The sequence below is a fragment of the Ruegeria sp. AA3 genome, assembly GCF_056542905.1.
This window is the reverse complement of record NZ_JBQGAQ010000003.1, coordinates 279,327-335,837: the sequence shown is the minus strand read 5'-3', so window position 1 is coordinate 335,837 and position 56,511 is coordinate 279,327. Positions and strand designations below refer to the sequence as shown.

The following is a 56,511-nucleotide window of genomic DNA, read 5'->3' as shown; positions in this document are numbered from 1 at the left end:
GCACGCGAATCTCATCAGGGGCCGAGTCTTGTCGGCGAATGGTGCCTACCGTGGCGCGCTCATCGCGCAACGCATCGCGGATCTCGGGCCACATCGCCTCCATCCGAGATTCGTAGACGTCATCAACCTTAACTTCAGCCAGCAGATGCGCACCGCCGCGCAAATCGAGACCCAGATTGACAAGCGATGAAGGCAGCCAGTTCGGCCATTGCGCCGCCTCTGCCTGCATCTCAGGTGTATCGATGCCAAGCTCAATTGCGGCTTTGGCATCATTCGATTGCTCAACGCGTGTATAGAACGCATTCGGCAGGGCCAACAGTAGGCCGATCACGCAGACCGACCATATTAGGACCCGTTTCCAGGATTCAATTTGCAGCATTACCCTGCCTTTTCAAGGATTTGACGCGCGAAGTTACTTCGCCGGTTCGGTCTTGTTCAGAACCTGAGCGATGGTCGATTTGACCACGCGAACCTTCACGCCTTCTGCAATCTCGACCTCAATCTCGTTATCGCCTTCCTTGACCTTGGACACCTTGCCGATCAGCCCACCTTGCGTGACAACCTGATCACCCCTGCGCACGGCTTCGACCATGGCCTGATGTTCCTTCATCTTCTTCTGCTGCGGGCGGATCAGCAGAAAATACATGATCCCGAAAATCAGGATCAGCGGGAGAAACTGGGCGATTGCGCCACCTTCCATGACATATTCCTTTGTTCTGGTAATGCAGAGGGCTCTCTGCAAAGTTGGCGCGAACCTATGCTTTGGTTCAGACGTTTGCAAGCAAACGCATCTGCAATTCACCTATCAAGTGCACTGGATTGATGCGGGACGTTGCAGATATGTTCTAGGCAGCCCCGGCAAGTCGGATATAGTTGTGGCCAGGGGGGCCCAATGATTCAATTAATCCAGACCTTTGGCAAGTTTATTCGCCTAATCCTCTTGACGGTTTCTCTTTGTCTCTTGGCACCACCACTTTGGTCACAGAACGTAATCGGAGAAGAACAAAACACAGAGGATTCTGAAACACAGACCTTTCAGGCTCCAGTTATCGTTGATGGCGATACCCTGTTTCATGTGCGCGGCTCCAGCGCTTTGCCCGCAAACGAGCGGGCGGAGGGTGTTCAGAACAAGATCATAGAAGTAGCCGAATCCTCGGATGCAAAGAAAGTTTCGATAACCTTCGAGGACTCTGAATTCGGGATCCGGATATTTGCCGATGGCATCCAGGTTTCGATCGTGACCGATGCGGATTCCGAACTTGAACAAATGGATCTGAATGTTCTCGGGTTATTGCACGGCCAAGCTATTGAACAGGCGATCGAAAACTACCGCGCCAATCGCACGGAACAAGCACGCGTTTCGGGTGCTATCGAGGCCCTGGCCTGGACGCTCGGCTTCGCGTTATTCGTTGTCATCATTCTCTGGTTACACCGACGCATCAGGCGGCGGACGCTTAAACTGGTTAAACGCTATCTCAAAGACGTCGAAACCGCGACCGCCAAGAGCGTCCAGGCCGAGGCCATAGCGGCATTGATCCGGTATGCCCTGAATTTCGTATTGCTGGTGATCTTTTTCCTTGGCTTCTATTACTATCTCTCCTTCGTTCTGCTGGCCTTTGCCGAAACGCGATACTTTGCGCAATTGCTGCTGACCTACCTGACCGAGCCGGTCCTGCTGATCTTCAAGGGTATCCTCAGCTATTTCCCGAACCTGATCATGCTGGTGCTTATCACCTGGATAACGATGTATATCATCCGGGGAATGCGCGTGTTCTTTGACGCAGTCGAAGCGGGATCGTTCGATCTTGGCGATTTCGAGAAACACTGGATTGGCCCCACGTTTAACATTGCCCGGGTTGTTGTGATACTGATCGCACTGGTCTTTGCTGTCCCTTACATTCCCGGATCAGACTCTGCGGCCTTTCAGGGACTGACTATCCTTGTCGGCGCGATGCTTTCGCTGGGCGCGAACTCGGTGGTCTCGAATATGCTGGCGGGGCTTTTCGTGATTTATCGCCGCTCGACTTCGCTCGGGGACCGTATCCAGATCGGAGACCACATTGGAGATGTAGTGCAGATCAAGCTGATGGAGACACATCTGAAGTCGATCAAGAATGAGCTGATCTCGATCCCGAACGCGCAATTGATGAATTCGGACGTGGTGAACTTCTCAAAAAAAACCGATGGCAATGGGTTGCTGCTGCATACAACGGTTGGGATCGGATATGAAGAACCGCCCGAGAAGGTCGAAGCGATGCTGATCGAGGCCGCACATCGTACCAAGAGCATCAAAGCCAAACCCGAACCCTTTGTTTTGTGGACTGCTTTGGCGGATTACGCGATCAATTATCAGATCAACGGATATAGCACACGGGGCAGTATCATCCCGAAGATCCGCTCGGATTTGCATCGCAACATCGTTGCCGTGTTCAACGAAAACAACGTGCAAATCATGACACCTTCGTACATGGCTGATCCGCCCGAGCCGAAGATCCCAGCGGAAGAGTGGGATGGTCATCTGGCACATGAAACGCACGACGACGCGGATAAGTCGTAACCGGCGCTACACCCTTCCTTTCAGATGGTGCATAAGCGGTTTCAGTGATTCACGCATTTAAGGATCTGAACCATGCACGACATCCGCGCCATTCGCGAAAACCCAGCCGCCTTCGACGCCGCCCTTGCGCGCCGTGGGGACGCGCCGGTGTCGTCAGATCTGTTGAGGCTGGACGAAAGTCGCCGCGCCAAGATTCTGGCAGCCGAGACAGCTCAGGCCGAGCAAAACAAGGCCTCCAAAGAAGTTGGTGCCGCCAAAGGGCGCGGCGATGATGCTGAATTCGAACGTCTGCGCGCGCTGGTGGCCGAGAAAAAGGCCGAAGTGGCCCGGATGCAGACCGAAGCCAAGGACCTGGACGCTCTGCTGACCGACCAGTTGATCCGTATCGCCAACCTGCCGGCAGAGGATGTGCCCGAAGGTGCGGATGAGAACGACAATGTCGAGATCAGCCGTTGGGGCACTCCGTGCGCATTTGATTTTGCACCGAAAGAGCATTTTGAAATCGAAGCCGTCCAGAGCGGGATGGATTTCGAAACCGCTGCCAAGCTGTCCGGCTCGCGCTTTGTACTGCTCTCGGGCGGCGTCGCGCGCATCCATCGCGCTCTGGCGCAGTTCATGCTGGATACGCATATCAATGAGAATGAATTGACCGAGGTTAACGGCCCGGTTCTGGTTCTCTCGGAAATGATGCAGGGCACGGGTCAGTTGCCGAAGTTTGGCGAGGACAGTTATCAGACCCGTGAGGGCTGGTGGTTGATCCCAACCTCCGAAGTGTCGCTGACCAACATCGTCAACGACACGATGATCGAGGAAAGCTATCTGCCCCGCCGTTATACTGCGCATTCCCTGTGCTTTCGGTCCGAAGCGGGCTCGGCAGGCAGGGACACGCGCGGGATGCTGCGCCAGCACCAGTTCGAAAAGGTTGAGATGGTCTCGGTCACGCATCCGGACAAATCGGACGACGAGCAAAAACGCATGCTGCGCTGCGCCGAAGGCATTCTGGAAAAACTGGGCATCCCCTATCGCACCGTCATTTTGTGCACGGGCGATATGGGCTTTGGTGCACGTCGCACCTATGACATCGAGGCTTGGCTACCCGGTCAGGACACCTATCGCGAGATCAGTTCGGTTTCGACCTGCGGTGATTTCCAGGCCCGTCGCATGAACGCACGCTTCCGGCCAGAAGCTGGCGGTAAGCCGGAATATGTTCACACCTTGAACGGGTCTGGTCTGGCTGTCGGGCGCTGCCTGATCGCCGTGCTTGAGAATGGCCAAAACGCAGATGGCACGGTGACCCTGCCCGAAGCCTTGGGCCCCTATCTGGGCGGCAAGCTTACGCTACAGATCGACGGTACACTGGCATAACAAAACCGGCATCGATGATGCCGGTTCCCGATTGACAAGGCGAAGAAGAGTTACTTCTTCGCCTTTTTCTTATTGCTCTTCTTACCAGATTTTTTTTCAGACGTTTTGCCGGACTTTTTGTAAGACTTATTCTTAGCGTCCTTCTTCTTGTTATCCTTTTTGGGCTTTTTGTCTTTCTTGCCCTTCTTGGACTTTTCCTTGACCTTTTCCTTGGCTTTAGAAAATGCTGCTTCCATTTCGGATTTCTTCTTCGCAGCCTTCTCAGCCTTGGCTTTGGCCTTTGCCTTTTTCTTCGCTTTGGCCTCGGCAGCGACTCTCTCCGCCGCAAGGCGTTCCTCTGTGGCTTTTCGCTCGGCCTCGGCCTTGTTCGCGGCGGCATTGCTTTTTGCAGTTGCCCGACGTACCGCAGATTGCTTTGCTGCTGGCTTTTGCGTGGTTGGGCCGCGTGCTGGTGCACGAGCCGCGGCCTTGGGTTTGGCACCTGCAACAGCCTTCGCCGCTGCGATCAACTTGGTTGCGCGGGCAATACCGACGCGCGGAATACCAAGCATGTCTTCAGGTTTGGCCTTTGCTAAGGCTTCTGCTGTTTTGAAGCCCTTTGAATTCAGCGCCCGCTCCAGCGTTGGCCCTACCCCACTCACGTCGGTAACTGCGGTCATGTCGGTTCCTTTCGTTGTCTCCCCTTGGCAACGTAAATGTTTTGGCATTGACGAAAAAGTAGAGAGAGTGACAGCATTTGTAACGTTAACCGCTTTCGGCCAGCCGGTGCTGTTCGGTTCTGTTGGGGAATGGGACAAGGCGTTTGGCTTCCTCATCCCAAAGCTTCAGGTTCAGTGCCGCCACTGCTTCGGGAAATTTGATCCGACGCGGCGTGTATTCCGGGGGTAAGTTATAGTGGCACGCGCGCAGACGATAGGACGGAATGCGCGCATTGAAGTGGTGAATGTCGTGCAAGGTGATGCAAGCTACGGCATTGTCAAACCACCAACCGAAATCCAATGCCGATGATCCTTCCAGCGCTGCTAGCTTGGGGTCCAACTCTGGACGTCGGTCCCAATAGGTGTCTTCGAAATTATGCTGCAGATACACTAGAAACACACCAAGCATGCCCCCGAGTAGAGAAAAGACCAACCAGACTAAAATACCGGTGGCGCCTGCAATCAGGTAAAGCAGTCCCAGAAACACGATAATTGAGAGGTTATGCAGCAGCACACCCATCACCCCAAACCGAACAGTATTCTTGGGCCAGCGATAGCGAATGAAGTAGGTGAACAAAGCACCAACTGGCACAAGAATGAACGGGTTCCGGTAAAGCCTATAAAACAAACGCGTTTTCCAATCGGCTTCGTTCCATTCACGCAGCGTCATTGTGTGAATTTCACCTGTCTCGCGATGTTCGAGGTTTCCGATCCCAGCATGGTGCAGATTATGGTTCTGCTTCATCACTTCGAACGGGGCGAAGGTAAATGGCGACAATCCGTGGCCAGCCCATTCGTTTTGCAGACGGGTTTCAAACAGCGAATGGTGACCGCAATCATGCTGCAGCACGTATAGACGGACTGCAGAAAAGGCAAAAACGATCCCTGCCGGAAACATGACATACCACTGGTCCACATACGTGATCGCCAAAGCCAGCGATGCGAAATACACCGCAAATGTTCCAAAATAGCTAAGGGCGGCAAGCGTATTGTCCTGTACCGCGTATTGTCTTGTATATTCTCTCAGATCCATCACGCCCGCTCCCCAGGGTGGTCCGACCAATCTCAAACTCAAATTACGTGCGGCAAACCCGCAATCAAGCAGCACGTGCAAATACAAATGCACGCACTTGAATGCTAGCGCGCGGAAACGGGGCTGTCACGCCCCCTCACTGAAAATGCTGAAAATTAGCGCAGTTACGCGCGTCCCTTGAGATGCTTGGCCAAGGCGCCTGCGTTTTTCTTGCGTCGGCCCTTGTAGGGGTTCTTGTCGCCCTGCCCACGCAAAGTCAGGCGTATCGGGGTGCCCGGCATGTCAAAATCCTCGCGCAACCCATTGACCAGATAGCGGTTGTAGCTTGCGGGCATCTTGTCGGGATGCGAGCACATCACGACGAACCCCGGTGGGCGCGTCTTGGCCTGAGTCATATAACGCAGCTTAATCCGACGACCCTGCGGCGCTGGAGGCGGGTGCTGTTCCAGCATGGCGGTCAGCCAACGGTTCAGCGCTGCGGTCGGCACGCGGCGGTTCCAAACGTCATGAGCACGCAGGATCGCGGCGCGTAAACGCTCCAGCCCCCTACCTGTTTTGGCCGATACCGTGATCAGAGGCGCACCACGCAGTTGTGGCAACAAACGGTCAAACGACTCTTTCAGGTCACGAAGTTTTTCTTGCTTGTTGTCCTCGATATCCCACTTGTTCACGGCGACGACCACGGCGCGGCCTTCGCGTTCAGCCAGATCGGCGATCCGCAGATCCTGCTGTTCGAACGGGATGGCCGCGTCCAACAGAACCACGACGACTTCGGCAAACTTGACCGCCCTCAGACCATCCGAGACCGAGAGCTTCTCCAACTTCTCCTGCACCTTGGCCTTCTTGCGCATCCCTGCTGTGTCGAAGATCCGCATCGGTGTGCTGTCGCCATCAGGGTCAGCCCAATCGATCCGCAAGCTGATAGCGTCACGGGTAATCCCGGCCTCGGGGCCGGTCAGCAGACGATCTTCCCCGATGATCTTGTTGATCAAAGTGGATTTACCGGCATTTGGCCGCCCAACCACAGCCACCTGCAGAGGTTTATCAGCCGTGATCAAAGGGGCTTCACCCTCGCCATCCTCGTCCAGTTCGATATCAATCTGGGGGCTGTCGTCCTGCGCCTTTTCTGCTGCCGCATCCGCCAGTGGCATAAGTTGGGCATAGAGATCGGTCATCCCCTCGCCATGCTCGCCAGACAGGCGCACCGGTTCGCCAAGACCAAGGTTGTAAGCCTCAAGCACACCCGCATCGGCCGCGTTGCCTTCGGCCTTATTGGCGGCAAGGATCACATGCTTGGATTTTTTGCGCAGGATATCAGCAAACATTTCATCGGTCGGCGTAAGCCCTACCCGCGCGTCGATCATGAACAAGCAAACATCAGCCATGTCCACAGCACGCTCGGTCAGTCGCCGCATCCGGCCCTGCAGGCTGTCATCGGTCGCGTCCTCAAGACCCGCCGTATCGATCACAGTAAAGCGCAGATCTCCCAAACGCGCCTCGCCTTCGCGCAGATCACGTGTCACGCCAGGCTGGTCGTCGACCAAAGCCAGACGTTTGCCCACGAGGCGATTGAACAGGGTGGATTTGCCCACATTCGGGCGCCCCACAATGGCGAGGGTCAGCGACATGTTCTCATCTTTCAAGACTCAAGAAGCGCCCTTTAGCGCATCTTGTCGTCAACGGAAAGCGTGCAATTCGCCCTTGGTCGAAACGACATAGAGCGTCTGACCCGCCACAACCGGCGCAGTGGTCGCACCGCCCGGCACTTCGATCTGATGGACCAACGCGCCGTCAGCTGGATTGAAGAAGCGTAGATACCCATCGTTCGAAGCTACAACCAGCCGCCCTCCGGCCATGATTGGGCCGTAATGAGCAAAGATCGGACCCCGACGGCCCGGCTTGTTCTTGACGAATCCGGGCAGATCGATTGCCCAGACAATCGAGCCATCCGCTGCGTCCAGACGCACCAGTTGGCTGCGATCGCTGATCAGGAATACACTGTTTCCTGCTGGCCAGACCGTATCAACCGCACCTTCCAGAGCGGTCCAGTTCCGCTCACCTGAATCAGTATCAAAGGAAACCGTACGACCCGAGTGGTTGCCGATCAGGATCGAATTGCCAGACACCATAGGCCCGGCTGTCACGTCTACGATCTGAGCCGCCGCGCGACCCCGGCGGCCACCCGCTACAGATGCGTTCCAACGCAAGATGCCTCCCCGGCGAAAAGTCGCGGCAATGTCACCCGACCCAAATGCAAAAACCGACAGGTCCGAAGCGATGACCGGCGCTGGTGCACCCAAAACGTTCCCGACGCTCGGAGTGCCGTCAATCTGCCAAATGATCCGGCCGTCCTTTGTGTTCACCGCCCAGCCGGTCTCGTCCCCGGCTACCAGATAGAGAATCCCGCCACTGACCAAAGGCGCGCCACTGCCGGTTGCATTCAAACGCTTTTGCCACTTTTGAGCGCCTGTTTTAGCATCTAACGCGGTCAAACGACCAAAACCCGATGAGACGTACAACACACCATCGGCGTAAGCGAGCCCGCCCCCTGTGGCATCGACGTCTTTTTCATTCGGTGGAATCAGATTGGTGCTCCAGGCAACTTGCCCCTGTGGCGTCACCGCCGAAACAGTCGCACCGGAATCGAGCGTATAAATCAAACCACCAGCAACAACCGGGTCTGCAGTAATCCGCTGTTTCCGGCTGTCACCGGAACCAATGTTGGCTGACCAGATACGCTGTGGCGTGGGGCTCAATGCGGCATTTGTAGTGCGGAATGCAGGGGTGCCCGGGCTTTGCGACCAGTTCGCGTTCCGGCTTTGGGCCGGAATGCTAATTGGCTTGGCGCCACGTGTTTCCACGGTTTCGTTGTCAACGGCGGCGCGAATATCCTCACGCTCACCGGGCAGAATAATCTCGGGTTCCTGACATGCGCTCAGCGCAGTCAAGGAAACTGCCGCGGCGACCAATCCAAAGCGTGAGAAATAACGTGTTACCATATTCGACAAACTCGCCTGTGATGTTCCGTTTCGCTGCCGGGTCAACCCTGCTGGGTTGCGACAGGCTCGGGCACACCCCCAAGCGCAATGATCAGTTGGGCTGCGCGTTGCTGTAGATCGGCGCTGGCTTCGGCGTCCTGGCGCAAAGCCTGCAAGCGATCCAACGCAGCCTGTGTACTTCCCTCGGTCACATCAATCAGGGCCAGTTGCTCCTCGGCAAGCAAGCGCAAAGGCGCACCGGGTATCGCAAGCGCCTCGAATTGTTGACGGCGATCTGCGACCGGCATCGTGTCGGCTTGCAGCAGCAAAGCCTTGAAACTTGCAATCGCCCGGTAGATTTCTGGCAAATCCCCCTGTGTAGCGATCGCGTTCAGGCTGTTCACAGCATCCTGTTGCGATCCTGCATCGGCCTGCGATGCAGCCAATAACATATTCAGAACCGCGTCACCTCCCGCAGATGAGGCATCGACCGCTTGCAGGCTGGCTGCGCGTTCATCGGATGCGTTCTGAGACAAAGCAGACAGAATCGCATCACCCAGAGCTTCGGCCTGATTTGTATCGCGCGCCTTACGGTATTCGTTGAATGCCGCGCCACCTACAATGGCAATGACAGCGACAACACCCACCCAACCCCATCGGCGCAATAGCAGGTACATGCGATCGCGGCGCACCTCTTCGGTGACCTCATCAATAAAACTGTCGACGTCGCTCATCCCTGCCCCCAGGCTTAAGTGTCCGGTTTTCTAGCGCCATGTCATACCGCGCCGTTCAGGCCAAGCCAAGTGCTCGAATCCACACATTTGCCCGCATCCGCGTGGCCCTTGCGAAAAAAACTAAACCGAACTATTCAGTTCAGTATGGAAAAGCCGTTTCTATTACCCCATTTCAAGTGATAGAGGCGAAAGCCAGCCGCGCGAACAAATCTGGAGATTGTACCGCATGCGATTGATTTCATTCGTTAACGCTGTTTTGGTTATTATTGCGTTGTATTTTCTTGTATTCGAACGCGACACGCTTTTTGCGTTCGCTGGTCGCGGGGATGAGCCTGCTGAAGCCGTAACTGAGGTTTCGGAATCAGTGCCTGCTCCGGATGCGATAGGTGTTGTCGTGGTGCGTTCGACAGCGCGCGAAATCGGCAGTGCGGTCCAGTTGCGCGGTCAAACCAAGGCAAATCGCCAGGTCGAGGTACTGGCTGAGACGATCTCGACCGTCGTGTCCGAGCCAAAACGCAAAGGCGCATTTGTCGAAGCGGGTGATCTACTGTGTGAGCTGGATCCCGGCACCCGCCCCGCAAGTCTGGCCGAAGCGATGGCTGCAAAGCTTGAAGCCGAAAGCCGTGTACCCGAAGCCGAAGCACGTATCGAAGAGGCTCATGCTCGTCTGGCCGAGGCTGAAATCAATCTGAAAGCAGCACGCAAGCTGTCTGAAACCGGGTTCGGTTCGGAAACGCGCCGCATCTCGAGCGAGGCCGAAATGAGCACCGCCGAGGCTGGCATCAAATCCGCTGAGGCTGGTCTGGAATCAACGCAAGCGGGTATTGAAGCCGCCACTGCAGCGGTTGCAGCCGCCCAACGCGAGATGGATCGCCTCACTATCGAGGCACCGTTCAAGGGGCTGCTGGAAAGCGATACCGCGGAATTGGGCAGCCTGATGCAGCCCGGTTCGCTGTGTGCAACCGTTATCCAGCTCGACCCAATCAAGTTGGTGGCTTTTGTGCCTGAAACCGAAGTGAACCGGATTATCGTCGGTTCGATGGCGTCTGCACAACTGGTCACAGGCTTGCAGGTTGAAGGGCGCGTCACGTTCCTGAGCCGCTCGGCCGATGAAACCACCCGCACGTTCGAGGTGGAGATCACCGTTCCCAACCCGGAACTTCTGATCCGTGATGGCCAGACCGCCAACATCCAAATCGCCGCCGAGGGCGTCAAAGCACATCTGCTGCCGCAATCCGCGTTGACCCTGAACAATGAAGGCGAACTTGGTGTACGCACCGTTGTCGCTGACAACGTTGTCGATTTCGTTCCAATCCGCCTGCTGCGCGACACTGCCGAGGGTGTTTGGGTTGGCGGCCTGCCAGAAACCGCAGATATTATCGTGATCGGTCAGGAATTCGTGACACGCGGCGTAACCGTTGCGCCGACCTACAGGGAAGCATCGCAATGACGGGTATCGTCAGTTGGGCCGCAAGCCGTGCCAGAATGGTTCTGGCTTTCATCGCGATCTCGCTGGTTATCGGCGGATATGCTTATGTAGGGCTGCCGAAAGAGGGTGAGCCGGATATCGATATCCCGATGCTCTTCGTGTCGGTCCAGTTTCCGGGCATCTCGGCGGAGGATAGCGAGAGCCTCCTGATCAAGCCGATGGAAACCGAGATGGCCGACCTCGACGGGCTAGACTCGATGACCGCCACCGCTGCAGAAAGCTACGCGGGCGTTCTGCTGGAATTCGAGTTCGGTTGGGACAAATCCGCCACCATCGCTGATGTGCGCGATGCCATGAATAGCGCACAAGCTGATTTCCCTGATGGGGCCGAGCAGTATACGATTACCGAGGTCAACTTCTCTGAATTTCCTATCGTCATTGTCAACCTGACTGGTCCGGTCCCCGAGCGCACGATGGCGCGCGTTGCCAAAGACCTGCAGGACGAGCTTGAGTCGTTGGATGCGGTGCTTGAGGCCGGTATCGCCGGAAACCGCGATGAAATGCTTGAGGTCGTGATCGACCCGCTCCGACTTGAGGCCTACAACGTCACGGCCGCTGAACTGATCAACGTTGTGCAGAACAACAACCAACTGATCGCGGCGGGTGAGGTTGAAACCGAGCAGGGCACGTTCTCGGTCAAGATCCCTTCGTCATTCAAGACCGCGCAGGACGTCTATGGCCTGCCCGTCAAGGTCAATGGTGACCGCGTCGTCACCCTGGGTGAACTGGCCGAGATTAACTATACTTTTGAGGACCGCGCTGGCACGGCCCGGTTCAACGGTGAATCCACCGTCGCGCTGCAGGTCGTAAAGCGCAAAGGCTTCAATCTGATCGATACCGTCGCGCTGATCAAATCCACAGTGGCCGAGGCACAAACCAATTGGCCAGTCGAGTTGCAGGCCGCAGTTGATGTGGGCACCTCAAACGACCAAAGCCGCATCGTCGATTCGATGGTGCGTCAGCTTGAGGGGTCGGTCCTGACCGCCGTCGCGCTTGTGATGATCGTGGTTCTGGCATCTCTGGGAACGCGCGCCGCGTTGCTGGTGGGATTTGCGATCCCGACCTCGTTCCTGTTGTGCTTTGCCTTCCTAGCGATGATCGGAGTCACAATCTCGAACATGGTAATGTTCGGCCTGATCCTTGCGGTGGGCATGCTGGTCGATGGTGCCATCGTTGTGGTGGAATATGCCGACAAGCGCATCAAAGAAGGCGTCGGCCCGATGCACGCCTATGTAGAGGCGGCGCAACGGATGTTCTGGCCGATTGTCTCTTCTACCGCCACGACCTTATGCGCCTTCCTGCCGATGTTGTTCTGGCCTGGTATACCCGGCGAGTTCATGAAAATGCTCCCGATCACGCTGATCTTCGTTCTGTCAGCCTCGCTGATCGTGGCGCTGATCTATCTGCCCGTCGTTGGCGGTGTCTCGGGTCGCATGAGCCGTAGCTTTGAGCGGAGTTCAAATTGGCTGCGGGCACGCACACCATGGTGGGTGCGCGCGCTTCTGGTGCCGCCTTCACTATATATGATCTTCCTCGGCGCAATGCAGGTCTTGAACCCCAACTATCTGCTGCCCGGCGGTTCACTCGCTGGTGTGCTGTTGTTCCTGTTCGGCGCATTCGCCGGGTCGGTCACGCTGAGCGCAGCCAAGATCGAACGGGCCCCGGATGAACATGTGCATACCACAAAAGAGCACACGCCCTTTGGTTACGTGATCAAGTTCCTGGTCGGCAATCCGGTCATGCCGGTGGTATCAATCGCAGTAGTCTTTGCGGCGGTATTCTGGGTCGCGTTCATCCTGTTCCCGCAGAACTCGCGCGGTGTCGAATTCTTCGTCGAGAGCGAACCGGAACAGGCTACAGCCTATGTTCGGGCGCGCGGCAACCTGTCTCTGGCTGAAAAAGACGAGATGGTTCTTCAGGCCGAACGCGTCATCAGTGAACATCCGGCAGTGATCAACGTATTTGCCTTTGCGGGCGAAGGCGGCCTGAATCAGAACAATGGCGGAGCAGAAGCCCCAGCCGACACCATTGGCCGTGTGCAGTTCGAGCTCATTCCTTGGGAAGATCGCCCAATCAGCTCTGAGCAGATTACCGGTTGGTTCTGGGGACCGATTGCTGGTCTGCTCGGCTTTGCAAAGGAGGAAGTTGCAGCCGAATATGACGGCAATTTTGTTCTGGAAGAACTCACCGCAGAGTTAGCAACTCTTCCCGGCTACATCGTTGATATTCAGGCGCTGGAGCAAGGTCCCGCCTCGGCCAAGCCCGTTCATCTGCGGATCAAGGGCGATAGCTGGGAAGAATTGACCGCGGCCACGCTCACAGCGCGCGAGGCGTTTGATACCACCCCCGGCCTGATCAAGATCGAAGACACCCTGCCCCTACCCGGCATCGACTGGCAGATCGACGTGGACGTGGCCAAGGCGGGCCGGTTCGGCGCGGACGTCGCAACCGTAGGCGCGATGGTACAGCTTGTCACGCGGGGTATTCTGCTTGGTGAGATGCGTCCGGATTCGACCGATGAAGAAGTTGAAATCCGTGTCCGCCTGCCCGATCAGGATCGTGTCTTGTCGACGCTGGATACGCTGAAAGTTCGTACACCAGACGGGTTGGTCCCCCTGTCGAACTTTGTCACCCGCAAACCGGTGGCTAAGCTTGCCGAGATCAATCGCGTGGACCAGCAGCGCTACTACGACGTCAAGGCAGATGTCGAACCGGGGCTGAGCAAGATCGTGACCACTGGCCCGGACGGCGCAGAACTGCGTCTGGCCACAGTGCGAGCGATTGGCGAAGGTTCCACGCCAACCGGCACCACGATCACCAATATGGACGGAGCCGAGTTCGAACTCGTGAAGCTGACGGGCGCCGAGAATGTGGGCGAAGTGCGGGCCGCCATCGAAAGCGGTGACGCTCGGTTTGCCCTGATCAATCCGAATGAACGGATTGCTGTACTGACCGAATGGCTGAAGACCGACCCGTTCGGCCGCACCATCGCGTGGGAGTGGACCGGCGATCAGGAAGATCAGGCTGAAAGCCAGGCCTTCCTGTCCAGCGCTTTCCTTGCCGCGCTGGGGCTGATGTTCGTAATCCTGCTGGCACAGTTCAATTCGTTCTATAACTCGGTGCTGGTGCTGCTGGCTGTGGTTCTGTCTACGACCGGTGTACTCTTGGGCATGATGGTGATGCAGCAACCGTTCTCGATCATCATGACCGGGACCGGAATCGTCGCCTTGGCCGGTATCGTGGTGAACAACAACATCGTTCTGATCGACACCTATCAGGAATACAGCGGTTACATGTCGCGTATCGATGCCATCGTCCGCACGGCCGAGGCGCGTATCCGTCCGGTTCTGTTGACCACGTTGACGACCATGGCGGGTCTGACCCCGATGATGTTCGGCCTGTCGCTGGATTTCATCGGTGGCGGGTATTCGATCGACAGCCCCACGGCGCTGTGGTGGAAACAGCTGGCGACGGCGGTGGTCTTTGGCCTCGGCACGGCCACGGTGCTGACACTGATCGTCACGCCTTCATTCCTGGCGCTACGGGTGTGGGTTACAACCTACGCGGTATGGCTGGGTAGGGCGCTGGCGCGCGCCACGGCGGGACGGTCCAGCCAGATCGCGCAGGACATGGCAATCGGCCAAAGCGCGCGAGACGTGCAAGCAGCCGAGATGATCTGGACCGATGAACCGGACCGAGTTGCCCCTGATCAGAGCGCTCTGGACGACCGGCCAGATCATCCACCAACAACCCCGCTGAAGGCGGCGGAATAAAAAAAGGCGAGCCCTCGGGCTCGCCTTTTCGTTTCTGGCAGAAGTGTTATTCGACGAACGCGTATTCGCCCAGATCGCACAGGTTCAGACCATAGTCTTCAATCGATTCTCCGTCGCTGAAAACACCGCGGATGTCATAGACACAGGTGGTTAGCCCGTCCGCGATGAGGACGCCCACTTCGTAATCCGCACCCAGATAACCACCCTCAAGCAGATTGCCTTCCCAGCTGCCGGACGAGGCCGGAGACACGTTGAACTCAACCAGATCATAGCTGGTTTCGTTGATAATCAAGAATTCCAGATTCTCAGCTGCTGCCGAAGTCGCCATCATTAGTGTTGCAGCCAACACCGCCGCCGCTCGCATTTTCATAAGGTTATTCCTTGTCTTTGTTTCGGCCCGCACAGTGTCGCGGCGGCGGGTCCGCGTCAAACGGAAAACCGTATCGCAGCGACCGATTTTCTTTTAAACCGATCCGCACAATCATCAGTTGTAAGGGCCGTTGAGCTCAGGCCGCTTGGCTGTCGGATTGCTGACGGCTCCACAGCTGGGCATATCGCCCCTCATGCCCCAGCAACTCATCATGCGTGCCCTGCTCGATGATCTCACCTCGCTCAAGCACAACAATCCGGTCTGCTTCGGCAATTGTGCTAAGACGATGAGCGATAGTGATCACAGTCCGGCCCTCACCTGCACGTGCTAGAGCGTCCTTGATGTCTTGCTCGGTTTCCGTATCCAAGGCCGAGGTCGCCTCGTCGAGCAACAAGATCGGCGGGTTTTTCAGAAGCGTTCTGGCGATACCAACGCGTTGTTTTTCACCACCTGATAATTTCAAGCCACGTTCGCCGACCTTGGTGTCATACCCTTCAGGCAGACTGACGATGAAATCGTGAATCTGAGCGGCTTTAGCGGCGGCCTCAACATCCTGCTGGGTCGCCCCTTCGCGCCCATAGGCGATGTTATATCGGATCGTATCATTGAACAGGACCGTATCCTGCGGAACCACCCCGATCGAGGCATGCAGACTCGATTGGCTGACATCGCGCACGTCCTGCCCATCGATCTTCAATGCGCCGCCTGTGACGTCATAGAACCGGAACAGCAGCCGCCCAATGGTGGATTTACCTGAACCTGTCGCCCCGACAATCGCCACGGTCTGCCCGGCAGGCACCGTCAGCGACACACCCTTCAGGATTTCGCGATCCGCTTCATATCCGAAATGCACGTTTTCAAGCGTGACCTCTCCACCATCTACCTTGAGGTTTGGCGCACAAGGTTTGTCTGTCACTTCTGCCGGTTGTTCGAGCAGATCGAACATCTGCCCCATATCCACCAGTGACTGCCGGATCTCGCGGTAAACCGTGCCCAGAAAGTTCAGCGGAACCGTAATCTGGATCATGTATGCGTTGACCATCACGAAGTCGCCCACAGTCAATGATCCTTTTTGCACGCCTATGGCGGCCAGAACCATCACTCCAATCAGACCACAAGTGATCAGGAACGATTGGCCGAAATTCAGGAATGCCAGCGAATAAGCCGTCTTCAGCGCAGCCTGGGCATAGCCTTTCATCGAGATATCATAGCGTTCTGCTTCGCGCATCTCGGCATTGAAATATTTAACCGTTTCAAAGTTTAGAAGGCTGTCGATGGCGCGCTGATTGGCTTCGGTATCCTGATCATTCATCTCGCGCCGCAACTTCACGCGCCATTCAGTCACCGCAAATGTGAACCAAATATAGAGCGCGATCGTCACCGCGACTACGACCAGATACCAGACATCAAACAGCCACAGCAGTATGACCGACACCAGAAGCAGTTCCAGGATCAGTGGCCCAATCGAGAAGAGCAGAAAACGCAAAAGGAATTCAACGCCCTTCACCCCGCGCTCGATAATTCGGCTGAGACCACCCGTGCGCCGCGTCACGTGATAACGCATCGAAAGCTGGTGAATATGCTGAAACGTCTCAAGCGCCAACGCCCGCAACGCCCGTTGACCAACTGGTGCAAACAACGCATCCCGCAATTGCTGGAACCCGACGGTCATCATGCGGGCAACCCCATAGGCAACCGTCAAACCAATCGCACCCAGCGCAATCGGTGGCACGCCCTCACCCGCCAGTCCATCCACTGCGCCCTTATACAGAATCGGTGTATAAACAGCGATCAGCTTGGCCAGCACCAGCATCGCCATCGCCCAAACCACACGGCGTTTGACCCATGGCTCATCTTCAGGCCAAAGATAGGGTGCTACCTTGCGGATCGTGCGCCAGCCTGAACGTTGTTCGTCCGGCTCGGATTGAATCGCGGATGGTTGCCTCATCACGTACCTTAACTGCGGTCAGAGATAGCCCTGGCCCGGTGTTGGGCCAGTGGTCTTTTTTACTCAGGGATAGTGAAAATCTGCCCTGGATAGATCAAGTCAGGATCACGGATCGAGTCCTTGTTGGCCTCAAACAGCTTAACGTACAACACACCATCTCCGAACCTATCCCGAGAAATCGCCCAAAGTGTATCGCCCTTTTGAACCGTGACGGAGCGGATCGCAGGAGTTCCCGCCGGGGTTTCACCCGCTTCGGTTGTTTCGGCTGCACGCAGAGCCTCGACGGGCTCGCGTTTGAACGGAGTCTCTAGCCGACTGACAACTGTCCCATCTGGAGCAACCTCATCCACACGTAGGGTGTAAACGCCGGGATCTATACCCTCGACCTCACCACGCCACTGTCCATCCGTTGCAGGCTCAAGGTCAGCAACAAGCTTGTTGTCCAGATACAGGCGCACTGCAGATCCGTCCTGAGCGCGCCCTGTCAACTCCACATCGCCAACGTCTGAATACCCGATCGTGTCCAATGCGATCTGTTCCGGCGGTGTGTCCAGCACGGTGGGCGGTTGCACGAGTTCAACACCTTCTTCGCCCGAGCGCAGGATCGCGACTTGTTGATCAGGCACGTCAACTGTTTCGGACTGTGTTTCAGTCGCGGGCGCAGCCTGGTCTGCGGGCGGCGAAACGGTGCCAGCAACCTCGGGTTCATTTTCTTCGGTCTCGGCTTCGTCGGTTGCTTGCTGATCGTTTGTTTCGGTGACCACGGTCTGCGCCTCAGCAACTTCTTTGACCGGCTCATCGGCAGAAGGCTCTGACTCGACCGGAGGGACCGGTTCAGGCAGCGCCGCGATCAGATAGTCATCTGACCGGCTGGTACTTTCTCCACTCCGGGTTTCAAGAACCAGCCCGCGAGCGTCGTCTGCAAATGGGATCGATACGAATTCAGCGAACTGGCCGCTTGCGTCGACAGTAAAGCGATGAATAATTTCACCGTCGAGCAGAACGTTGACCTCAGCCCCTGGTTCGGCGCTACCGGACAACAATCCGTTTCCATCGGATTCGACAAAAATCTGATCCAGCACCGGCGCCGCCAGAACCGGGGTTTCCGGCTCTTCTCTCTCTTGCACTTGCTCTTCTTCGATTACAGCGGCTTGCTCGGTGCTCTCGACGGGCGTAGCAGGCGCAGGTTCGCTAGCTTCTGTCGTCTGTTCATCCGGCTGGATATCTGCAGGTTCCTCGGCTTCCTGCTTAGCTGTTACGTTCGGTTCGGATGTTTCAACTGCTTCTGGCTCGGCCAGTTCCTGAGGTCGGTCGAACAGACCTGACAGATATAATCCGCCCGCAACGAGCACCACAACGATCCCGGCGACCAGACCCCATATGAAGGTACCAGAACCTCCGCTTCCCGATTTGGCGTTCATTCTTATCCTTTCACTCCGCCCGGTACTTGGCCAATTTGGCACACATTCCCAGGAGCGGTTGAGCCAACCTATCAATCCCGCTATCACGGGTCAAAACCCCTAACACAAGAGCAGAGAGCCCAACCCATGTCTCAGAAATCGGTCTGTGTGTATTGCGGGTCACGCAATGGAGTGAATCTCGCCTACTCCGCCGCCGCCCAAAACTTTGGGACCATACTGGCCAAAGAAGGTTGGCGGCTAGTCTATGGAGCCGGAGATGTGGGTCTGATGGGCGAAGTAGCCCGTGCGGCACAGGCGTCTGATGGTGATACTTTTGGAGTGATCCCTGTCCACTTGTTGCAACGCGAAGTTGGTAAAACTGACCTAACCCGCTTTGTCGTGACCGAAACGATGCACGAACGCAAGAAGGTCATGATCATGAATGCCGATGCCGTTGTGGTCTTGCCTGGCGGACCTGGTTCATTGGACGAGTTGTTCGAAGCTCTGACATGGCGGCAGTTGGGTCTGCATAACAAACCTATTCTGGTGATGAATGTAGATGGCTACTGGGACGCGCTGCATACATTGCTGGAGCAACTTATTGGTCAAGGCTTTGCCGACGCTTCACTGGCAGAGTTTATTACCTGGGTCACCACGCCTGAGGCAGCGATGTCCGAACTTCGTCGATTGCTGAATTAAAAAGACGGTAATCGGGCGGTGTGAACCGCCCGCAGATCACCTCTCTTCAGGCAGGTTTGGCCAATCGAGTCCTGAGTATCTGTTCAACCTTGTGCATCGGATGGTTGGTCAGCGTCTTATCAACTTCTGCTACCACCTTAGCGAGCACTTTGCTGTGCAATCTGCGACGCAACAGGCCCAAAACATGCGGACTAGCCACTAACACCAGGCGTTTGTATGCACCCTTCAGGCCCTTACGATTCAGTAGATTTGCCACATCCTGCACGAACAAGGACTTGGCGTGAGCCCTCCATGTGTCCTCTTCCACGGCGGATTTCTGGTTGGGGCCGATATCAGACCTGCGCCCAGCCCGATCCGTCGGCTTTGCTGTTACGGTGTCTTGTTCCTCAACTGAAACGACAACCAGATTGGGATCTTGCGCGTCGGTGATATTTTCCATCACCAGAGCCTTCTCCCCGTCTGCGATGATGACCCATGTTCCCTGCTCAAGTGCTGCCATAATGGTCTCCTTCAAAGGTTAAGGTGCCGATCCCTCGCCCAGCGGCCATGGTTTCAGTTTCGCGCGAATGAAGACATCCACGCACAACAACCTTGTTTTTCAATTGTTTGGCGGTTCTCTCCCTCCGCCTGTCTTAGCTAGGCACTGTGAGGTGTAGTACAATACGCGTTCAGATTAATTCGAATTTATGAGCGGGAATTTACCGGCAAATTAACTCGCGGCGAAAGGGTCATGAAATTAGCGGAGACAGCCGATCAGCACTTTAGGAGCCATATTTGCGAAAATTCAACGTCTGCATTGCAGACAAAGCTGCCTAATAAAACCAAGAAAAATGTAGGTATACGAAAGCCTACAATTTACAGATAGTTCAGCTGTTTAGTTACCCAGAACAGGATTTCTGCGAGAATTCCAATTGCGCCTGCTTTTTCAGTCATGACCAATGCTGTTCCTGATGTTCCAAAGGGTAGAGATTCAAAATCGGGATCTTGGGCCAACTCGATCAGCACAGTGTAGCTTGAAATACCGGCTAGTTCTCTAATTGAAGGAAGGCCTGCACGTAGATCAAGTGTCCCCTCGGCTGACCCGACCGGCATATCGACAATCACGCCAGAGAACTCAACGCCCGGCTGTGTTCGCAGCGCCAGCCTGATCTCGTCTCCGATTTGAACGTTTTGACGACTGGATTGCGGGAGGGAAGCTATAATGACAAAATCCAATGGATCAATAAAGGTTATTGCGCCTTGGAATGTAGTGGCTCGGTTTCCAGGTCTTAGCGTGACGGCAGAGACGACTCCATTTCCGGGTGAATGAACCTCTGTTTCAGCAAGGCTCCATTTGGCCTGTTCCAGCGCCATTTCAGCTTCGACAACTGCGGCGTCTCTTCCGTCAATCGAAGCAGAAATTCGGCGCTCCAGCCCCTTCTTTCTCGCTTCAGCTGCTCGGATATTCGCGGTCAGTTGATCAATCGTCGCAACGGCTTCTTGAAGTTGAAATGTTGTCGAGGCACCACGCTCTTCCAATTGGATAATGTCGTCACGCCTCTGTTGTCCGAAGAGAAGCTGGGCATTCAAAGACTCGATTTCAGCCTCTGCGGCTTCTAGATCGGTCAGCAGCTGGTCGGCCGAGGATTTCGCTGTTTCAAGAGAAGCCTCAAGGCGTGATACTTCAGTGGCAAATACTTCAGGATCGATTTTGAAGAGTAAATCACCTTCACTGACCGATTGATTGGCTTCCACAGCCACCTCGACGACAGTTCCGGACACGTTGGGTGCGATGTTCGTCTCAATTCCCTTAACTGAAACTGGCCCTGTGGGTGTTGTGTGATTGAGTGCTCCAATCACGACCAGTGCAATTACAGCTGCGCCACCGTAGGCCACCGTTTTCCAGAACCCGTTCCACGGGAGAAACTCAAGTTTAGAAAACACCAACCAAATTATGCCGAAGTACAGACCTAGGACGATGAGCATTAATTAACCTCCGAAAACACGCCAACGCACTATAGCATTAAGAAAGCGTAAAAAATCGGCCAATTGGTCATAGACGGCCAACACAACATTGCAATTTTTTCAATTCCATCAACTTCCCTGAGGCAAATCTGGGCCAAGACTTCCAAAAAGTCCGCTTCGGGCTCAAAGAGGTCATTAAAACTAAATAGAATTGCCGACTTCTAGCCAGTCCTGGATAAATAAACAAAAAAGGCCTACTCACTTTCGCAAGCAGGCCTCTAAGAAGGTCACTCTCCGATCAACCGATCACATCCGCGAGGCGACGTTTTCCCAGTTCACCAGGTTGTCGAGGAAGTTCGACAGATACGCCGGACGCTTGTTGCGGAAGTCGATGTAGTAGGAATGTTCCCATACGTCACAACCCAGCAGTGCGGTCTGACCAAAGCACAGCGGGTTCACGCCGTTCTCGGTCTTTGTGACAGCCAGCGAGCCGTCGGAATTCTTGACCAGCCACGCCCAGCCCGAACCGAACTGACCAGCACCGGCAGCGCTGAACTGCGACTTGAATTCGTCAACCGAACCGAAGCTTTCGGTCAGAGCCTTCTCCAGCTCGCCGGGCATGGCATTGCCGCCTGGGCCCATCATCTCCCAGAACTGGTTGTGATTCCACAGCTGGCTGATGTTGTTGAAAATACCGTTCTGCGCGACGGCGTTTGCGTCGTAGGTGCCAACGATGATCTCTTCCAGCGACTTGCCGTCCCACTCGGTGCCGGCGATCAGCTTGTTGCCGTTGTCGACATAGGCCTTGTGGTGCAGGTCGTGGTGATATTCCAGCGTTTCCGCGGACATACCCTTGGCTGCCAGCGCGTCATGTGCATAAGGAAGATCAGGAAGTTCAAAAGCCATGTCGGCCCCCTGTTGAAAATGAATGTTGCGGTTCCAAAGGTTAAATGCTTTGACAGCCGCCGCAGGTCAAGGCCCGCGACACAAAAACCCGGAGGTCCGCGATGCTGACACAGGCGCGCAAAATGTTCTATCGCGCCCGCGGATACTATGCGGGCAACCTGAACGGTGAGCGCTTTCGTCTGGACCCCTACCACTCGAAATTCTGGCGCAAGGCATCAGCCGGGGAGTGGGAACCCGAGACATTTTCGGTGCTGGACCAATATCTGTCGCCCGAACAGGACTATCTTGATATCGGTGCATGGATCGGCCCCACGGTCCTCTATGCCGCGCGCCGCGCTCGCCATGTGTGGTGTTTTGAGCCTGACCCAGTAGCTTACCGCCATTTGGTCTGGAACCTAGAGCTGAACGACATCCGAAACGTATCAGCCTTCAGCATCGCCTTGTCAGATGGGTTTGGAGTGACACGAATGGCTTCAGCGCACGGAGAGGCAGGCGATTCAACGTCATCATTGCTCCACGAAGGAAGCCATGGCACTGACGCACTTACCATCGGTTGGGACCAATTTTCTGAATCCGTCGACCTGACTGATGTCTCTTTGGTCAAAATGGATATCGAAGGCGCTGAATTTTCGGTCCTGCCTTCTATGCTGCCTTGGTTAGAAAAAGATAACCCTGCGCTGTTTCTCTCAACGCACGCACCTTATCTGAGCGCAGACAACCGCAGCGCGGCCATGAAAAAACTATCGGAAGACCTGGCTTTCTATCGCCAATGCCACGACCCACACACAGGCGAAACCGGCGAGTCTGCCCTCACGGGCCAGCGTGCACTCACTCAGTTCCCGACATTCCTGTTCAGCACTAACCCCTGAGACCCGAACCAGAGATCCGGCCTTCATCTAAACAGAAATACCCTGGGAGTGAGGCCGCAGGCCGAGGGGGCAATGCCCCCTCACCCGCATATCATCAGGCGATCAGGGCTTAATAAACCCCGACCTCACTGCCGGGCTGCGCCGCAACCTTAAGCAATTTGAACGCATAATCCGCCGCAGAGCGGAAGCAGACGATGCGGAAAGTCTCAGCGTCGTCCATCCAGAAGGCACCTGCCACCTGCGCCAAACGCGAACGGCGGATCTGGCCGGGTTGGAATGCCTCGGCCGACAGCTCAACCGGAGCCAGCTTGCCCAATACCTCGCGCGCGTTCGCGCCCGAAACGCGGAATACGGCCCGCGCGTCGGAGACGTTGACCGCCAGCGCGTGCGTACCGCTTAGCGCGTTGGTCATCGCGGCCAGTTTGGCCTCGACCTCGGCATAAGGCACAAGCACCAGCAATTCGTCGGTGGACATCCAGCAAACACCGGTGTCGCCATTCACAAACGCTTCACGCTGACCGGGCACTTTCTGCCCGGTGGCGTCTTTGACAGACTTAGCCAGTACCTTATCCGACAGATCACCGCGCAATGTGATCATGCCCTGCAGGCCACATTCCTCGATCTTGGCGATGCCATCATATGAGGCGTGGTTCAGTGCGCTGATGGGTTCAGACATTCTGCTTCTCCCCGTCCTTGTCATAGAAGATCGGGTCCACGATCTTGGCCTTGTAGGTTTTGCCGTCAGTGCCCGGGAACTCGACGACTTCGCCCAACCGGTCGGGGCCGTGTTTGATCAGGCCCATGGCGATGCCTTTGCCCAGATTAGCCGAGTAGTAGGTCGAGGTTACGCGCCCGATCATGTTGCGCTGACCGTTCGCATTCACGCCCTCGCCCACCGCATAGGCACCGTCCGGCAGAACCGATCCATCCACAGTCTCAAGACCGACTAATTTCCAGCGTTCTGGATCGGCCATATGGCTGCGCGAATGGGCACGTTTTCCGAGATAGTCCTCTTTCTTCTTCGACAGAGCCCAGTGCAGCCCCAGATCCTGCGGGATCACGGTGCCGTCGGTCTCATCGCCGATCATGATAAAGCCCTTCTCGGCCCGCAGGATGTGCAGACATTCGGTGCCGTAAGGCATCACGCCGAATTCCTTGCCTGCGTCCATCAGAGCATCCCAGAACGCCTGCCCCTGAGAGGCGGGAACCGCGATCTCATAGGACAGCTCGCCAGAGAACGAGATGCGGTAGGCCCGCGCGTCGAACGCGCCGATCTTGCCATCGCGCCATTCCATGAACGGCAGCGCCTCTTTCGATAGATCCATGCCACCCAGCTTTTCCAGCACCTTGCGAGCGTTCGGACCTACCACGGCGACCTGCGCATATTGCTCGGTGACGTTCGCGACGTAGACCTTCCAGTCCCACCACTCGGTCTGAAGCCACTCTTCCATGTGACCATGGATACGCTCCGCACCACCTGTGGTGGTGTGGCACAGCCATGTATCTTCGTCGATCCGTGCAACAACGCCATCGTCGATCAGGAAACCATTTTCCGAACACATCAGGCCGTAGCGGCATTTGCCAACCTTCAGCGTAGACATCATGTTGGTGTACATCATGTCCAGGAACTTACCTGCGTCGGGGCCTTTGACGATCAGCTTGCCCAGCGTTGAGGCATCCAGCAGACCGAGATTTTCGCGGGTGTTCTTCACCTCGCGATTCACCGCGTCATGCACGGACTCACCGGGACGCACATAAGCATACGTCCGACGCCAATGACCGACCGGTTCCCAATCGGCACCGTTCTTGTCGTGCCAATTGTGCATCGGCGTCTGCCGGATCGGCTGGAACACGTCACCGCGCGCTTCGCCACCAATCGCACCCATCGAAATGGGCGTGTATGGCGGGCGGAAAGTAGTGGTTCCCACTTTCGGAATCTCGGACTCAAGCGCATCAGCCAAAATTGCTAAGCCATTGATATTACTAAGCTTACCCTGATCCGTCGCCATACCCAGAGTGGTATATCGCTTGGTGTGTTCAACACTCTCGTAGCCTTCGCGTGCTGCTAGCTGCACATCAGAGACTTTGACGTCATTCTGAAAGTCCAGCCATGACTTCATGCGCAGCTGAATCTCTGCGTTGGCAGGCATGAGCCAGACGGCTTCCATCGCAGCTTCTTCGGTGGTTTCACCGACAGGAGTCTTGGTGTTCTTGGGTTTGAAGCCCGCTGCTTTGGCGGCTGCTTTACCTGCCGCATGTGCATCAGTCAGCACCTCGGCCAATGCCAGTGGTCCGTTCGACGCCCCAGCTGCAACGACGAACCCTTCACCATTGGCACCCAGGGGCGGACGCGCCGGGTCGGGACGGAAATGGGCTTGGACCTCATCCCAGATCAGCTTGCCACCACAATGCGACCACATGTGAACAACCGGAGACCAGCCGCCCGACATTGCAACCGCATCACAATCAACCTCTTCGCGCGCGCCGCCGATGCCGTTCTGGTTGCAAAGCTCGACCTTTTTCACGCGCTTGCCGCCTTTGACCTTTGCAATCGCCTTGCCCGGATCAACACGGATGCCCAGCTGTCGCGCCTCTTCTGCCAACGGACCTGCGGTATCGCGCGCATCGACCACGCGCAGTACATCCACACCTGCCTGCTTCAGAATTATCGCCGTCCGATAAGCATCGTCATTGTTCGTCGCAACGATGACCCGCTCACCCGGTGCCACACCCCAGTTTACCAAATAGTCGCGCATTGCTGCGGCCAGCATCACACCTGGTACGTCATTCCCAGCGAAGGAAAGCGGTCTTTCGATTGCCCCGGTCGCCGTAAGCACCTGTTTGGCGCGGATCCGCCACAGACGGTGACGTGGCCCCTGGGTGCCGGGCTTGTGGTCGGTTAGGCGTTCGTATCCCAACACATAGCCATGGTCATAGACTCCTGCCCCCATGCAGCGGTTGCGCATGGTGACATTGTCCATTGTTTCGAGTTCGGAAACTAATTGTTCCACGAACTTATCCACAGGCTCACCGCCGACAGTTCCACCATCAACCGGGGCGCGACCGCCCCAATGGGCGGTCTGCTCGATCAGCAACACCTTGGCACCCGACTGCGCAGCCGTTTTGGCCGCTTGCAGACCTGCGATACCACCGCCAATCACCAGAACATCGGTGAAAGCATAGAAGTGTTCGTAGGTGTCCGCGTCCTTGGTTTCCTTATCCGGCGCTTTGCCCAATCCCGCCGACTGACGTATGAAAGGTTCATACACATGTTTCCAGAACGGCTTCGGGTGGATGAACATCTTGTAATAGAAACCGGCCGGCAAGAACCGCGACAGATGCGTGTTGATTGCACCAATGTCGAACTCAAGGTTCGGCCAGTGGTTCTGCGACACCGAGGTCAGACCATTGAACAGTTCGGTCGTGGTCGCGCGCTGGTTCGGTTCGAAGCGGCTGCCCTGCCCCAACCCGACCAGAGCGTTAGGCTCTTCCGCGCCGCTGGCAACGACGCCGCGCGGACGGTGATACTTGAATGACCGGCCCATCATCATCTTGTCATTTGCCAGCAGAGCCGAGGCAAGCGTGTCGCCTTCGTAACCCTGCATCGAGGTGCCATTGAAGGAAAAGTTGACCGGTTTCGACCGGTCGATCAGCCGGCCTTGTTTTGCGAGACGGGTGCTCATAGTGCGGACCTTTCGCGGGTGGAGGCGTCAGAGCCTCCGGCGGGAGTATATTTGAAAAGATGAAGCATCAGGAGAACTCTCTCCACGTCCATCCAGGACGTTTTGCGGTGATGGCGTCTTTGATTTCTTTTGGCGGCTCGGTGGTCTGGGCGGAATAGGTCCCGAACACTTCGAGCGATTGGGTGCAACGGGCGGCGTGGAACCACTTGCCGCAACCGTTGGCGTGGCGCCAGCGTTCGAAATGAACACCCTTGGGGTTTTCACGCATGAACAGGTAGTCATGGAATTCGTCATCAGACGAACCAGGGCCAAAGCGCTTCAGATGCGCCTCGCCACCAGCAGCCAATTCAGTTTCTTCGGCGTCGACGCCGCAATAGGGGCAATTTAGGATCAGCATATGTTCATCCTTTTGGCGGTTGGTCGACAACTTGGCCGACCAGAAATCTAATCAGTGGCGCGTTTGGGCTGTACCCCTAGTGCGCAACCCCGGCGGCGACGCTTTCGTCGATGAAGCGGCCCTCTTTGAAGCGGTCGAGCGAGAAGGCTTCAGTCAGCGATGAGTGGCCGGTCGCCATCAGCTGTGCCATGCCCCAGCCGGATCCCGGGATCGCCTTGAAGCCTCCGGTGCCCCAGCCACCGTTAATAAAGCAACCCTGTAACGGCGTCTTCGACAGGATTGGAGACCGATCGCCGGTCATGTCGACGATACCGCCCCACTGGCGCAGCATCTTGAGGCGAGAGATCATCGGGAAGGTCTCGACCAGCGCGCGGACGGTTTCCTCAATGTGGTGGAACGAACCGCGTTGGGTGAAGTTGTTATAGGCATCTGTACCGCCACCGATCACCATCTCGCCCTTGTCGGACTGAGACATATAACCATGCACCGTGTTGGCCATGACGACCACATCCATGCAGGGTTTGATTGGCTCGGACACCAGCGCTTGCAGGGCTACGGCCTCGAGCGGCAGACGAAATCCCGCCATCTCGGCCAGCTGACCGGAATGGCCCGCAACTACGATTCCCAGCTTGTCACAATCGATGGCACCCTTGGTGGTGTCGACACCGACAACGCGGCCATTTTCCTGACGCACGCCGGTAACTTCGCACTGCTGGATGATGTCCATACCCATTGCGGAACATGCACGTGCATAGCCCCACGCCACGGCATCATGGCGCGCGGTGCCGCCACGCTCCTGCCAGAGCCCGCCCAGAACCGGATAGCGCGGGCCTTCCAGATTGATGATCGGCACCAGCTCTTTCACGCGCTCGGGTCCAATCCACTCGGTCTGAACACCCTGCAGCGCATTCGCATGCGCGGTGCGCTGATAGCCGCGAATCTCGTGCTGAGTCTGCGCCAGCATTATCACGCCGCGCGGGCTGAACATGATGTTGTAGTTCAACTCCTGGCTAAGATCCTCGTACAAGCCGCGCGCCTTTTCATAGATCGCCGCCGAAGGGTCCTGCAGATAGTTCGAACGGATAATGGTCGTGTTCCGGCCCGTGTTGCCACCGCCCAGCCAGCCCTTCTCGATCACCGCAACATTCTGAATGCCGTAGTTCTTCCCGAGATAGTAAGCAGTTGCCAGACCATGCCCGCCTGCACCGACGATGATAGCGTCATAGCGCTTTTTCGGTTCAGGAGAACGCCAGGCGCGTTCCCACCCGGTATGGTAGCGCAGCGCTTCGCGCGCCACAGCAAAGGCTGAGTAGTGTTTCATGAGCGAATCCGTTCGGTCTTCGATGATTGGCGCAGATATGCCGTGCATTGACATATTAGCCCTGCCGCACAACGTCGCAATAATGCACTATTGCGACATGACCGCCCCTAGCGGCCATTTGTCCCTTTTTTCCATGCGCAGACAGGTCTAAGTCAGGGCAACCATTTTGGAGGGACCATGTCGTTTTGGGTTCTCATCTTCCTGATTGCACTGCTCATCGCCGTTTTTTTGGGTTACACCATGCTGCGCGGTCGTCGCGACTCGGGCCCTACCGCCGCCTATGACCTGCGCGTCTATCGCGAGCAGCTGACAAGCGTTGATCGAGACTTGGCGCGCGGGGTTATCGCAAAAGCCGATGCCGAACGCGTGCGCACGGAAATCGCTCGCCGAATCTTGGCGACTGATGCGCAGATGCGCGGCGAGGCTGAAAGTACAGGACCATCACCAACAGTCACTGTCGTGGCCTTCGTCGTCATGGCGGCCATACTGATTGGTGGAGCGCTGGCAATGTATCGCCAACTGGGTGCGGCCGGATTTCCAGATATGCCACTTTCGGCGCGGTTGGAAATGGCAGAAGAACTGCGCGAGAACCGGCCTGGCCAGGCAGAAGCCGAGGAATTGGCAACGCCGGTGCAAGCACCGCCACTGGACGAAAGTTACGAAAACCTTCTGAATCGATTGCGCGAAACAGTGGCCGTACGACCGGATGATCTGCAAGGGCAAACTCTGTTAGCGCAGCATGAGACCAATGCCGGAAACTTTAAAGCAGGTTATGAGGCGCAGGCGCGAGTAATCGAGCTGTCGGGTGAAAGCGCACCGGCACAAGCTTATTCCGATCAGGCCGAGATGATGATTCTGGCCGCTGGTGGTTATGTCTCTCCCGAAGCGGAGGAGGCATTGCGATACGCGCTCGAGCGAAATCCAAGATTGGGTCCTGCGCGATATTATTGGGGACAAATGCTGGCGCAGACCGGACGACCAGATATGGCCTATCGGGTTTGGGTGGATACATTGCGCGACGCACCTGCAGGTGCGCCTTGGGCAGACGCCATTCGTGCCCAGATCGACGATTTGGCGTTTCGCGCAGGGGTATTCAACGCGCCGGATCTGTCTGCAACGCCAGCGGCACCAGGTCCCAGCCAGGAAGATATGGACGCTGCCGCCGAGCTATCGCCCGAAGAACGTCAGGACATGATACGAGGAATGGTGGATCGGCTTTCTGAACGGCTGGCCAGCGAAGGTGGATCGCCCGAGGAATGGGCGCGACTGATCGCAGCCTTAGGCGTATTGGGCGAAGCGGCGCAGGCGTTAAAAATTCGTGACGAGGCTGTTGCAGTTTTCGCGGGTAACGATCAGGCGTTGCAAATGATCGACGCTGCATCAGTTCAGGCTGGTATCGCACAATGATCCACGATGCCTTCGAGGAATTCGCCGCCGCCCTTTCACCGATGTCGGCCCTCATGGGTCTGGATCTGGGCGAGAAAACCATTGGAGTTGCGGTGTCCGACCGAATGCGTGGCGTTGCGACTCCGCTTGAAACCGTTCGTCGTAAGAAATTCACGCTGGATTCCGCGCGTTTGATCGAGATCGTGACCGACCGTGAGATTGGCGGTATTGTCTTGGGGCTGCCCCGCAACATGGACGGCAGCGAGGGACCAAGATGTCAGTCCACGCGTGCATTTGCCCGTAATCTGGCACGTTTAACCGAGCTGCCCATCGGGTTCTGGGACGAACGGCTTAGCACGGTTGCGGCAGAAAAAGCACTGTTGGAGGCGGATACGACACGAAAACGTCGCGGACAGGTTATCGATCACGTCGCCGCCGGCTATATCCTGCAAGGGGCGCTTGACAGACTGCGCTTTCTTTGACGGATCGGATATCGCCAATGACGAATATGGTTTGGAAACGGAACGAGGTCGAAAGCCCTTGCATCCAGATCTGCGTCGTTCACCCGACCGAGCGTATCTGCACTGGTTGCTATCGTACAATTGACGAGATCTCGCGCTGGTCCAAAATGAATAGCAGCGAACGGGCCGAGATTATGCAAGACCTTCCCGAACGCAAACCGCGTCTGGCCAGGCGTCGTGGCGGGCGTGCCGCACGTTTGGGCAATTCATAAAGCTAGATGTCAGAGTTTAGGGTTCTGAGTTGGTGGCAATTCTTGGAGCACATTTCGGTCTCGTAATTCTGCGCTGAACAATTCGACCAATTCAGCCCGATTTGCCGCTTGTTTCAAGTTTTTGCGCGCTTCATCTGGGACACTGCTGACTCGAGGTCGATCCGACCTTTCCCAAATCAAAATTCGGTTCAAAACTGAGCGGAGTTTCATCTTAGGGCCAGATCGATAAAATAGCCGCGCCGCTGTGGTTCAGACCCGAACTCTGAGGGGGTAGAAGAGCCCGGAGACCGAAGGTCGAGTGAGTGGCAGCCCACAGCGGCGCGAAACAGTTTTCACCCTTCCCTCGCAACATGGGAAAGATTAAGTGCACACTTTATTTTTTTGACCAGCCAGTCAATAAAAACGTACTCGATAGCCTGCATTCCGTTACGTCACCTTGGAAAAGATCAATTTGGCGCCGGTCAAGGCATTGTTTCTAATAGCTATTACTTGAGCAAGCTTACCCTGCCGCAAGCCAGGTTTTCGCATTTTCGAACTCTTCTGCAGGAAAATACTGTGTCCGGGTCCCCAATACGTGACTGGCCATGCGTTGCGCCATCTTTTGCCAGCTCTTATCGCCAACAATCGCTGCACGGTCCAACATACCGATATGACCAGCGGCCAACCGAAAATGCGCCGCCATCGCAGTAAGCCCTTGCCAGCCATCAAATTCGCGCAGATCGATCAGGAGACGAAATCCGTCGCGTTCACGTAACATTGCATCCAGGTCGGATTGCGCCTGACCGTATTCTTCAGAATCAAGCTTGCCCATCAGACTAATCTGAACACACGACCCACCAAGATCGGTCACATGGATCGCCCCGAGAGACTCACGCATCCAGCGGCGCGCCTCTTCCACTTCATCCATCCCAAAAACCTGCACAGGGCACGGAAGTATGGGGGCGGCCAATCGGATACTTGTCTGAACCCAACCTTGATCGGCGACAACCCCGATCCGATCAAAACCACGCCAATGACTGAGCCCCAGCTTGGTATCGGACCATGCCGCGCCGAGGTCGTATCCTTTGAACTCGGGCGTTGCGATCGCCAGCAGGCGAACCGAATCGTTATCCTCAAGCGCCGCCTCGATTGCGGGCACCAATGTGGCGGCGTAATCCGCGCTTGTCACCTCGCCTGAAAGCTCCACTTCGATCAGCGCACCATCAGAGTTTGTATGAACTGTAATCATCTAAATCATCCTCCAAAGCCAAATAATGGCAGGAGGTTACGGAGTTTCCAGCCATTGTGCCACACCGCCCGGCAACTCGGGACGGAAATAGGCGATCATCCGTCCATCAGGCCCGGCATTCGCATCAGCGCCCCATGGGGCAACACCATGCAGACAGTGACGATGCAACAGATAGGCCTCACCCGGCTGTGCAGGCAGTTCAATCCGCCGACAGTTTTGAAACACCTCCAGTCGGGCAGCCTGATAGGTATCCGTGATATCAGTGTTGGCCAATTCGCCCGAAGAGACATCTTTCAGCACGTTGCGGAACGCTGCACCAAGTATTTTATGGCTACCATCCCAAACCACCATGGGTGAGGCATCACATGACGCTTCTGTCAGCGGAATGCCCAATATCCAGGCATGCGGTTCATCCACGTGCCGTCGCCGGTCTGGTCCCGATGGCTTCAATCCATCCACATGCGCAGCATCGCGATTGGCGCGATATCGTGCGGCGGCTTCACTTTCACCCCGGCGGGGCTGAGGATACCCAGGATAAATGACCGATACCTGCGCCTTATGCAGGTCGATCACCCCGAATTGTCGATACGCAAATTCTATTGCCGTGCCGGACAACGCAGGCGACCCTTCCACCCTGCCCTGCGCGTCGTTTTCCAGCGCGTCCACACCGATGAACCAAGTCCCCTCGCAATCATGCCAGATAGAATGTAGCGGATCGTCGATCGCCTTGCGGGCCGCAGGCAGAACCTGCGCCACCCACTGGGCGAGTGCTGCATCATGAGAAAACCTGACCCAACCGCGGTTGTAAAAGGCGTCTACCATCCCAGTGCCTTGCGCAGCATATTCAACGCCACGAGCGTAAGGAACACCGCGAATACGCGTCTAAGCGGTTTCGGGTCCATCGCATGAGCAAGCTTTACGCCCCATGGCGCAGTGATCATGGTCATGGCCACAACGATACTGAAAGCCACAAGATTGACCGCTCCAATGGTCAGAGGCGGGCGATGCTCAGGTGCGATGTTAAGAAACAGAAAGCCCAGCACCGATGGCACTGCGATGATCACGCCAAATCCAGCGGCGGTCGCAACTGCGCGATGGATCGGAGTGTTGTATAGGCTCATGAGTGGGACACCAAAGCTGCCCCCGCCGATCCCCATTAAAACCGATAGAAATCCGACCGAGGGGGACAAGGCGGCACGGCGCAAACCTTTGGGCATCGCGTCCCCCAGCCTCCATTCGGATTTACCCAATCCCAGATAGGCTCCGATGACCATTCCAAGAATACCGAATAGCGCCTGCAACAACTCTGTTCTCAGCGCCGAAGCCACTAGGACGCCGATAACCGCTCCAGCCGCAATGCCCGGACCCCAACTGCGCAAAATATCCCAATCAACCGCACCTTTTTTGTTGTGGCTCAGCACCGAACGGACGGAGGTCACTATTATAGTCGCCAGCGAAGTTGCCAGACACAATTGCATCAACTGTGGGCCGCCATATCCAAGTGTTTGAAACGCATAAAAGAAAGCAGGCACAAGCACGATACCGCCCCCAACGCCCAACAAGCCGGCCAAAACCCCTGCGAAGGCACCAATTACAAGCAATAGCCCCAGCATCTGGGCCAGCAACATCGTATCCGGCATCATCCCTCCAAATCAGCCAAGGGCCGTGTCAAACCGCCTGCTCTACCGATGCATTCGACACAATCGAATCCAGAGCCCGCAGGATCACCTCAGGCCCTGCATTTTCGCGCACTGCGCCCTCAGATAGCATCCGTCGCCACCCCCGCGCACCCGGACGTCCTGCGAACAGACCCAGCATATGACGTGTGATCTGGTGCAATCGCCCACCACCGGCAAGATGGGCTTCGACATAGGGCAACATTTTTTGAACCACGTCCATCGGATCTGCAATCTGGCCGATTCTAAAAATCAGCGGATCTGCTCCGGCCAGAATATCCGTTGGCTGATGATAGGCCGCGCGCCCGATCATGACGCCATCAAGCCCTGCGTCCAGTTGCTCCTGCGCCTGTGCCAGCGATGTAATTCCGCCGTTGATCGAAATGTGAAGGTCGGGAAAATCTGCCTTCATCTGATGAACCAGTTCGTAGTCAAGCGGAGGGATATCCCTATTTTCCTTAGGGCTTAGCCCTTGCAGCCATGCCTTTCGAGCGTGAATTGTGACACGTTCACATCCCGCCGCTTTGATTTGCTCAAGGAAAACGGGCAGCACCTCTTGAGGGTCTTGCTCATCAACGCCGATCCGGCACTTTACAGTGACTTCAGCCTCCACGACCTCTCGCATTGCCGCAACACATTCCGCAACACGCTCAGGTTCGCGCATCAATACGGCGCCAAACGTGCCCGATTGCACACGGTCGGACGGGCAGCCACAATTCAAATTGATCTCATCATACCCAGCCTCGGCCCCCAACTTAGCAGCCAGTGCCAACTCGCTTGGATCGGACCCACCCAACTGAAGCGCGATTGGATGTTCCTGGGGGCTGTATTCAAGCAAATGCAACGCCCCGCCCCGAACTAAAGCGGGTGCCGTCACCATTTCGGTGTACAACAGCGTTCGCGAACTCAGCAGGCGATGCAGAAACCGACAGTGACGATCCGTCCAGTCCATCATGGGGGCGACAGAAAGGCGGGCGGCAGTGCGGGTTTCTGAAAACTTAGCGTCCGGCATGTCTCAACTACACCTCTAGAATGCGGTTTATGGCAAGCGCCGGATCACCCCCGAGACCTTATTCGGCAATCGATGCAAGTCCGGGGAAATGGTACCGCCTCCCTGGCTTGAACAGGGGACCTCTGGATCCACAATCCAGCGCTCTAACCAACTGAGCTAAGGCGGCACTCGTGAGGGGCGATTTAGCGAAGGCGTGCGAGGATTGCAAGGGGATTAAAGCCGAATTCGCCAGCTTTGTTCCACCAGATCGACCCCAAAAGAATGTACCGGCTTGCTGTCTGTAAGCTGCCATCCAAACGAGCGGTAAAGCCCGCAGGCCGCAGCGTGGCTTTCATGAGTCCAAAGCGCCATTTCACGATATCCCGCGCTGCGCGCAAAGCCCATGCAGGTGGTCAAAAGACGCTTGCCAAGCCCCAGCCCGCGAGCTTCGGGCACCAGCAAAAACAAGCGCAGCTTGGCAGTGTGATCGTCCTGCGTGACACAGAATATACTTCCAAGTCGCTCACCTGCGCGCTCGGCAATCCAACCGCATTCGCGTTCCGAGTTACTATTGGCAATAAAATCCTCAAGAATTCGCGCCACCAGAGGGGCGAAAGTCTCGTCGAACCCCTCATCGCGGGCATACAGCGCACCGTGACGTTCCACCAGCCACGCGGTGTCATCTGGACGAAAGGGCCTAAGGTTGATGTCATCCATTCCCTATCTGACCCTATAGCCCGCTTGATTCTCAACCCGTTGCACGCTAGCACCAAGGCTGAATTCCCGGAGGCACAAATGGGCATCAACACCGAACGTGAAATCGAAGCGAACCTGCAGATCGGCCCCACCGATCAGGGTATGGTGCGTCTGTTTATTGAAGGTTCCGGTATTGAGATTCCGATGGATTTTGACCCGGAAGAGGCCGAAGAAATCGCCGAGGAAATCCGCGCCGCTGCTCAGGCAGCGCGGGCAGTCAGCAGTTAAAGTCGCGGATCACGCAGCGTATGCAGCCTGCGGGCTGCGTCTGCAGCAAATTTCTGGATCATCTTCTTTCTTCGCGCCGGGGCCACTTTGCTTTCCGGGCTCATTCGGATGATCTCGGCATCATATGCGTCTGCAATAATCAACCCTGTGTCTTCAGGCAGCAAATCGGTCGGAAAGTCAGTGTCTACCGCCCAAAAGAATCGATCACACCATTCCAGATAGCCCTGCCACTTAGAGTCTGACTGATAGTCAGCCCGACTGGATTTGCACTCTATCACCCACAGCTCGCCCTTTGGGCCCAAGCCCATCACATCGACGCGCAGACCCCGTGCCGGTACAAATTCCTCAATTGAAACATAGCCATGGGTTAACAAATGTCGCGAAACACCGCGTGCGAGTTTTTGTCCAGGTTGTAGATCGAGTGTCATACCTAAAATGTGAACAATTAGTGAACAAAAATCAAGCTCTTGACATGATACCATTTGGTATCTCATTAATATGGTACCTAATGGTATCATATGGAGTGTACCATGGACCCGAAGATTCAAAACGCGTTCCGGGCGCTTGCTGACCCTACCCGTCGGGACATTGTGCAGATGTTGGCGGCCAAGGACATGACGATCGCACAACTCACCGAACGCTTCAACATGACACGGGCGGCGGTCAAAAAACACCTGACTGTTCTGTCAGATGGCGGTCTGATTACGGTCGAAGCAAAGGGCCGTGAACGCATTAATCGGCTTGAACCCAAGGGGATGGCCCCTGTTCTGGACTGGCTCAGCTATTTTGATCGGTTCTGGGACGACCGCCTTTCGAACTTAAAAGAAGCGATAGAAAGGAATAAAAAAGTGACCAATGCCGTATTGCAAAAGACCATATTCTTGCGGGCTGAGCCCGAAACTGTTTGGGCTTACCTAACCGAACCTGACCGTCTGGCAGAATGGTTCCACAAACCCGAACAACCTTTGGCAGCGGGTAAAAAGCTTGAGATGTTCGGGACGACCAGCGGTGATCTTCTGATCTGGGGTGAAGTGCGTGAGGCGCGCCGCCCGGAATATCTGGAATACACATTTACCGTCAAACCGATGGGTAACGCCGTGAGCGTGGTCAAATGGACCTTGGAACCGGTCCCGGGCGGTACACGCCTTGGCTTGTTGCACGAAGGGCTACCACAAGGGGTTGACGCCTTTGGCCTGATCCTTGCACTGGACAACGGCTGGGACGAACATTTCGGTAAGATGCGCACAGCACTGCACGAAACTGTTGATGCATAACCCCTTGTGCGAACCCGCTTCACGCCCTACTTAAGCGCTTGGCGGGTTCTGCCCTTCTCGTGCACGGCAGCATTCCGGTGGCCTTAAGCAATTCCGAGGGAGCTGGCTCTGTTCAGGTCCTGGCCTGATTACCTGGCGCCCACCTGTATACACAGGTCCTCGGGAATCAAAGCCCCACGGTTGACTGGTGGTCCCGCCACATTTTCCCTTTTCAGATCAATGATCTGATCGCACTTCCTGTTTGACGACTACAGGTCGGAAATTGTGGACAACAGCTGATCCGCCGCGCGGCCCCTGGGGTTTTTCTGCCATGCTCATGATCTTGTAGGCGAACTGAACCCCTGCAAATACGATCCCGTTCATAAACCAGATCATCACCAATGCGATCAGTCCGATCTCTGACCCTGTAATCAGGTGGCGCAGGTTGGCAACGTTCATCGCCAGAAGCACCCCGACAAAAACAGCCGAGATGGCAAAGCCCCACGCAACTTGAGTGATATACAGTCGGACCAGTTTGGGCATGGTGAACCTCCTTGCGCTCTGCCTTTCAGGCTAGCGCAAATCTGTTCCGGGTAAAGGCGTCAGAACGCCTCGGGCTGAGCTTCGCGCGCCATGTGATCCAGCACAGCGTTGACGAATTTGGGTTCTTTACCTTCGGGGAAGAATGCACGGGCCACGTCGACAAATTCAGTGATGACGACTTTGGGCGGTGTGTTGCTTTGGGTCAGCTCCGCTCCGGCGGCTCGAAACAGGGCGCGCAGGGTCGGATCGATGCGAGCTATGGGCCATTTCGCCACCAGCGCGCGATCCGTCATTTGGTCGATCGGCGCCTGATAGTTCACGGCGTCATCCACCAGTTTGCGGAAGACGCTGATATCGCCATCCAGCATTTCTTCGCCTTCATAGACGGCGCCAAAACGGTGATCCAGAAACTCGGTTACGACTGCTTCAGTCGTCTGACCCGATTGCTCCATCTGGAATAACGCCTGCACGGCATAGAGGCGTGCGGCGGATTTCATTAGGCGTTTCTGGTTGGCCGGTTTCGGCGCGTCTGTCTTGGTCATGCGGTTGTGGATCCGTTGCTGTCGCCCGCCACAAGGATGGACTCGGACGGCGGCTTAAAGCCCACGCCCTTTTTGGAAGAGCCCCACTTACGGCTGAGCGCGATCAGATGCAAGGCCGCAGCGGCGGCTCCGCCGCCTTTATTCATCTTTTCAGGGTTTGCGCGAACTTCGGCCTGATCGTCATTCTCGACCGTCAGAATGCCATTGCCGATGCACAGGCCCTGCAGGCCCATCAGCTGGATAGCACGGCTCGAGTCGTTGCAGACTGTTTCATAATGCGTGGTCTCGCCGCGAATGACACAGCCCAGCGCGACATAGCCGTCAAAATTGCACTGACGGTCGGCCATGGCTATAGCAGTCGGAATTTCCAACGCGCCGGGAACTTCGACAACCTCGCAGGTACCGCCAGCCGCCTCGATCTCGGCTTTGGCACCTGCAATCAGGCTGTCGGCAATCGCGCGATAGAAAGGAGCCGCCACAATTAGCAACTTCACCGGTTTATCGAATGTCGGCGTCGGCAGGATACCATGTTTGTCTTGTTCAGCCATTTTCAGTCTTCCTTGAGGATCGAGCGGGTTCCGACAATGGACAGCCCAAAGGCGTCGAGCCCCAGATATACAGTTTCGGGTGAATCAGTCAGCAACACCAGTTCCTGAACACCCATCTTGGATAGAATCTGCGCACCCAGGCCGGTTTGCTTGATAGTCCGCGGACCTTCATCTTCGGCAGCATAGAGAGAATTGCGGGGCTGGCGGAAAAGGCAAACGACGCCGCGCCCCTCTGCGGCGATCTTCTCCATCGCGCAAGGCAGCTCGCGCGAGGATTTCGGGCCGAGCCCCAGAATATCCGGTGCTTCATGCAAAGCATGGGTCCGAGTCAGCACCGGCTCGGGCGTGGTGATATCACCCTTGATCATGACAACATGTTCGATGCCATGGGTCTGATCGGTAAAAATCCGCATCTCCCAGTCGCCACCGTATTCCGAGGTCACCGTCTCACGCGAGGTTTCGACGACCAAATTATCATTACGCGAGCGATAGCTGATAAGGTCGCTGATTGTCCCAATCTTCATGTCATGCTCTTTGGCGAACTCTACCAAATCAGGCAGGCGCGCCATGGTGCCGTCGGGGTTCATGATCTCACAGATCACTCCCGCTGGCTTCAACCCGGCCAGACGCGAGATATCCACTGCCGCCTCGGTATGACCCGCGCGCACAAGTACCCCACCGCGCTTGGCACGCAACGGGAACACATGGCCCGGTGTCGCAATATGTGCCATCGTGTTTTGCTCGTTGATCGCGGTCGCGACGGTCAGCGCGCGGTCAGCGGCGGAAATACCAGTGGAAACTCCCTCGCGCGCCTCAATCGAAACGGTGAACGCCGTCTCGTGACGTGATGAATTGTTAACGGCCATCATCGGCAGCCCAAGATGATCAATCCGTTCTGCTGTCATGGGCAGACAAATCAGCCCGCGCCCATGGGTGGCCATGAAGTTGATGGCATTCGCGTCGGCAAATTCTGCAGCAATTACGAGGTCGCCCTCATTCTCGCGATCTTCGTGATCGACAAGAATGTACATCCGGCCTTTGCGGGCCTCTTCGATGATGTCCTCAATCGGGCTAATCGCCTCGCGCAACTGGGCCTCAACCGGTCCGGGGGTTTCAAAGCTCATGGGGTAAGCCTTTCGCATGGCAGGTTTGCTGGCGAAATAGACCACGTGCGCGTCAATGACCAGCCCGTATGCGCTCCGGTTTGTGCGATCCGCCCTTGGCATTGGAATGTGCAACAAGTAATTCAATCTAAGACGGGCGTAAAAACTGGCCACTGCGGGTGTATATATGCCTGTTTCGATACGCCGATATTGTTGCCATTTTCTGAACCTTTGAGGGGCAAATGTAGGCTTTGTCCACAAATTGCCGCAATCAAGCCCTCGGAATGCCCGATATCAAAGGCACCTAAAACTCAACAATTCCCTAGTGTGTCGAGATATCGAGCCCAGTGTCCAAGACCGCCTATCTCCCTGCTTCTAATGCAGTTCTGATAAATTCCCTTTGGCGTAACAGGCTGTTATTGTCACTGGTTGCGCTGCAAATCGCATGCGCCATCGCCGTCAGCCTCTATGTGGGCCGGTCATTTTGGGATTCCTCTACCCCCATCCTTTTAGGAATATCGCTCCGTCTGCTTTGCTTTATGTTCGCAAATTTCATCCTCTGGAGGCTTGGTGTTGCGATTTTTGTGGTTAAACCGAAAAAGCCAATTCATTGGATGTTGCAAGACCTGCGAACCAAACTGACAGACGTCGAAAAAGCACCCGACGTTTTGATCTGCTTCGTCAGCATCGTTGCTCTGATCGTAACCTACACATTTTTGAAGAACGAAATTCACTCGTTGAGTCCCTCTCTTTGGGACACACAGTTTGCGCAATGGGACAGGTTCCTACACGGCGGCGTCGATCCCTGGACTTTGCTAAGGCCCGTCCTTGGGTCGCCAGTGATTACAACAGCTTTGAATGCGGCCTATCATATCTGGTTTCCGATGCTTTATATCGCCGTCTGCGTGGCCTGCCTGGATCGCCGTGATCCAATTCGTAGCACGGTATTCCTGGTCGCCTTTGTGCTGTGCTGGTTTGTCGGGGGTAACGTGATCGCGACGGTCTTTGCATCCGTCGGTCCTGTTTACTATGAACCCTTCAATCTGGGCACAGATTTCGTTCCGCAGATGGAATTGCTGCGTCAATCACATGAAATCAGCCCGGTTTGGGCGCTGAAAGTGCAAAGCACGCTGCTGGATGGCTTTCAAAATTCGGGGCTCGCACGAGGTATCTCAGCGATGCCCAGTATGCATGTCGCTTCAAGCGCGCTCCTGGCGTTGTATGGGTTCACTTATTCGCGGTGGCTGGGCTGGGGGCTGACGGTGTTTACCTTTGTCATCCTGTTGGGATCGGTGCATCTTGCGTGGCATTACGCCATTGATGGATATGCTTCGATCCTGTTGGTCCTTTTCTTCTGGTGGCTGGCCAAAAGGCTCACGGCACGGTTCGGGCCGGGAACCTGAGGTTCAGGACATCTCGGCCAGACGGGCCACGTATCTGGCCAGAGTATCGATCTCAAGATTCACCTTGTCACCGACCGCGACATCACCCCATGTGGTGACCTCTTTGGTATGCGGGATGAAGTTGATACCGAAGTCACATCCCTCAACATCGTTGACCGTCAAAGACGTGCCGTTCAGCGCTACCGATCCTTTTGGCGCGATAAACCGAGCAAGATCAACGGGTGCGCGCAAAGTCACACGCGTGCTATCGCCCTCGTCAGCTACCGCAATCACTTCGGCTACGCCATCAACATGGCCCGAGACGATATGCCCCCCCAGTTCATCCCCGACTTTCAAGGCGCGCTCCAGATTTACCTGCGTGCCGACCTGCCAGTGATCCAAATTGGTCTTCGAAACCGTTTCGGCGCTGATCTGAACATCGTACCAGTCGTCCCCCAGCGCGATAACGGTCAGACACACACCATCGCTTGCGATCGAAGCACCCATATCGATCCCTGCTGTGTCATAGCTGGTCCTGATCCTTGCCCGTAGATCACCCTGCTGGTCAAGTTCGGCAACAGTGCCAATATCGGTGACGATCCCTGTAAACATTTCATCAACCCCAAGAGCCTAATTTCAATAATCGAGGTAAAGGCACCCAGCCCGACGGACAAGCCCTGCCTTGCCCAGAATCCAACAAAGAGGCATAATTTCATCCAAACGTTCCACGAATATTCCTTGCGAGCAGACTATATGGCATCTTCAACCACCTGCCCTGACCGGCGTGTGTTCCTGTTCCTGCAAGGTCCCCATGGTCCATTCTTCAATGCACTAGGTGGTATGCTGCGCGCAGCCGGAGCCAAAGTCATCCGTGTTGGGTTCAACGCGGGCGATCAGGCGTTTTGGAGCGACACGACCAGCTTTATTCCCTATCTGGGGAATCCCGACGATTGGCCAGCTACATTCACCGACATAGTTACACTCAATGGTGTCACTGATATTGTACTCTATGGTGATACCCGGCCTATCCATGCAAATGCGGTTCGGATTGCGAAATCACGCGGCATTACTATCCATGTTTTCGAAGAGGGATATCTGCGCCCCTGGTGGGTGACGTATGAGCGCAATGGCTCGAACGGAAACTCACGTTTGATGGAGCTTGATGTGGAAGAGATGCAGACGGCATTGGCGCAGTCTGAGGGTCAAACCCCTCCGCCGCCCTCGCATTGGGGGGATATGCGCCAGCACATTTTCTACGGCGCGCTTTACCATTGGTTCGTGATGCTCATGAACCGGCGCTATCGAAATTTCCAGCCTCACCGCGAGCTACCAGTCACCAAAGAGTTTCAGTTGTATTTTAAGCGCCTGGCACTGATGCCATTCCACAGATTACAACGAAAATGGGCGACAACTCGGGTCAGGCGGGGGGGCTTTCCCTATCACCTTGTCCTGTTGCAACTGGGTCATGACAGCTCGGTGCAATCCCATTCGGATTATTCCTGCATGAGTGAGTTTCTCAGCCAGGTGATTGACGGTTTTGCCAAGGGTGCCCCTGCGCATCACCACCTCGTCATCAAAGAGCATCCGCTGGAAAACCATCGTGAACCACTTCGGCACATGGCCCAGCGCATGGCCGAAAAACTCGATATCACTGATCGAATTCACTATGTGCCGGGTGGTAAGTTGGCAAAACTTCTCGATGAAGCGAGATCAGCAGTAACCGTGAATTCAACTGCAGGCCAACAAGCCCTGTGGCGCGGCATTCCCCTGCGCAGTTTCGGACGGTCGGTATATGACAAGCCACAGTTTGTTTCCCGGCAGCCAATCGAGGCTTTTTTTGCTGACCCCAATGCTCCGGACAGCAAAGCCTACCGGGACTATCGACAATTTCTTCTCAATACCAGTCAGATTCCGGGTGGCTTCTATTCCCGAAAAGGACGTCGACAATTATTGCGCCGTGCCGCAGATATGATGCTTATGAAACAGGGTCCATATCAGTCGGCACTGCAAGACAACGAGGCCGCAACGCCACAGTTGCATCTTGTTAAGTAACTTGAATCAACCCGTTGCTGGATGTTTGGCAATGAAACGGGTAACCTGCCCAAAACAAAGACGACTGAGGTAAATCGGCAGTGCAGCGTTTTCCTATCCGATGGATACGGGGGGCTTCCTTTGTGGTGGTCCTTGGTTTGCTGGCAGCGTGTCAGCTTCCGAAATCCGGACCTAACAAAACAGAAATCCTTGCCGGTTCTGTCGAAAATGGCGGCAACGCATTTGTTGTCGAAGTCGACGACCGCGTGGCACGTGCCGCCTCTGCGGTTCCGCACTACGGGTTCTCACAATCTTTTCGCAGCGCCCAAAGCATTGCGTCTGATACTGTGCGTCCCGGCGATGTTCTAAATCTTAGCATCTGGGAGAATGTCGACGACGGGTTGCTGACTTCAGAAGCTGGTGGTGCGACAAATCTGGATCAGGTTCAGGTCGACAATGACGGATATATTTTTGTTCCCTACGCTGGTCGGCTGCGTGCGGCGGGCAATACTCCCGAGCAATTGCGCACCCTGATTTCCAGCAAACTGGAGGAGCAAACGCCGGACCCACAGGTTCAGGTTACGCGCACGCCGGGCAATGGGTCGACTGTTTCCTTGACCGGGACCATCGGTGCACCGGGTATTTACCCGATCGAGCGCCCGACGGGAACCTTGTCGACCATGCTCGCACAAGCGGGAGGCGTCGCAGTTGCATCGGATATAGCTTTGGTTACCGTGATCCGCGGAAATCAAAAGGGAACGATCTGGTACAACGATCTTTTCCGAAATCCGGAAACCGACATCGCCCTGCGCGGCGGTGATCGCATTCTGGTTGAACAGGATAGCCGCTCGTATATTGCACTGGGTTCGACTGGGCAGTCCCGCGTGGCGTTCGAAAGTCAGGATTTATCGGCTCTCGAAGCTCTGGCACAAGTTGGGGGCCTTCAATCGCTGTCGTCAGATCCGACCGGGATATTCATTCTGCGCGACGAACGGCAGGACATTGCACGTAGCGTTATGGGGCGCCCTGAGCTGACGGGTGATCAACGCATGATCTACCTGTTGAACCTGACCGCACCCAACGGCTTGTTTGTTGCACGTGATTTTGTCATCCGCGACGATGACACGATCTATGTCACCGAAGCCCCATATGCACAGTGGAGCAAATCAATCTCGTTGATCGCCGGAGGTCTGACACCATTTGCGAATGTAGCGACACTTACGGGAAACTAGTGGATGTTTCCTGAACCGGAGAGCATGGCCGGGGGCGAACGCTCCCGGCTATTTGTTTACAACGGTGGTTTCCTGACACAACGGCGTGTGCGCCGGATCCTGTCTTTGTCCGGGTATGAAATTCGGCTTGGTCTGCCCCAACACGAAGATCTTGTTGGGGTCTGGGGCAACAGCCCAACTGCTCATCGCGGCTTGACCATAGCGCGGAAACGCGATGTGCCCATCTTACGGATCGAAGATGCGTTCCTGAGATCTCTGCAACCCGGACGCAGCGGCGAGGCCCCGCTGGGATTGCTGCTTGACCGTGCAGGTCTACATTTTGATCCTACTACGCCATCCGATTTGGAAACCCTGCTTACGACACATCCGCTGGATGAGACTGCCCTGCTGGATCGCGCGCGGGGCGCGATTGCGCGGCTACGCGAATTGCACCTCAGCAAATACTCAGCCTACGATCTTGATCAACCACCCCCTGAACCCGGCTACGTTCTGGTAATTGATCAAATCCAGGGAGATGCAGCAGTTACTGCGAGCCACGGCGACTATGCGCGGTTCCGCGAGATGCTGGTCATCGCACAAGAGGAAAACCCAGGCGCGCGCGTCATCATCAAAAGCCATCCCGAAACGACCGCAGGTCATCGAAAAGGATATTTTTCTGATCAAGATCTGAATGACCGCGTGTCCATTCTGGACCACCCCATAAGCCCTTGGTCACTGTTGGAAGGCGCTATCGGTGTTTATACACTGTCGTCACATATGGGATTTGAAGCCATTCTGGCGGGACATAAACCCCGAGTGTTCGGGCAACCGTTTTACTCAGGGTGGGGGCTGACACAGGACGACGTCCCCCTCCCCCGTCGACAACGCAACCTCACGCGGGCGCAGCTTTTTGCAGCAACAATGATCCTGTATCCGCGCTGGTACGACCCCTATCAAGACTGCTTGTGCGAATTGGAAACCGTGATCGATACACTCGAGGCGCAGACCCGCGCTTGGAGACAGGATCACAAAGGTTGGACTGCATCGGGTATGCGGGTGTGGAAGCGGCGGCGCCTGCAGCGCATTTTCGGTCAACACGGTAAGCTGCGTTTTACATCCGAGCAGCCAAAAGATACCGCACATCCCCATATGGCCTGGGCGAGCCAAGCGCGTGATACTTTGAGCGCAACACGCGTCGAGGATGGCTTTCTACGCTCGCGTGGATTGGGTGCGGAATTGGTGCCACCGCTTTCGCTTGTGACCGATGATATCGGTATTTACTACGACCCGACCCACCCCAGCCGGCTAGAGGAATGGATCACCGCGCGAGAGACGCTGCGACCGGACCAGAGGCTTCGATCAGAACGGCTGATAGCCCGGTTGCTCTCTGACGGCCTGAGCAAGTACAACGTCGGTCATCCTGCCCCGGACCTGCCAAAAGGCCATCGCATTCTGGTGCCGGGGCAGGTAGAAGATGACGCCTCGATCAGACTGGGTACAAGCAATATTCGCAACAACCTCGATCTGCTGTGTGTAACGCGCAAGGCCAATCCTGATGCTGTTCTGATTTACAAACCTCACCCGGATGTCGAAGCCGGATTGCGAGAGGGCAAAATCGAATCAGATTTGGCTGACATTGTGGTCAAGCGCACCGACCCCGCCACCCTGATGACTCAGGTAGACGAGGTTTGGACTATGACCTCTCTGCTGGGGTTCGAAGCTTTGCTGCGCGGCGTCAAGGTCACGACGCTAGGCGCGCCATTCTATGCTGGGTGGGGGTTGACGACAGATTTGGGGGCTGTGCCTGCTCGTCGCGGCGCGCAGCCTTCATTGATGGGCTTGGTACACGCAACCCTGATCGACTACCCGCGATACTTTGATCCCGTGACTGGACAGGCTTGCCCAGTCGAGATCGCGGTTGAGCGGCTTGCGCACGGCGCACCAACGGCGAAAGGACCTATGAACCGCCTTCTGTCCAAACTACAAGGAATGATGGCAACGCATGCGCGTTGGTGGCGCTAAGGCCTAATGCGTGACGCGCGACCAACGGTGCAGGATATCACCGCCAACAACCTGCGTTTCGATCAGATCGAACCGGGGTGCGGTTTCCAAAGTATCCAACCCTAAGGCTCCGATCGCCGAAAGACCTTCGGCTCCGATCGTAAGCCCGGCGGTGAAACCAACCAGCTCATCGACCAGATCACTTTCTAGCAAGGACGCAGCCAAAGCTGATCCGCCTTCACAAAAGACGCGCGTCAGCCCCGCTTGCCCGAGCTGGTGCAGCAGATCAGCGGCTTCAACGTGATGATCGTCCAATGCGCATGGGATCAGTCGCGCACCAAGCCCCTCCCAGGCGCGGGCGCGATCAGGATCCGGATGAGGACCATGGCAAAGCCAGACCGGAATTTTGGACGCGGTTCGCGCGAGATGCCCCATCAAAGGCAAGTCCAGATGCCGAGACACCACCACGCGGACCGGCTGGCGTTCTACGCCTAAATCGCGAACCGTCAGCGACGGATCATCAGCCCGCGCCGTTCCCGCGCCGACCATGACCGCATCATGGCGGGCTCGCATGGCGTGCACTGCACGGCGTGCATTGGGGCCGGTGATCCACTGGCTGTGCCCGGTTTCCGTGGCAATCCGACCATCAAAGCTGCTGGCCAGTTTCAGTGTTACAAACGGTCGACCTTGCTCGGTTTTCAGAAAGAAGCCTGCGTGATCCCGTGCCGCCTGTTCGGCAAGAATCCCGGTAACGACATCAATCCCAGCTTCACGCAGCAAGGCGAACCCTTGTCCCGCCACACGCGGGTCACTGTCTTCGATTGCCGAGACAACACGTACAATTCCAGCCTCGATCAATGCTTCGGCACAGGGTGGCGTTTTTCCGTGATGTGAGCAGGGTTCAAGAGAGACATATGCTGTCGCACCTTGTGCCGCCTCGCCTGCTTGGGCAAGTGCGATGGGTTCGGCATGCGGGCGGCCTCCGGGCTGCGTCCAGCCGCGTCCGACAATACGCCCATCGCGCACGATCACGCACCCGACGGACGGGTTCGGCCAACACGTGCCCTGGCCGCGCCGCCCCAAAGACAAGGCAAGCGCCATAAATCGCTTATCTGCTTCGTTCACTCGTCCGTCGAAGGTTGCGGCGGGCGCAACTCGTGGACAAACTCCTCGAAATCGTCGGCCGCCTGGAAATTCTTGTACACACTCGCAAAACGAACATATGCGACCGTATCAATCCGGGCCAGCGCTTCCATGACAATCTCACCGATTTTGTTCGATGGGATATCGGTTTCACCCATGCTTTCCAATCGGCGAACGATACCCGAAATCATCTGGTCGATCCGCTCCGGATCAATCGGCCGCTTCTGCATCGATATGCGGATTGAACGCTCAAGTTTGTCGCGGTCGAAATCTTCTCGTTTTCCATTGGTTTTGATCACAACCAGATCGCGCAACTGCACACGTTCATAAGTCGTAAACCGTCCGCCGCAGGCCGGACAAAACCGGCGTCGGCGGATCGCGACGTGATCCTCTGCCGGGCGTGAATCTTTGACCTGAGTATCGATATTTCCGCAAAACGGGCAGCGCATCCGCCGTCTCCTCGTCCCTAGTTCGGCCTCTTTTGTAAGCGCTGCGGCTTACTTATCCACAACTATAGGGCAGCCGCTAGAGTTTGGGTAGTCGGAATTTTTCACCCCAATATAAAGCGTCACGCGAAGTGCGCAGCGACCTTTCTCATATGCGGTGCATTGCGATGTTCAAACACGTAAATACCCTGCCATGTGCCCAGCACAGGCTCCCCACTCCTCACCGGGATCGACAACGAAACCGGCATCATCGCAGCCTTGATATGAGCTGGCATGTCATCCGGCCCCTCATATGTATGGCGCAGATAAGCCATCGAAGGATGGTCGGAAGGCGGCACAAGCCGGTCATAAAAGGCCTGTAAATCGGTCTGCACTTCGGGATCAGCGTTTTCCTGAATCAGCAAAGAACAAGAGGTGTGCCGCACGAAGAGGGTCAGCAGGCCATCTGATACCGGCCTCAGCCAATCGCGCACAGGGGCGGTGAACTCATAGAGCCCCGCACCCTGCGTTGAGATCGAGAATTCGGTCTGCACCGCAGATCACCTAAAGTTAATGCGACGACTGCACCGGCCATTTGCACCTTGCACAGACATACTGTCGCCGGCTTTGAAGCCAGCCGATATACTGCCTTGCTGGTCTACATTTGCAGGTGGCTTGAGCGAAAACTGCACCGCCGTCTTTCGGCCGGTCGTCACGCTTGGCCCGTAGCCGCGCAGGACATAAATACGCTGTTGCCACCCCGCACCTAAAGACCGTCGTGCGAAATCCGCCGCAGCACACCAATATCCATCGACATCTCTGCGCGCCCTTGGGATGACTTCGAATTCCGTATTGCTAATCGCTTCGGTTTGATATCCGTTTGGTGCCGCGCTGGTCATTGCCGGAGAACCGAGCAACATAAGTGCGCCCAACGTAACTGATAATATCTGTTTCATCCTCGTCATCTTCCTGTTTCCACCTGAAATATACCTAGTGCGCCTCACCACTCCAAACAGTAGAGATCACAATCAATTCAAACTGACCTCAATTAGCTCCGATCCGGCTCAAGCCACCCGCTATATCGGATCAGCAAACCCAGGCCGGGCACATAGGCAGAGATGTCAAAACAAAAGCGGTCCATTGAATCTTGGGTTTCCGTCGAGGCTGACTGCGGTAGCAGAAACTTTGGACAAGGTATTCCAAACAGGGCGAGCCGACGGATTTGAATCGACAGCCCTGCCTCGCTTCGCACAGGCTGTGACCGAATTGCGAGCCCCCCGATCCTTTCGTGGACGCAATTGTATCTCCGGTCAAAACTAATGCGTGAACATGTCTCATGCCCGGAAAAGTCCCGCTTCCAAATCCAATGCCCTTTTGTTCGCCGTATGGTGAGAGTGATCTTAAGGTCGTCCCCTCCTGGCGGGAATCCTCCGATGCGCAAAGCCAGGGCGACCAACCGCCCCCGACCTCGAATTATGCTGCATCTACCCGAATATTGCCCCTCAGCCGAGTGCAGTTTTTGAATTGCCTCCGGCAGCTTTTCATCCACGCCCAGAGCTTGCAGGAACGGGTCGTGCTCAGAAGCCATCTGAAGCGAACCGAGACCGAAGGCAAGCATCGGGAACTAAACAATGTTTGTAACGACCAAACAACGCATATCGATTACGGGCAACCGAGTGATATAGCCGATCCTTAACAAACACTGGCAGATATCGGCACAAGGACAGCAAGAACCAAGCTCCCGGTAACGCGCGCATCGCGGCGGCAAAAGCATCAAGCTTCTGGTGAACTTTACCATCGACGATGACCAGATTGGTCTCAAAATCCTTGGTCGGGAGATTCAGCCGTGAATAGAGTCGCCTCCCCAAATCCGACTGGGCGGTCGCAAATCTGAACCTTTGGCCCCGATCATGGCGCAACATGAACTGTAAAAACCGCGAACACAAAACGCATTCACCGTCAAAGACAATCAAATCAGTTTCAATGTCTGGCAAGTCAGGCACTGTAAATCCAAATACCACCATCAATTCAAGAAGATACTGGCACAGCATAAATCTCGCGGCAATGCGACATGACCGACCACTAAGGAGAGCCGTGCCGGGGAACCCATTGAAACGGCTTGGTGGACCGTCGGCTTGGGCTCGACCTTATCCCCAAAAGGTGCTGACCCGGCAACGATGGATATTTAGGTGTCACTCCCGCGGTATTCTTGGCAATTTCAGCCAAATCCTTTCGAATATCCGACACGTCACAAGTGTCGTTAACAGAGGCTGGCAAAATACAGCGCCTTTCCGCTATCGTGATCAGATTATCAGGATGAGTTTCGGACCAGGTTATGGACGTTGATATTTCACGCATTCAATTGCTGATGCGCGCCCTCGAACAACGCGCGAGTTTATCGGTTGTCGATCAGGTTCTGAAAAACAGCGCATTGACCCGGATGGATGTTGAAGCACCTGCCACACTATGTAGCGCCCGCAAAGAGGCCATGTTTGTTCGCCATGCCTGTGATGCGCTCGGCGACATCACATTCGGTGCAGGCGCGGGGTTAGAGTTCAATTCTTCCTCCAGTGTGACGGCATATATCAGTAAATACTCGCGGGATCTGAAACAGGTGTTGGAAAACACAACGCGGTTTCATGGTATCATCGACCCCGCACTGGCGTTCAGTCTGCGTGTTTCCGGCAACTCCGCCTCATTGGAGGCTGATTGGAAGGACCCAAGTTTTTCGCGATATCATCGTCGAACCGAGTTTTTGTTATTCGCAAGCATTGCTCGAATGCGGGCTCTGACGCAGGTGAAACTGTATCCTATCGAAATGCGATTTCAGCACAGTGTGGGGCGACATGCGGACACCTTTCAAAAGATCGGAGGCTTTCCAGTAAAGTTTGAGGCTGAACGGTTGGAGGTTATTTTATCACTACCCTCACTCGAAACACCGATCCCTACCTATGATCCCAGTCTGCGGGCGCATCTGCTGGAATATGGCGAGCGTCTGCTGGCGGAAGGACGTAAGCCAGAACAAAAAACCCGTGCACAGATCGAAGGGTTAATCACCGGGTCAATGCCCGGAGGGATAATTCAGGCAGATGAAGCCGCCTTTCGACTTGGGCTCAGCCCGCGCACACTTGCCCGTCGTCTGGCGGATGAAGGCACTTCCTACCGCGAGATTGTCGAAGATCTGCGCTGTGATCTTGCGCAAACCTTTATCAAGAACGGCATGAATCTAGCTGAAATCTCGTATTCTTTGGGCTATTCAGATCAGGCTGCGTTCTCGACGGCCTTCAAACGCTGGACCGGTCAGGCCCCGACAGCGTTCCGTAAACGGGTTTCACGTCCGCTTACACAAAAAGGAAAGTAGCCGGGGGTCATCGGCGCTGCCGCCTCGCCCCGGCCTGTCCATGAGTGGACATTGAGCACGTATGCACAGCGGCGCAACGCAACATGCGATATTTCGCCAATTTGATTTGTTGTTCAGACAATGTGAGGCGCGGCATGAAAAAGGCGCCTCGTGGGCGCCTTTGACCTATTGATCCAGGAAGGACCGAAGCTTCCGCGATCGGCTGGGATGCTTTAGCTTTCGCAGCGCTTTCGCCTCGATCTGGCGAATACGTTCGCGGGTAACACTGAACTGCTGACCCACCTCTTCCAGTGTGTGGTCAGTGTTCATGCCGATACCAAACCGCATCCGCAGTACCCGTTCCTCGCGCGGCGTGAGTGAGGCCAGAACCCGGGTCGTGGTTTCCTTGAGGTTCTCCTGAATCGCGCTGTCGAGCGGCAGCACGGCATTCTTGTCCTCAATGAAATCGCCAAGCTGGCTGTCTTCTTCGTCGCCGATGGGCGTTTCGAGGCTGATCGGCTCCTTGGCGATTTTCATCACCTTTCGAACTTTCTCGAGCGGCATTTGCAGCTTTTCTGCCAGTTCTTCCGGAGTCGGCTCGCGACCGATCTCGTGCAGCATCTGGCGACCGGTCCGAACCAGTTTGTTGATCGTCTCGATCATATGTACCGGAATACGGATGGTGCGCGCCTGATCCGCGATGGACCGCGTGATCGCCTGACGGATCCACCAGGTCGCATAGGTCGAGAACTTATAACCACGGCGGTATTCGAACTTATCCACCGCTTTCATAAGGCCGATGTTGCCTTCCTGAATAAGATCAAGGAATTGCAGGCCGCGGTTCGTGTACTTTTTGGCAATCGAGATTACCAGACGCAAGTTGGCTTCAACCATTTCTTTCTTGGCCTGCCGCGCCTCTTTCTCGCCTTTCTGAACCTGCTGCACGATGCGGCGGAATTCAGGGATATCTAGACCGACATACTGACCGACCTGAGCCATGTCGTTGCGCAGTTCCTCGACTTTAGCGGTCGAGCGTTCAATGAACATCTGCCAACCCCGGCCAGGCTTTTCGGCCATCTCGGCCAGCCAGTTCGGATCCAGTTCACGCCCGCGATAGGCGTCGATGAATTCACGACGGTTGATACGGGCCTGGTCGGCCAGTTTCACCATCGAGCTGTCCAGCGACATGACCCGGCGGTTGATGCCATAAAGCTGGTCGATCAGCGCTTCGATACGGTTGTTGTGCAGGTGTAGACCATTCACCAGCTCAACAATTTCCGCGCGTAGCTTCTGATAGGTCTCTTCGTCTTTTTCGCTGAACGATCCGTCTTCATTCAGAGTGGCCGAAATTCGGCTATCCTGCATTTCGGAGAGCATCGCAAAGTCGCTGGAAATCCGCTCTAGCGTAGTCAGAACCTGATCCTTAAGCGCTGCTTCCATCGCAGCAAGCGACATATTGGCCTGATCGTCTTCGTCATCGTCGTCGTCGTTGGCAATCGGGTTGCCATCGGCATCCAGCTCTGGGCCTTCATCCTTGGCGGGTTTGGCTGCCTGAACCGACGATGTGTCAACGACCGGCTCCTGTACGTCGCCATCTTCATCCAACTGGTTGCCGAACGTTGTTTCAAGATCAATAACGTCACGCAACAGAATGTCTTCGCTCAATAATTCGTCGTGCCAGATCGTGATCGCCTGAAAGGTCAGCGGGCTTTCGCACAGGCCGGCGATCATAGTATTCCGACCAGCCTCGATCCGTTTGGCAATGGCAATCTCGCCCTCGCGGCTAAGCAGTTCGACCGATCCCATCTCGCGCAGATACATGCGTACGGGGTCATCAGTACGATCCAGCTTTTCGGTAGCGGCACCAGCCAGCGCAACTTCGCGTGGGCCTTCGGTCGTGACCAGTTCGGTCGAACCTTTGTTCTCCTCTTCCTCGGCCTCTTCATCTTCGATGATGTTGATGCCCATCTCGGACAGCATCGACATAACGTCTTCGATCTGTTCCGAGCTGACCTGATCAGGCGGCAATACCTGATTAAGCTGGTCGTAGGTGATGTAACCTTTCTCACGGGCTTCGGCGATCATTTTCTTGACCGCTGCCTGGCTCATATCAAGCGAGATCTCCTGTTCCTGCTCGTCGGATTTGCGGTCTTCGTTCGTATCCTTGGCGGCCATTCAATGCTCCTGCAGGGATGGGTGATTCGTTTTGACCGAATCATTAGCGCGTAGAAGTGATTCGGCCACCCGTTTACCTGTTTTTCTTTTCCAGTGCCTTACGAAAACACCACTTTACCGGCGTTTCCGCTCAAAATTGATACCCGACATGATCGCTTCAAACGCGTCTTTCTCGTCACGGTTGATTCGCGCACCATTGTCGGCGATGTCGAAAACGGCCCTGTCTTCGTTCTGGCTGCGGCTAGTTCGGTTGCGCTCTTCGGCGGCTTGCGCCAGCCGATATGTCAGCGCCTCATCGGCCAGATCAGACAATTCCTCCGCCGCTTCGGCAATCTCAGCATCCAACCCCCGGAGCGCTTTGATCTTTGCGAGTTCCTCGGCCAGCGTCATCTGGGCCTTTTCAACGTCGCCTGGTTTGTACACACAGGGGATCACTGCGACATGGCGAAGGGCCAGAAGGTTTTCAAGGGGTTCCGGCCCCAAAGTTTGTACGATGTGTTCTTGCAGATTGTCCGGATCGTCAATCGCATGGCGCAAGATCGCCCCGCGCAAAGCTGCGTGATCGGGATCGTAACAATCCATTTCTTCCAACTGGTGTTCGAATTGAATTACAACTTGCGGATTTAGAATAGAAATTGCGAGAATGGCCGCTTCGCGCAATTGGATGTCTGCGTTCTCGGACGACGCCAGAAACGATGCGCGCGCACCGGGCGTGGCAGGCTGGGGTTGCGCCTGCCATTTTCCGCGCGGCTGCCACGTTCGATTTTGCGATTGTCTCTGAGGACGAAATAATTGCCAGCGCAGATCCTTAATTTCCCGCCCGTAATGCGATCGGATCGAGGGGTCGCGGATCAGCTTGATCTTCTCACGCAGAGATTTATCCAACGCCGCCTTCCGTTCAGGGCTGTCGAACACCTTGCCTTCCGTCTCACGTTGCCACAGCAGCTTGACCATCGGAATGGCCCCTTCCAGGACGGCTTGCACCGCCCTCGGCCCTTCGGCACGCAGAAGATCGTCTGGGTCCTTGCCTTCGGGCATGAGTGCAAATCGCAAGGATTTGCCTGCCTCCAGCAACGGCAGGGCCAGGTCAATCGCCCGCATCGCGGCGCGCAGGCCCGCTGTGTCACCATCCAAGGCAATGATCGGTTCATCTGAAACACGCCAGAGCAACTGTAGTTGATGTTCGGTGATCGCTGTTCCTAATGGCGCCACCGACGCGCCAAAGCCCGCTTCGGCCAGCGCGATTACGTCCATGTAACCCTCGGCAACGATCAGGGGCTGCCCCTTCCCAGCCGCCTGTCTCGCAGGACCGTGGTTATATAGGCTGCGGCCTTTATCGAACAAATCGGTCTCGGGCGAATTTAGGTATTTCGCATTGTCATTCAGGTCCATCGCCCGACCGCCGAAGGCAATGCATCGCCCGCGTGCGTCGCGGATTGGATACATGATGCGGTTTCGAAACGTGTCATAAGGTTTTTTGCCCTTGTTGGACGGTTTGGCCAGACCTGCAGCAAGGATCAATTCATCGGCTACATTCTTGCCGGTTAGATGATCCCACAGCGCCTGCCAGCCGTCGGGGGCAAACCCGATCTCCCATCGATCCAACGCCTGCGCATCCAGCCCTCGGCGGGTCAGGTAATCGCGCGCCTCGGCCCCTGCCCCGGTCTTGAGTTGCAAGCGAAAGAACTGAACCGCTTGCTCCATGACGTCGGCGAGTTGCGAGCGTCTGTCCTGTTTCTCCTGCGCTTTCGGATCGCGCGCAGGCATCGGCATCCCCGCTTCACGCGCCAGAATCTCGACCGCTTCGATGAACGAGACATTCTCGGTCTCTTTCACAAAGCTGATAGCATCGCCTTTGGCATGGCACCCAAAGCAGTAATAGAATCCCTTCTGATCATCGACGTGGAATGAGGCGGTCTTTTCGTGGTGAAACGGGCATGGCGCCCACATATCCCCCTTGCCCTGATTGGATTTGCGCTGGTCCCACATGACCTTACGCCCAACAACCTGAGACAGGCTGAGGCGCGTGCGCAGTTCATCCAGAAATCCGGGGGGCAAAGACATGGGTCAAACCTGCCAGAAATGAAAACGCGCGCCAAGGGGATGGCGCGCGGTTGTCCACAGAGAAATGATCTGTCTGTGGATTATTGCTGTAAACACAACTCCAGCCAAGCGGCACCGAGATCTTTTTTGCGCACGTCGCGCATTTTTTGTTCGTACACCCAAGGCGTGATCAACGGAATCGCCGCATTGTAGTTCTCGGGCCATGTCGGACCGCTGTCTGCTACTGCCTGCGCCACGTCGCGTTCCTTGACCCGGTCCAGACGTGCCTTCTGTACCGCAGCCACGACATCTGCCTGATACTTGCAACTTTGCTCTTTAGTCTCCTGAGCAGCCAAGGGTGAGGCCAGCAAGGCCGCGACAATGGCAATACGCAACATGGGGTTCTCCCGGATTCGTTTCCTTTGGCGCAGCTTAACGCTGCACAGCAACACCTTCCATCGCCGATTTCAATTTGTGCCACAGTCGAAGCGTCAGGCGACTAACAAAAGCTGCATACCCTGCCAGCGCAGCATTAGGCCCAGACCCTTCGCAGATGTTTCAACACTCACGTGCGGTCATATGGAGGCGTATCAGAGTTTCTTCTGAAAAAGCGTAGTACCCGAGGTATTTTGAACATCGACATAAACGCTGTCCCGGTCCAAATCCAGAACGACCGACGGCATATCGATCGACCCTTGTGCGAAACCGAAATAGGTCAAATCGTGAAAAGCGGCCACCCATGGGGCGGCCGCTTTCATAAATTCGATTGCCTGAGTGCTCAGAGTCCTTTTGCCCGATAGCTTTTTGAGACCCGATCAATCGCCACAATATAAGCTGCGGTGCGCAGGTCATCGACATCAGCGCGGTCATGCCAAACCTCGCTCATAGCCTGATAGGCGATGCGCATTGTGTCATCGAGGCCTGAGCGCACCAGCTCCAACTCGTCAGCACCCTTGAGGTATTTGGCCTTGAAGTTCGGCGACATCGACCAGGCATCACCCAGGTATCGATCCAGCCGTTCAAGCTCGCTGACGATCAGTTCATGGCGCGCTTCTTCCTGGCGGCGCTGCATGCGGCCAAAGCGGATATGGCTAAGGTTCTTCACCCACTCAAAATAGGATACTGTAACACCGCCCGCATTTGCATACATATCGGGGATAATGACTGTACCTTTATTTCGCAGGATTTCATCCGCGCCCGCTGTGACCGGACCGTTTGCAGCCTCGACAATCAGCGGCGCTTTGATCCGTTCTGCATTAGACAGGTTAATCACCCCTTCTAGTGCGGCCGGGATCAGGATATCGCATTCGGATTCAAGCACTGCACCGCCCTCGGCTGAATGCGTCGCATCCGGATAGTCTTTCACGCCGCCATGCTTAACGATCCACTGACGCACCGCTTCAACATCAATGCCATCGGGATTGTATAATGCGCCATCCCATTCGATGATGCCAATCACGCGCGATCCGTCTTCTTCACTGAGGAATTTTGCCGCGTGGTAGCCCACATTGCCCAAGCCCTGCACAACAACTCGCTTGCCGTCCAATTTGCCTGTCATACCAGCCTTTTTGACATCTTCCGGATTCCGGAAGAATTCGCGCAACGCATA

The 56,511-nt window shown here is 55.9% G+C and carries 55 protein-coding genes and 1 tRNA gene (2 of these 56 running past the window's edge); 16 read left to right on the top strand and 40 right to left on the bottom strand.

Annotated features, from left to right (window positions below):
• Both secD and yajC read right to left on the bottom strand, forming a co-directional pair.
• Positions 1-379: the start of a protein translocase subunit SecD gene (gene secD, locus ACR0JR_RS08245; protein ID WP_480455754.1), read on the bottom strand. Its footprint begins 1,283 nt before the window's first position; 379 of the gene's 1,662 nt are visible here — the first part of the coding sequence; it begins with the start codon at positions 377-379; the stop codon falls past the left edge of the window.
• A gap of 33 nt (positions 380-412) precedes the next feature.
• Positions 413-700, bottom strand: a complete 288-nt coding sequence (gene yajC, locus ACR0JR_RS08240; RefSeq protein WP_010442042.1) for a preprotein translocase subunit YajC — start codon at positions 698-700, stop codon at positions 413-415.
• A gap of 192 nt (positions 701-892) precedes the next feature.
• On the opposite strand from yajC, the gene ACR0JR_RS08235 reads away from it, so the two are divergent.
• Positions 893-2,557 (top strand): mechanosensitive ion channel family protein, encoded by a 1,665-nt coding sequence (locus ACR0JR_RS08235; RefSeq protein WP_480455752.1) that lies wholly within the window; start codon positions 893-895, stop codon positions 2,555-2,557.
• Positions 2,558-2,629: 72 nt separating this feature from the next.
• Complete coding sequence (gene serS, locus ACR0JR_RS08230) at positions 2,630-3,922, top strand: serine--tRNA ligase (RefSeq protein WP_480455750.1); 1,293 nt, start codon at positions 2,630-2,632, stop codon at positions 3,920-3,922.
• Between the two features lie 50 nt (positions 3,923-3,972).
• Here serS and ACR0JR_RS08225 read toward each other — a convergent pair whose 3' ends face one another.
• From ACR0JR_RS08225 to ACR0JR_RS08205, 5 genes are all read right to left on the bottom strand, one after another.
• Positions 3,973-4,581, bottom strand: coding sequence for a helix-hairpin-helix domain-containing protein (locus ACR0JR_RS08225; protein WP_480455748.1), 609 nt, complete (start codon positions 4,579-4,581; stop codon positions 3,973-3,975).
• 85 nt (positions 4,582-4,666) lie between these two features.
• Positions 4,667-5,653 carry a fatty acid desaturase gene (locus ACR0JR_RS08220; RefSeq protein ID WP_480455746.1) on the bottom strand — a complete coding sequence of 329 codons (987 nt, stop codon included), beginning with the start codon at positions 5,651-5,653 and terminating at the stop codon, positions 4,667-4,669.
• Positions 5,654-5,817: 164 nt separating this feature from the next.
• Positions 5,818-7,281, bottom strand: coding sequence for a ribosome biogenesis GTPase Der (gene der / locus ACR0JR_RS08215; RefSeq protein ID WP_480455744.1), 1,464 nt, complete (start codon positions 7,279-7,281; stop codon positions 5,818-5,820).
• Between the two features lie 48 nt (positions 7,282-7,329).
• Positions 7,330-8,652, bottom strand: coding sequence for a PQQ-like beta-propeller repeat protein (locus tag ACR0JR_RS08210; protein ID WP_480455742.1), 1,323 nt, complete (start codon positions 8,650-8,652; stop codon positions 7,330-7,332).
• Between the two features lie 41 nt (positions 8,653-8,693).
• Positions 8,694-9,365, bottom strand: coding sequence for a hypothetical protein (locus tag ACR0JR_RS08205; protein WP_480455740.1), 672 nt, complete (start codon positions 9,363-9,365; stop codon positions 8,694-8,696).
• A 226-nt stretch (positions 9,366-9,591) separates the two neighbouring features.
• Here ACR0JR_RS08205 and ACR0JR_RS08200 point away from each other — a divergent pair, with 226 nt between their 5' ends.
• Together ACR0JR_RS08200 and ACR0JR_RS08195 are read left to right on the top strand one after the other, a co-directional pair.
• Positions 9,592-10,815 carry an efflux RND transporter periplasmic adaptor subunit gene (locus tag ACR0JR_RS08200; protein ID WP_480455738.1) on the top strand — a complete coding sequence of 408 codons (1,224 nt, stop codon included), beginning with the start codon at positions 9,592-9,594 and terminating at the stop codon, positions 10,813-10,815.
• Positions 10,812-14,627, top strand: a complete 3,816-nt coding sequence (locus ACR0JR_RS08195; RefSeq protein WP_480455736.1) for an efflux RND transporter permease subunit — start codon at positions 10,812-10,814, stop codon at positions 14,625-14,627. Before ACR0JR_RS08200 ends, ACR0JR_RS08195 begins: the two co-directional genes overlap by 4 nt.
• A gap of 46 nt (positions 14,628-14,673) precedes the next feature.
• Here ACR0JR_RS08195 and ACR0JR_RS08190 read toward each other — a convergent pair whose 3' ends face one another.
• The 3 genes from ACR0JR_RS08190 to ACR0JR_RS08180 all read right to left on the bottom strand — a co-directional run bounded on the left by ACR0JR_RS08190 (position 14,674) and on the right by ACR0JR_RS08180 (position 18,366).
• Complete coding sequence (locus tag ACR0JR_RS08190) at positions 14,674-14,997, bottom strand: hypothetical protein (RefSeq protein ID WP_480455734.1); 324 nt, start codon at positions 14,995-14,997, stop codon at positions 14,674-14,676.
• Positions 14,998-15,133: 136 nt separating this feature from the next.
• Positions 15,134-16,945, bottom strand: coding sequence for an ABCB family ABC transporter ATP-binding protein/permease (locus ACR0JR_RS08185; RefSeq protein ID WP_480455733.1), 1,812 nt, complete (start codon positions 16,943-16,945; stop codon positions 15,134-15,136).
• A 59-nt stretch (positions 16,946-17,004) separates the two neighbouring features.
• The gene (locus tag ACR0JR_RS08180; RefSeq protein WP_480455732.1) at positions 17,005-18,366 is read right to left on the bottom strand and encodes a LysM peptidoglycan-binding domain-containing protein; all 1,362 of its coding nucleotides are present in this window, start codon (positions 18,364-18,366) and stop codon (positions 17,005-17,007) included.
• Positions 18,367-18,492: 126 nt separating this feature from the next.
• Between ACR0JR_RS08180 and ACR0JR_RS08175 the strand changes: the two genes are divergently transcribed.
• Positions 18,493-19,044 carry an LOG family protein gene (locus ACR0JR_RS08175; protein WP_480455731.1) on the top strand — a complete coding sequence of 184 codons (552 nt, stop codon included), beginning with the start codon at positions 18,493-18,495 and terminating at the stop codon, positions 19,042-19,044.
• 46 nt (positions 19,045-19,090) lie between these two features.
• Here ACR0JR_RS08175 and ACR0JR_RS08170 read toward each other — a convergent pair whose 3' ends face one another.
• The 3 genes from ACR0JR_RS08170 to ACR0JR_RS08160 all read right to left on the bottom strand — a co-directional run bounded on the left by ACR0JR_RS08170 (position 19,091) and on the right by ACR0JR_RS08160 (position 21,894).
• A complete protein-coding gene (locus ACR0JR_RS08170) occupies positions 19,091-19,543 on the bottom strand; it encodes a host attachment family protein (protein ID WP_170472335.1) in 453 nt (150 codons plus the stop codon).
• Between the two features lie 356 nt (positions 19,544-19,899).
• Positions 19,900-21,009, bottom strand: coding sequence for an HlyD family secretion protein (locus ACR0JR_RS08165; RefSeq protein ID WP_319544864.1), 1,110 nt, complete (start codon positions 21,007-21,009; stop codon positions 19,900-19,902).
• A gap of 285 nt (positions 21,010-21,294) precedes the next feature.
• Positions 21,295-21,894: a superoxide dismutase gene (locus ACR0JR_RS08160; protein WP_170375882.1), complete on the bottom strand. Its 600-nt coding sequence runs from the start codon at positions 21,892-21,894 to the stop codon at positions 21,295-21,297.
• 101 nt (positions 21,895-21,995) lie between these two features.
• Between ACR0JR_RS08160 and ACR0JR_RS08155 the strand changes: the two genes are divergently transcribed.
• Complete coding sequence (locus ACR0JR_RS08155; RefSeq protein ID WP_480455730.1) at positions 21,996-22,763, top strand: FkbM family methyltransferase; 768 nt, start codon at positions 21,996-21,998, stop codon at positions 22,761-22,763.
• A gap of 109 nt (positions 22,764-22,872) precedes the next feature.
• Here the strand turns inward: ACR0JR_RS08155 and ACR0JR_RS08150 are convergent, their stop codons facing one another.
• From ACR0JR_RS08150 to ACR0JR_RS08135, 4 genes are all read right to left on the bottom strand, one after another.
• Complete coding sequence (locus ACR0JR_RS08150) at positions 22,873-23,439, bottom strand: sarcosine oxidase subunit gamma (RefSeq protein ID WP_480455729.1); 567 nt, start codon at positions 23,437-23,439, stop codon at positions 22,873-22,875.
• A complete protein-coding gene (locus ACR0JR_RS08145; protein WP_480455728.1) occupies positions 23,432-26,446 on the bottom strand; it encodes a sarcosine oxidase subunit alpha family protein in 3,015 nt (1,004 codons plus the stop codon). The genes ACR0JR_RS08150 and ACR0JR_RS08145 overlap by 8 nt, the downstream gene beginning before the upstream one ends.
• A gap of 67 nt (positions 26,447-26,513) precedes the next feature.
• Positions 26,514-26,843 carry a sarcosine oxidase subunit delta gene (locus ACR0JR_RS08140; protein WP_010442021.1) on the bottom strand — a complete coding sequence of 110 codons (330 nt, stop codon included), beginning with the start codon at positions 26,841-26,843 and terminating at the stop codon, positions 26,514-26,516.
• 76 nt (positions 26,844-26,919) lie between these two features.
• Entirely contained in the window at positions 26,920-28,164 is a 1,245-nt protein-coding gene (locus tag ACR0JR_RS08135) for a sarcosine oxidase subunit beta family protein (RefSeq protein ID WP_010442020.1), read from the bottom strand.
• 177 nt (positions 28,165-28,341) lie between these two features.
• Between ACR0JR_RS08135 and ccmI the strand changes: the two genes are divergently transcribed.
• Genes ccmI through ACR0JR_RS08120 form a run of 3 tightly spaced genes read left to right on the top strand, consistent with a single transcriptional unit; the run spans position 28,342 to position 30,283 of the window.
• Entirely contained in the window at positions 28,342-29,571 is a 1,230-nt protein-coding gene (gene ccmI / locus ACR0JR_RS08130; RefSeq protein ID WP_480455727.1) for a c-type cytochrome biogenesis protein CcmI, read from the top strand.
• Positions 29,568-30,032, top strand: a complete 465-nt coding sequence (gene ruvX, locus ACR0JR_RS08125; RefSeq protein WP_170540741.1) for a Holliday junction resolvase RuvX — start codon at positions 29,568-29,570, stop codon at positions 30,030-30,032. Before ccmI ends, ruvX begins: the two co-directional genes overlap by 4 nt.
• 17 nt (positions 30,033-30,049) lie before the next feature.
• Entirely contained in the window at positions 30,050-30,283 is a 234-nt protein-coding gene (locus tag ACR0JR_RS08120; RefSeq protein WP_480455726.1) for a DUF1289 domain-containing protein, read from the top strand.
• A gap of 499 nt (positions 30,284-30,782) precedes the next feature.
• Here the strand turns inward: ACR0JR_RS08120 and ACR0JR_RS08115 are convergent, their stop codons facing one another.
• The 6 genes from ACR0JR_RS08115 to ACR0JR_RS08090 form a co-directional block, all read right to left on the bottom strand.
• Positions 30,783-31,511 (bottom strand): SpoIIAA family protein, encoded by a 729-nt coding sequence (locus tag ACR0JR_RS08115; protein WP_480455725.1) that lies wholly within the window; start codon positions 31,509-31,511, stop codon positions 30,783-30,785.
• Between the two features lie 36 nt (positions 31,512-31,547).
• Positions 31,548-32,333, bottom strand: coding sequence for a hypothetical protein (locus tag ACR0JR_RS08110; RefSeq protein ID WP_480455724.1), 786 nt, complete (start codon positions 32,331-32,333; stop codon positions 31,548-31,550).
• On the bottom strand, positions 32,327-33,151 hold the full coding sequence (locus ACR0JR_RS08105; RefSeq protein ID WP_170472371.1) for a sulfite exporter TauE/SafE family protein: 825 nt from the start codon (positions 33,149-33,151) through the stop codon (positions 32,327-32,329). Before ACR0JR_RS08105 ends, ACR0JR_RS08110 begins: the two co-directional genes overlap by 7 nt.
• Before the next feature lie 28 nt (positions 33,152-33,179).
• Positions 33,180-34,199, bottom strand: a complete 1,020-nt coding sequence (dusA, locus tag ACR0JR_RS08100; protein WP_480455722.1) for a tRNA dihydrouridine(20/20a) synthase DusA — start codon at positions 34,197-34,199, stop codon at positions 33,180-33,182.
• 89 nt (positions 34,200-34,288) lie between these two features.
• Positions 34,289-34,365: transfer RNA gene (locus tag ACR0JR_RS08095), tRNA-His, on the bottom strand.
• A gap of 47 nt (positions 34,366-34,412) precedes the next feature.
• Complete coding sequence (locus tag ACR0JR_RS08090; protein WP_170540757.1) at positions 34,413-34,895, bottom strand: GNAT family N-acetyltransferase; 483 nt, start codon at positions 34,893-34,895, stop codon at positions 34,413-34,415.
• 78 nt (positions 34,896-34,973) lie between these two features.
• Here ACR0JR_RS08090 and ACR0JR_RS08085 point away from each other — a divergent pair, with 78 nt between their 5' ends.
• Positions 34,974-35,162, top strand: a complete 189-nt coding sequence (locus ACR0JR_RS08085) for a DUF6324 family protein (protein ID WP_010442011.1) — start codon at positions 34,974-34,976, stop codon at positions 35,160-35,162.
• On the opposite strand, the gene ACR0JR_RS08080 is transcribed toward ACR0JR_RS08085, so the two are convergent.
• Positions 35,159-35,590 (bottom strand): MmcB family DNA repair protein, encoded by a 432-nt coding sequence (locus ACR0JR_RS08080; protein WP_170779796.1) that lies wholly within the window; start codon positions 35,588-35,590, stop codon positions 35,159-35,161. The two genes, ACR0JR_RS08085 and ACR0JR_RS08080, sit on opposite strands and share 4 nt — an antisense overlap.
• Positions 35,591-35,692: 102 nt before the next feature.
• Here ACR0JR_RS08080 and ACR0JR_RS08075 point away from each other — a divergent pair, with 102 nt between their 5' ends.
• Positions 35,693-36,436, top strand: a complete 744-nt coding sequence (locus ACR0JR_RS08075; protein WP_480455721.1) for a metalloregulator ArsR/SmtB family transcription factor — start codon at positions 35,693-35,695, stop codon at positions 36,434-36,436.
• 216 nt (positions 36,437-36,652) lie between these two features.
• Here ACR0JR_RS08075 and ACR0JR_RS08070 read toward each other — a convergent pair whose 3' ends face one another.
• The 4 genes from ACR0JR_RS08070 to ribB are packed head-to-tail and all read right to left on the bottom strand — an operon-like array spanning position 36,653 to position 39,172.
• Positions 36,653-36,958, bottom strand: coding sequence for a hypothetical protein (locus ACR0JR_RS08070; protein ID WP_480455720.1), 306 nt, complete (start codon positions 36,956-36,958; stop codon positions 36,653-36,655).
• Between the two features lie 59 nt (positions 36,959-37,017).
• A complete protein-coding gene (nusB, locus tag ACR0JR_RS08065) occupies positions 37,018-37,500 on the bottom strand; it encodes a transcription antitermination factor NusB (protein WP_010442006.1) in 483 nt (160 codons plus the stop codon).
• Positions 37,497-38,048: a 6,7-dimethyl-8-ribityllumazine synthase gene (locus tag ACR0JR_RS08060; protein ID WP_480455719.1), complete on the bottom strand. Its 552-nt coding sequence runs from the start codon at positions 38,046-38,048 to the stop codon at positions 37,497-37,499. The genes nusB and ACR0JR_RS08060 overlap by 4 nt, the downstream gene beginning before the upstream one ends.
• A gap of 2 nt (positions 38,049-38,050) precedes the next feature.
• The gene (gene ribB / locus ACR0JR_RS08055; protein ID WP_480455718.1) at positions 38,051-39,172 is read right to left on the bottom strand and encodes a 3,4-dihydroxy-2-butanone-4-phosphate synthase; all 1,122 of its coding nucleotides are present in this window, start codon (positions 39,170-39,172) and stop codon (positions 38,051-38,053) included.
• Between the two features lie 593 nt (positions 39,173-39,765).
• Here ribB and ACR0JR_RS08050 point away from each other — a divergent pair.
• Entirely contained in the window at positions 39,766-40,554 is a 789-nt protein-coding gene (locus tag ACR0JR_RS08050; RefSeq protein ID WP_480455717.1) for a phosphatase PAP2 family protein, read from the top strand.
• Positions 40,555-40,557: 3 nt separating this feature from the next.
• On the opposite strand, the gene ACR0JR_RS08045 is transcribed toward ACR0JR_RS08050, so the two are convergent.
• Positions 40,558-41,145 (bottom strand): riboflavin synthase, encoded by a 588-nt coding sequence (locus tag ACR0JR_RS08045; RefSeq protein ID WP_170472388.1) that lies wholly within the window; start codon positions 41,143-41,145, stop codon positions 40,558-40,560.
• Positions 41,146-41,286: 141 nt separating this feature from the next.
• Between ACR0JR_RS08045 and ACR0JR_RS08040 the strand changes: the two genes are divergently transcribed.
• The 3 genes from ACR0JR_RS08040 (at position 41,287) to ACR0JR_RS08030 (ending at position 45,797) form a co-directional block, all read left to right on the top strand.
• Positions 41,287-42,585 carry a capsule biosynthesis protein gene (locus ACR0JR_RS08040; RefSeq protein WP_480455716.1) on the top strand — a complete coding sequence of 433 codons (1,299 nt, stop codon included), beginning with the start codon at positions 41,287-41,289 and terminating at the stop codon, positions 42,583-42,585.
• 80 nt (positions 42,586-42,665) lie between these two features.
• Positions 42,666-43,796, top strand: coding sequence for a polysaccharide biosynthesis/export family protein (locus ACR0JR_RS08035; protein ID WP_480455715.1), 1,131 nt, complete (start codon positions 42,666-42,668; stop codon positions 43,794-43,796).
• Between the two features lie 3 nt (positions 43,797-43,799).
• A complete protein-coding gene (locus ACR0JR_RS08030; protein WP_480455714.1) occupies positions 43,800-45,797 on the top strand; it encodes a capsular polysaccharide biosynthesis protein in 1,998 nt (665 codons plus the stop codon).
• Positions 45,798-45,800: 3 nt separating this feature from the next.
• Here the strand turns inward: ACR0JR_RS08030 and ribD are convergent, their stop codons facing one another.
• The 6 genes from ribD to ACR0JR_RS08000 form a co-directional block, all read right to left on the bottom strand.
• Positions 45,801-46,901, bottom strand: coding sequence for a bifunctional diaminohydroxyphosphoribosylaminopyrimidine deaminase/5-amino-6-(5-phosphoribosylamino)uracil reductase RibD (ribD, locus tag ACR0JR_RS08025; protein ID WP_480455713.1), 1,101 nt, complete (start codon positions 46,899-46,901; stop codon positions 45,801-45,803).
• Positions 46,898-47,368, bottom strand: a complete 471-nt coding sequence (gene nrdR, locus ACR0JR_RS08020; protein ID WP_008756450.1) for a transcriptional regulator NrdR — start codon at positions 47,366-47,368, stop codon at positions 46,898-46,900. Before nrdR ends, ribD begins: the two co-directional genes overlap by 4 nt.
• A 119-nt stretch (positions 47,369-47,487) precedes the next feature.
• A complete protein-coding gene (locus ACR0JR_RS08015) occupies positions 47,488-47,898 on the bottom strand; it encodes a secondary thiamine-phosphate synthase enzyme YjbQ (protein WP_480455712.1) in 411 nt (136 codons plus the stop codon).
• Positions 47,899-47,904: 6 nt separating this feature from the next.
• The gene (locus ACR0JR_RS08010; protein ID WP_170472398.1) at positions 47,905-48,300 is read right to left on the bottom strand and encodes a hypothetical protein; all 396 of its coding nucleotides are present in this window, start codon (positions 48,298-48,300) and stop codon (positions 47,905-47,907) included.
• A 92-nt stretch (positions 48,301-48,392) separates the two neighbouring features.
• Positions 48,393-48,932, bottom strand: a complete 540-nt coding sequence (locus ACR0JR_RS08005) for a DUF4166 domain-containing protein (RefSeq protein WP_480455711.1) — start codon at positions 48,930-48,932, stop codon at positions 48,393-48,395.
• Positions 48,922-49,368, bottom strand: coding sequence for a thiol-disulfide oxidoreductase DCC family protein (locus ACR0JR_RS08000; RefSeq protein ID WP_480455710.1), 447 nt, complete (start codon positions 49,366-49,368; stop codon positions 48,922-48,924). The genes ACR0JR_RS08005 and ACR0JR_RS08000 overlap by 11 nt, the downstream gene beginning before the upstream one ends.
• A gap of 311 nt (positions 49,369-49,679) precedes the next feature.
• Here ACR0JR_RS08000 and ACR0JR_RS07995 point away from each other — a divergent pair, with 311 nt between their 5' ends.
• Positions 49,680-50,705: an AraC family transcriptional regulator gene (locus tag ACR0JR_RS07995; protein ID WP_480455709.1), complete on the top strand. Its 1,026-nt coding sequence runs from the start codon at positions 49,680-49,682 to the stop codon at positions 50,703-50,705.
• Between the two features lie 165 nt (positions 50,706-50,870).
• On the opposite strand, the gene rpoD is transcribed toward ACR0JR_RS07995, so the two are convergent.
• From rpoD to ACR0JR_RS07970, 5 genes are all read right to left on the bottom strand, one after another.
• On the bottom strand, positions 50,871-52,859 hold the full coding sequence (gene rpoD / locus ACR0JR_RS07990; protein ID WP_010441993.1) for an RNA polymerase sigma factor RpoD: 1,989 nt from the start codon (positions 52,857-52,859) through the stop codon (positions 50,871-50,873).
• A 114-nt stretch (positions 52,860-52,973) separates the two neighbouring features.
• On the bottom strand, positions 52,974-54,923 hold the full coding sequence (gene dnaG / locus ACR0JR_RS07985; RefSeq protein ID WP_480455707.1) for a DNA primase: 1,950 nt from the start codon (positions 54,921-54,923) through the stop codon (positions 52,974-52,976).
• Positions 54,924-55,003: 80 nt separating this feature from the next.
• Positions 55,004-55,300 carry a hypothetical protein gene (locus ACR0JR_RS07980; RefSeq protein ID WP_010441991.1) on the bottom strand — a complete coding sequence of 99 codons (297 nt, stop codon included), beginning with the start codon at positions 55,298-55,300 and terminating at the stop codon, positions 55,004-55,006.
• 192 nt (positions 55,301-55,492) lie between these two features.
• On the bottom strand, positions 55,493-55,660 hold the full coding sequence (locus ACR0JR_RS07975) for a hypothetical protein (protein WP_260022681.1): 168 nt from the start codon (positions 55,658-55,660) through the stop codon (positions 55,493-55,495).
• A 20-nt stretch (positions 55,661-55,680) separates the two neighbouring features.
• A protein-coding gene (locus tag ACR0JR_RS07970) for a Glu/Leu/Phe/Val family dehydrogenase (protein ID WP_480455705.1) crosses the window boundary here: on the bottom strand, positions 55,681-56,511 show its 3' portion. It continues 600 nt past the right edge of the window; the window shows 831 of its 1,431 coding nt (coding positions 601-1,431); its start codon lies beyond the right edge, outside the window; its stop codon occupies positions 55,681-55,683.

Bases quoted from the DNA above. Each gene is read 5' to 3' on its own strand.
- yajC (WP_010442042.1), bottom strand. From the start codon at position 700: ATGGAAGGTGGCGCAATCGCCCAGTTTCTCCCGCTGATCCTGATTTTC.
- ACR0JR_RS08235 (WP_480455752.1), top strand. From the start codon at position 893: ATGATTCAATTAATCCAGACCTTTGGCAAGTTTATTCGCCTAATCCTC.
- serS (WP_480455750.1), top strand. From the start codon at position 2,630: ATGCACGACATCCGCGCCATTCGCGAAAACCCAGCCGCCTTCGACGCC.
- ACR0JR_RS08225 (WP_480455748.1), bottom strand. From the start codon at position 4,581: ATGACCGCAGTTACCGACGTGAGTGGGGTAGGGCCAACGCTGGAGCGG.
- ACR0JR_RS08220 (WP_480455746.1), bottom strand. From the start codon at position 5,653: ATGGATCTGAGAGAATATACAAGACAATACGCGGTACAGGACAATACG.
- der (WP_480455744.1), bottom strand. From the start codon at position 7,281: ATGTCGCTGACCCTCGCCATTGTGGGGCGCCCGAATGTGGGCAAATCC.
- ACR0JR_RS08210 (WP_480455742.1), bottom strand. From the start codon at position 8,652: ATGGTAACACGTTATTTCTCACGCTTTGGATTGGTCGCCGCGGCAGTT.
- ACR0JR_RS08205 (WP_480455740.1), bottom strand. From the start codon at position 9,365: ATGAGCGACGTCGACAGTTTTATTGATGAGGTCACCGAAGAGGTGCGC.
- ACR0JR_RS08200 (WP_480455738.1), top strand. From the start codon at position 9,592: ATGCGATTGATTTCATTCGTTAACGCTGTTTTGGTTATTATTGCGTTG.
- ACR0JR_RS08195 (WP_480455736.1), top strand. From the start codon at position 10,812: ATGACGGGTATCGTCAGTTGGGCCGCAAGCCGTGCCAGAATGGTTCTG.
- ACR0JR_RS08190 (WP_480455734.1), bottom strand. From the start codon at position 14,997: ATGAAAATGCGAGCGGCGGCGGTGTTGGCTGCAACACTAATGATGGCG.
- ACR0JR_RS08185 (WP_480455733.1), bottom strand. From the start codon at position 16,945: ATGAGGCAACCATCCGCGATTCAATCCGAGCCGGACGAACAACGTTCA.
- ACR0JR_RS08180 (WP_480455732.1), bottom strand. From the start codon at position 18,366: ATGAACGCCAAATCGGGAAGCGGAGGTTCTGGTACCTTCATATGGGGT.
- ACR0JR_RS08175 (WP_480455731.1), top strand. From the start codon at position 18,493: ATGTCTCAGAAATCGGTCTGTGTGTATTGCGGGTCACGCAATGGAGTG.
- ACR0JR_RS08170 (WP_170472335.1), bottom strand. From the start codon at position 19,543: ATGGCAGCACTTGAGCAGGGAACATGGGTCATCATCGCAGACGGGGAG.
- ACR0JR_RS08165 (WP_319544864.1), bottom strand. From the start codon at position 21,009: ATGCTCATCGTCCTAGGTCTGTACTTCGGCATAATTTGGTTGGTGTTT.
- ACR0JR_RS08160 (WP_170375882.1), bottom strand. From the start codon at position 21,894: ATGGCTTTTGAACTTCCTGATCTTCCTTATGCACATGACGCGCTGGCA.
- ACR0JR_RS08155 (WP_480455730.1), top strand. From the start codon at position 21,996: ATGCTGACACAGGCGCGCAAAATGTTCTATCGCGCCCGCGGATACTAT.
- ACR0JR_RS08150 (WP_480455729.1), bottom strand. From the start codon at position 23,439: ATGTCTGAACCCATCAGCGCACTGAACCACGCCTCATATGATGGCATC.
- ACR0JR_RS08145 (WP_480455728.1), bottom strand. From the start codon at position 26,446: ATGAGCACCCGTCTCGCAAAACAAGGCCGGCTGATCGACCGGTCGAAA.
- ACR0JR_RS08140 (WP_010442021.1), bottom strand. From the start codon at position 26,843: ATGCTGATCCTAAATTGCCCCTATTGCGGCGTCGACGCCGAAGAAACT.
- ACR0JR_RS08135 (WP_010442020.1), bottom strand. From the start codon at position 28,164: ATGAAACACTACTCAGCCTTTGCTGTGGCGCGCGAAGCGCTGCGCTAC.
- ccmI (WP_480455727.1), top strand. From the start codon at position 28,342: ATGTCGTTTTGGGTTCTCATCTTCCTGATTGCACTGCTCATCGCCGTT.
- ruvX (WP_170540741.1), top strand. From the start codon at position 29,568: ATGATCCACGATGCCTTCGAGGAATTCGCCGCCGCCCTTTCACCGATG.
- ACR0JR_RS08120 (WP_480455726.1), top strand. From the start codon at position 30,050: ATGACGAATATGGTTTGGAAACGGAACGAGGTCGAAAGCCCTTGCATC.
- ACR0JR_RS08115 (WP_480455725.1), bottom strand. From the start codon at position 31,511: ATGATTACAGTTCATACAAACTCTGATGGTGCGCTGATCGAAGTGGAG.
- ACR0JR_RS08110 (WP_480455724.1), bottom strand. From the start codon at position 32,333: ATGGTAGACGCCTTTTACAACCGCGGTTGGGTCAGGTTTTCTCATGAT.
- ACR0JR_RS08105 (WP_170472371.1), bottom strand. From the start codon at position 33,151: ATGCCGGATACGATGTTGCTGGCCCAGATGCTGGGGCTATTGCTTGTA.
- dusA (WP_480455722.1), bottom strand. From the start codon at position 34,199: ATGCCGGACGCTAAGTTTTCAGAAACCCGCACTGCCGCCCGCCTTTCT.
- ACR0JR_RS08090 (WP_170540757.1), bottom strand. From the start codon at position 34,895: ATGGATGACATCAACCTTAGGCCCTTTCGTCCAGATGACACCGCGTGG.
- ACR0JR_RS08085 (WP_010442011.1), top strand. From the start codon at position 34,974: ATGGGCATCAACACCGAACGTGAAATCGAAGCGAACCTGCAGATCGGC.
- ACR0JR_RS08080 (WP_170779796.1), bottom strand. From the start codon at position 35,590: ATGACACTCGATCTACAACCTGGACAAAAACTCGCACGCGGTGTTTCG.
- ACR0JR_RS08075 (WP_480455721.1), top strand. From the start codon at position 35,693: ATGGACCCGAAGATTCAAAACGCGTTCCGGGCGCTTGCTGACCCTACC.
- ACR0JR_RS08070 (WP_480455720.1), bottom strand. From the start codon at position 36,958: ATGCCCAAACTGGTCCGACTGTATATCACTCAAGTTGCGTGGGGCTTT.
- nusB (WP_010442006.1), bottom strand. From the start codon at position 37,500: ATGACCAAGACAGACGCGCCGAAACCGGCCAACCAGAAACGCCTAATG.
- ACR0JR_RS08060 (WP_480455719.1), bottom strand. From the start codon at position 38,048: ATGGCTGAACAAGACAAACATGGTATCCTGCCGACGCCGACATTCGAT.
- ribB (WP_480455718.1), bottom strand. From the start codon at position 39,172: ATGAGCTTTGAAACCCCCGGACCGGTTGAGGCCCAGTTGCGCGAGGCG.
- ACR0JR_RS08050 (WP_480455717.1), top strand. From the start codon at position 39,766: ATGTTGCAAGACCTGCGAACCAAACTGACAGACGTCGAAAAAGCACCC.
- ACR0JR_RS08045 (WP_170472388.1), bottom strand. From the start codon at position 41,145: ATGTTTACAGGGATCGTCACCGATATTGGCACTGTTGCCGAACTTGAC.
- ACR0JR_RS08040 (WP_480455716.1), top strand. From the start codon at position 41,287: ATGGCATCTTCAACCACCTGCCCTGACCGGCGTGTGTTCCTGTTCCTG.
- ACR0JR_RS08030 (WP_480455714.1), top strand. From the start codon at position 43,800: ATGTTTCCTGAACCGGAGAGCATGGCCGGGGGCGAACGCTCCCGGCTA.
- nrdR (WP_008756450.1), bottom strand. From the start codon at position 47,368: ATGCGCTGCCCGTTTTGCGGAAATATCGATACTCAGGTCAAAGATTCA.
- ACR0JR_RS08010 (WP_170472398.1), bottom strand. From the start codon at position 48,300: ATGAAACAGATATTATCAGTTACGTTGGGCGCACTTATGTTGCTCGGT.
- ACR0JR_RS08005 (WP_480455711.1), bottom strand. From the start codon at position 48,932: ATGGCTTCTGAGCACGACCCGTTCCTGCAAGCTCTGGGCGTGGATGAA.
- ACR0JR_RS08000 (WP_480455710.1), bottom strand. From the start codon at position 49,368: ATGGTGGTATTTGGATTTACAGTGCCTGACTTGCCAGACATTGAAACT.
- ACR0JR_RS07995 (WP_480455709.1), top strand. From the start codon at position 49,680: ATGGACGTTGATATTTCACGCATTCAATTGCTGATGCGCGCCCTCGAA.
- rpoD (WP_010441993.1), bottom strand. From the start codon at position 52,859: ATGGCCGCCAAGGATACGAACGAAGACCGCAAATCCGACGAGCAGGAA.
- dnaG (WP_480455707.1), bottom strand. From the start codon at position 54,923: ATGTCTTTGCCCCCCGGATTTCTGGATGAACTGCGCACGCGCCTCAGC.
- ACR0JR_RS07980 (WP_010441991.1), bottom strand. From the start codon at position 55,300: ATGTTGCGTATTGCCATTGTCGCGGCCTTGCTGGCCTCACCCTTGGCT.
- ACR0JR_RS07975 (WP_260022681.1), bottom strand. From the start codon at position 55,660: ATGAAAGCGGCCGCCCCATGGGTGGCCGCTTTTCACGATTTGACCTAT.